This is a genomic window from Paeniglutamicibacter terrestris, from assembly GCF_012271785.1.
Classification (GTDB): domain Bacteria; phylum Actinomycetota; class Actinomycetes; order Actinomycetales; family Micrococcaceae; genus Paeniglutamicibacter; species Paeniglutamicibacter terrestris.
In genome coordinates this window covers 115,343-173,013 of the sequence record NZ_JAAWVT010000005.1, presented here as the reverse complement: position 1 = coordinate 173,013, position 57,671 = coordinate 115,343, and the positions used below count along the sequence as shown (strand labels likewise).

The 57,671-nt window shown below is 61.8% G+C and carries 50 protein-coding genes and 1 tRNA gene (2 of these 51 running past the window's edge); 20 read left to right on the top strand and 31 right to left on the bottom strand.

The window, feature by feature from the left end:
- From rsmA to HED64_RS12145, 3 genes are all read right to left on the bottom strand, one after another.
- Positions 1–263, bottom strand: partial view of a 16S rRNA (adenine(1518)-N(6)/adenine(1519)-N(6))-dimethyltransferase RsmA gene (rsmA, locus tag HED64_RS12155; protein WP_168152254.1) — the 5' portion only. Its footprint begins 619 nt before the window's first position; 263 of the gene's 882 nt are visible here — the first part of the coding sequence; its start codon is at positions 261–263; its stop codon lies off the left edge, out of view.
- Between the two features lie 144 nt (positions 264–407).
- Positions 408–1,565: a resuscitation-promoting factor gene (locus HED64_RS20065; RefSeq protein ID WP_342590717.1), complete on the bottom strand. Its 1,158-nt coding sequence runs from the start codon at positions 1,563–1,565 to the stop codon at positions 408–410.
- Positions 1,566–1,893: 328 nt separating this feature from the next.
- The gene (locus HED64_RS12145) at positions 1,894–2,856 is read right to left on the bottom strand and encodes a TatD family hydrolase (RefSeq protein ID WP_168152253.1); all 963 of its coding nucleotides are present in this window, start codon (positions 2,854–2,856) and stop codon (positions 1,894–1,896) included.
- 184 nt (positions 2,857–3,040) lie between these two features.
- On the opposite strand from HED64_RS12145, the gene HED64_RS12140 reads away from it, so the two are divergent.
- Genes HED64_RS12140 through HED64_RS12130 form a run of 3 tightly spaced genes read left to right on the top strand, consistent with a single transcriptional unit; the run spans position 3,041 to position 7,928 of the window.
- Entirely contained in the window at positions 3,041–4,021 is a 981-nt protein-coding gene (locus tag HED64_RS12140) for an AAA family ATPase (RefSeq protein WP_132361943.1), read from the top strand.
- Positions 4,022–4,047: 26 nt separating this feature from the next.
- On the top strand, positions 4,048–5,481 hold the full coding sequence (locus tag HED64_RS12135) for a DUF58 domain-containing protein (protein WP_168152252.1): 1,434 nt from the start codon (positions 4,048–4,050) through the stop codon (positions 5,479–5,481).
- A complete protein-coding gene (locus HED64_RS12130; RefSeq protein WP_168152251.1) occupies positions 5,478–7,928 on the top strand; it encodes a transglutaminase TgpA family protein in 2,451 nt (816 codons plus the stop codon). The genes HED64_RS12135 and HED64_RS12130 overlap by 4 nt, the downstream gene beginning before the upstream one ends.
- A gap of 133 nt (positions 7,929–8,061) precedes the next feature.
- Here HED64_RS12130 and HED64_RS12125 read toward each other — a convergent pair whose 3' ends face one another.
- Positions 8,062–9,546 (bottom strand): NAD-dependent succinate-semialdehyde dehydrogenase, encoded by a 1,485-nt coding sequence (locus tag HED64_RS12125; protein WP_168152250.1) that lies wholly within the window; start codon positions 9,544–9,546, stop codon positions 8,062–8,064.
- A gap of 166 nt (positions 9,547–9,712) precedes the next feature.
- The gene (gene rsmI, locus HED64_RS12120) at positions 9,713–10,561 is read right to left on the bottom strand and encodes a 16S rRNA (cytidine(1402)-2'-O)-methyltransferase (RefSeq protein ID WP_168152249.1); all 849 of its coding nucleotides are present in this window, start codon (positions 10,559–10,561) and stop codon (positions 9,713–9,715) included.
- Positions 10,562–10,626: 65 nt separating this feature from the next.
- On the opposite strand from rsmI, the gene HED64_RS12115 reads away from it, so the two are divergent.
- Complete coding sequence (locus tag HED64_RS12115; RefSeq protein ID WP_168152248.1) at positions 10,627–12,234, top strand: dolichyl-phosphate-mannose--protein mannosyltransferase; 1,608 nt, start codon at positions 10,627–10,629, stop codon at positions 12,232–12,234.
- A gap of 259 nt (positions 12,235–12,493) precedes the next feature.
- On the opposite strand, the gene HED64_RS12110 is transcribed toward HED64_RS12115, so the two are convergent.
- From HED64_RS12110 to HED64_RS12100, 3 genes are all read right to left on the bottom strand, one after another.
- On the bottom strand, positions 12,494–14,113 hold the full coding sequence (locus HED64_RS12110; protein ID WP_168152247.1) for a TIGR01906 family membrane protein: 1,620 nt from the start codon (positions 14,111–14,113) through the stop codon (positions 12,494–12,496).
- A gap of 333 nt (positions 14,114–14,446) precedes the next feature.
- Positions 14,447–14,632 carry a hypothetical protein gene (locus HED64_RS12105; protein WP_168152246.1) on the bottom strand — a complete coding sequence of 62 codons (186 nt, stop codon included), beginning with the start codon at positions 14,630–14,632 and terminating at the stop codon, positions 14,447–14,449.
- Positions 14,633–14,641: 9 nt separating this feature from the next.
- A complete protein-coding gene (locus HED64_RS12100) occupies positions 14,642–15,040 on the bottom strand; it encodes a DUF3499 domain-containing protein (RefSeq protein WP_342590716.1) in 399 nt (132 codons plus the stop codon).
- Between the two features lie 99 nt (positions 15,041–15,139).
- On the opposite strand from HED64_RS12100, the gene HED64_RS12095 reads away from it, so the two are divergent.
- The gene (locus HED64_RS12095) at positions 15,140–15,649 is read left to right on the top strand and encodes a metallopeptidase family protein (protein ID WP_168152244.1); all 510 of its coding nucleotides are present in this window, start codon (positions 15,140–15,142) and stop codon (positions 15,647–15,649) included.
- Here the strand turns inward: HED64_RS12095 and HED64_RS12090 are convergent.
- From HED64_RS12090 to HED64_RS19875, 3 genes are read right to left on the bottom strand one after another with little or no spacing between them, the layout of a single operon-like run.
- A complete protein-coding gene (locus HED64_RS12090) occupies positions 15,646–17,484 on the bottom strand; it encodes a DUF5719 family protein (protein ID WP_168152243.1) in 1,839 nt (612 codons plus the stop codon). The genes HED64_RS12095 and HED64_RS12090 overlap by 4 nt on opposite strands.
- The gene (locus HED64_RS12085) at positions 17,481–20,912 is read right to left on the bottom strand and encodes a glycosyltransferase family 2 protein (RefSeq protein WP_168152242.1); all 3,432 of its coding nucleotides are present in this window, start codon (positions 20,910–20,912) and stop codon (positions 17,481–17,483) included. The genes HED64_RS12090 and HED64_RS12085 overlap by 4 nt, the downstream gene beginning before the upstream one ends.
- Positions 20,858–21,388 (bottom strand): WhiB family transcriptional regulator, encoded by a 531-nt coding sequence (locus HED64_RS19875; protein WP_245325950.1) that lies wholly within the window; start codon positions 21,386–21,388, stop codon positions 20,858–20,860. Before HED64_RS19875 ends, HED64_RS12085 begins: the two co-directional genes overlap by 55 nt.
- A 288-nt stretch (positions 21,389–21,676) precedes the next feature.
- On the opposite strand from HED64_RS19875, the gene HED64_RS12075 reads away from it, so the two are divergent.
- Complete coding sequence (locus tag HED64_RS12075; protein ID WP_168152241.1) at positions 21,677–22,411, top strand: TIGR03089 family protein; 735 nt, start codon at positions 21,677–21,679, stop codon at positions 22,409–22,411.
- A gap of 152 nt (positions 22,412–22,563) precedes the next feature.
- Here HED64_RS12075 and HED64_RS12070 read toward each other — a convergent pair whose 3' ends face one another.
- A complete protein-coding gene (locus HED64_RS12070; RefSeq protein WP_168152240.1) occupies positions 22,564–23,124 on the bottom strand; it encodes a GtrA family protein in 561 nt (186 codons plus the stop codon).
- Positions 23,125–23,321: 197 nt separating this feature from the next.
- On the opposite strand from HED64_RS12070, the gene HED64_RS12065 reads away from it, so the two are divergent.
- From HED64_RS12065 to manA, 4 genes are read left to right on the top strand one after another with little or no spacing between them, the layout of a single operon-like run.
- On the top strand, positions 23,322–24,506 hold the full coding sequence (locus HED64_RS12065; RefSeq protein WP_168152239.1) for a 5-(carboxyamino)imidazole ribonucleotide synthase: 1,185 nt from the start codon (positions 23,322–23,324) through the stop codon (positions 24,504–24,506).
- Positions 24,507–24,535: 29 nt separating this feature from the next.
- Positions 24,536–25,036 (top strand): 5-(carboxyamino)imidazole ribonucleotide mutase, encoded by a 501-nt coding sequence (purE, locus tag HED64_RS12060; protein ID WP_168152347.1) that lies wholly within the window; start codon positions 24,536–24,538, stop codon positions 25,034–25,036.
- Between the two features lie 8 nt (positions 25,037–25,044).
- On the top strand, positions 25,045–26,661 hold the full coding sequence (locus HED64_RS12055; protein WP_245325949.1) for an LCP family protein: 1,617 nt from the start codon (positions 25,045–25,047) through the stop codon (positions 26,659–26,661).
- Positions 26,662–26,717: 56 nt separating this feature from the next.
- Positions 26,718–27,968 carry a mannose-6-phosphate isomerase, class I gene (gene manA, locus HED64_RS12050; RefSeq protein ID WP_168152238.1) on the top strand — a complete coding sequence of 417 codons (1,251 nt, stop codon included), beginning with the start codon at positions 26,718–26,720 and terminating at the stop codon, positions 27,966–27,968.
- Between the two features lie 90 nt (positions 27,969–28,058).
- Here manA and glpX read toward each other — a convergent pair whose 3' ends face one another.
- Positions 28,059–29,081: a class II fructose-bisphosphatase gene (glpX, locus tag HED64_RS12045; protein WP_132361975.1), complete on the bottom strand. Its 1,023-nt coding sequence runs from the start codon at positions 29,079–29,081 to the stop codon at positions 28,059–28,061.
- Between the two features lie 162 nt (positions 29,082–29,243).
- Here glpX and HED64_RS12040 point away from each other — a divergent pair, with 162 nt between their 5' ends.
- The 5 genes from HED64_RS12040 to HED64_RS12020 all read left to right on the top strand — a co-directional run bounded on the left by HED64_RS12040 (position 29,244) and on the right by HED64_RS12020 (position 34,886).
- The gene (locus HED64_RS12040; RefSeq protein WP_168152237.1) at positions 29,244–29,885 is read left to right on the top strand and encodes a DUF4245 family protein; all 642 of its coding nucleotides are present in this window, start codon (positions 29,244–29,246) and stop codon (positions 29,883–29,885) included.
- A gap of 142 nt (positions 29,886–30,027) precedes the next feature.
- Positions 30,028–30,663, top strand: a complete 636-nt coding sequence (locus tag HED64_RS12035) for a carbonic anhydrase (RefSeq protein WP_168152236.1) — start codon at positions 30,028–30,030, stop codon at positions 30,661–30,663.
- Between the two features lie 104 nt (positions 30,664–30,767).
- Positions 30,768–32,180, top strand: coding sequence for a class II fumarate hydratase (locus HED64_RS12030; protein ID WP_168152235.1), 1,413 nt, complete (start codon positions 30,768–30,770; stop codon positions 32,178–32,180).
- A gap of 276 nt (positions 32,181–32,456) precedes the next feature.
- On the top strand, positions 32,457–33,134 hold the full coding sequence (locus HED64_RS12025) for a TetR/AcrR family transcriptional regulator (RefSeq protein ID WP_342590715.1): 678 nt from the start codon (positions 32,457–32,459) through the stop codon (positions 33,132–33,134).
- Between the two features lie 54 nt (positions 33,135–33,188).
- Positions 33,189–34,886 (top strand): MDR family MFS transporter, encoded by a 1,698-nt coding sequence (locus HED64_RS12020; RefSeq protein ID WP_168152234.1) that lies wholly within the window; start codon positions 33,189–33,191, stop codon positions 34,884–34,886.
- Positions 34,887–35,024: 138 nt separating this feature from the next.
- On the opposite strand, the gene HED64_RS12015 is transcribed toward HED64_RS12020, so the two are convergent.
- Positions 35,025–35,516: an NUDIX hydrolase gene (locus HED64_RS12015; RefSeq protein ID WP_168152233.1), complete on the bottom strand. Its 492-nt coding sequence runs from the start codon at positions 35,514–35,516 to the stop codon at positions 35,025–35,027.
- A gap of 29 nt (positions 35,517–35,545) precedes the next feature.
- On the bottom strand, positions 35,546–36,064 hold the full coding sequence (locus tag HED64_RS12010) for a prepilin peptidase (RefSeq protein WP_168152232.1): 519 nt from the start codon (positions 36,062–36,064) through the stop codon (positions 35,546–35,548).
- A gap of 99 nt (positions 36,065–36,163) precedes the next feature.
- On the opposite strand from HED64_RS12010, the gene HED64_RS12005 reads away from it, so the two are divergent.
- Positions 36,164–37,033 carry a hypothetical protein gene (locus HED64_RS12005; protein WP_168152231.1) on the top strand — a complete coding sequence of 290 codons (870 nt, stop codon included), beginning with the start codon at positions 36,164–36,166 and terminating at the stop codon, positions 37,031–37,033.
- Positions 37,034–37,062: 29 nt separating this feature from the next.
- Here the strand turns inward: HED64_RS12005 and phoH2 are convergent, their stop codons facing one another.
- Positions 37,063–38,430, bottom strand: coding sequence for an RNA 5'-3' helicase PhoH2 (gene phoH2 / locus HED64_RS12000; protein WP_342590714.1), 1,368 nt, complete (start codon positions 38,428–38,430; stop codon positions 37,063–37,065).
- A 187-nt stretch (positions 38,431–38,617) separates the two neighbouring features.
- Complete coding sequence (locus HED64_RS11995) at positions 38,618–39,379, bottom strand: isoprenyl transferase (RefSeq protein ID WP_168152230.1); 762 nt, start codon at positions 39,377–39,379, stop codon at positions 38,618–38,620.
- A gap of 202 nt (positions 39,380–39,581) precedes the next feature.
- On the opposite strand from HED64_RS11995, the gene trhA reads away from it, so the two are divergent.
- On the top strand, positions 39,582–40,262 hold the full coding sequence (gene trhA / locus HED64_RS11990; RefSeq protein WP_168152229.1) for a PAQR family membrane homeostasis protein TrhA: 681 nt from the start codon (positions 39,582–39,584) through the stop codon (positions 40,260–40,262).
- Here the strand turns inward: trhA and HED64_RS11985 are convergent.
- The 4 genes from HED64_RS11985 to mca all read right to left on the bottom strand — a co-directional run bounded on the left by HED64_RS11985 (position 40,259) and on the right by mca (position 44,930).
- The gene (locus HED64_RS11985; RefSeq protein WP_168152228.1) at positions 40,259–41,185 is read right to left on the bottom strand and encodes a hypothetical protein; all 927 of its coding nucleotides are present in this window, start codon (positions 41,183–41,185) and stop codon (positions 40,259–40,261) included. The two genes, trhA and HED64_RS11985, sit on opposite strands and share 4 nt — an antisense overlap.
- 123 nt (positions 41,186–41,308) lie before the next feature.
- Positions 41,309–43,564, bottom strand: coding sequence for a thioredoxin domain-containing protein (locus HED64_RS11980; RefSeq protein ID WP_168152227.1), 2,256 nt, complete (start codon positions 43,562–43,564; stop codon positions 41,309–41,311).
- A 126-nt stretch (positions 43,565–43,690) separates the two neighbouring features.
- Entirely contained in the window at positions 43,691–43,963 is a 273-nt protein-coding gene (locus HED64_RS11975; RefSeq protein WP_168152226.1) for a hypothetical protein, read from the bottom strand.
- A 49-nt stretch (positions 43,964–44,012) separates the two neighbouring features.
- Positions 44,013–44,930 (bottom strand): mycothiol conjugate amidase Mca, encoded by a 918-nt coding sequence (gene mca, locus HED64_RS11970; protein ID WP_342590713.1) that lies wholly within the window; start codon positions 44,928–44,930, stop codon positions 44,013–44,015.
- Positions 44,931–45,040: 110 nt separating this feature from the next.
- Between mca and HED64_RS11965 the strand changes: the two genes are divergently transcribed.
- Complete coding sequence (locus tag HED64_RS11965; protein ID WP_168152225.1) at positions 45,041–45,442, top strand: DUF4307 domain-containing protein; 402 nt, start codon at positions 45,041–45,043, stop codon at positions 45,440–45,442.
- 276 nt (positions 45,443–45,718) lie between these two features.
- Positions 45,719–46,213, top strand: coding sequence for a transcription elongation factor GreA (gene greA / locus HED64_RS11960; protein WP_168152224.1), 495 nt, complete (start codon positions 45,719–45,721; stop codon positions 46,211–46,213).
- 252 nt (positions 46,214–46,465) lie between these two features.
- Here greA and ilvA read toward each other — a convergent pair whose 3' ends face one another.
- The 3 genes from ilvA to HED64_RS11945 all read right to left on the bottom strand — a co-directional run bounded on the left by ilvA (position 46,466) and on the right by HED64_RS11945 (position 50,133).
- Positions 46,466–47,716 carry a threonine ammonia-lyase gene (ilvA, locus tag HED64_RS11955; protein ID WP_168152223.1) on the bottom strand — a complete coding sequence of 417 codons (1,251 nt, stop codon included), beginning with the start codon at positions 47,714–47,716 and terminating at the stop codon, positions 46,466–46,468.
- A 95-nt stretch (positions 47,717–47,811) separates the two neighbouring features.
- Positions 47,812–49,032 (bottom strand): AI-2E family transporter, encoded by a 1,221-nt coding sequence (locus HED64_RS11950; RefSeq protein ID WP_245325960.1) that lies wholly within the window; start codon positions 49,030–49,032, stop codon positions 47,812–47,814.
- A gap of 288 nt (positions 49,033–49,320) precedes the next feature.
- Entirely contained in the window at positions 49,321–50,133 is an 813-nt protein-coding gene (locus HED64_RS11945) for a Bax inhibitor-1/YccA family protein (protein ID WP_132362011.1), read from the bottom strand.
- A 154-nt stretch (positions 50,134–50,287) separates the two neighbouring features.
- On the opposite strand from HED64_RS11945, the gene HED64_RS11940 reads away from it, so the two are divergent.
- Entirely contained in the window at positions 50,288–50,878 is a 591-nt protein-coding gene (locus tag HED64_RS11940) for a hypothetical protein (protein ID WP_168152221.1), read from the top strand.
- Between the two features lie 77 nt (positions 50,879–50,955).
- Here HED64_RS11940 and HED64_RS11935 read toward each other — a convergent pair.
- The 7 genes from HED64_RS11935 to eno all read right to left on the bottom strand — a co-directional run.
- Positions 50,956–51,037, bottom strand: a tRNA-Leu gene (locus HED64_RS11935).
- A 168-nt stretch (positions 51,038–51,205) separates the two neighbouring features.
- On the bottom strand, positions 51,206–52,579 hold the full coding sequence (locus HED64_RS11930) for an NAD(P)/FAD-dependent oxidoreductase (protein WP_168152220.1): 1,374 nt from the start codon (positions 52,577–52,579) through the stop codon (positions 51,206–51,208).
- Between the two features lie 92 nt (positions 52,580–52,671).
- On the bottom strand, positions 52,672–54,165 hold the full coding sequence (locus HED64_RS11925; RefSeq protein WP_425351798.1) for a S8 family serine peptidase: 1,494 nt from the start codon (positions 54,163–54,165) through the stop codon (positions 52,672–52,674).
- A gap of 46 nt (positions 54,166–54,211) precedes the next feature.
- Entirely contained in the window at positions 54,212–55,168 is a 957-nt protein-coding gene (locus HED64_RS11920) for a Ppx/GppA phosphatase family protein (protein ID WP_168152219.1), read from the bottom strand.
- Positions 55,165–55,884, bottom strand: a complete 720-nt coding sequence (locus tag HED64_RS11915) for a DUF501 domain-containing protein (protein WP_168152218.1) — start codon at positions 55,882–55,884, stop codon at positions 55,165–55,167. The genes HED64_RS11920 and HED64_RS11915 overlap by 4 nt, the downstream gene beginning before the upstream one ends.
- Before the next feature lie 54 nt (positions 55,885–55,938).
- The gene (locus HED64_RS19685; protein WP_245325948.1) at positions 55,939–56,835 is read right to left on the bottom strand and encodes a septum formation initiator family protein; all 897 of its coding nucleotides are present in this window, start codon (positions 56,833–56,835) and stop codon (positions 55,939–55,941) included.
- 147 nt (positions 56,836–56,982) lie between these two features.
- Positions 56,983–57,671, bottom strand: partial view of a phosphopyruvate hydratase gene (gene eno, locus HED64_RS11905; protein WP_132362023.1) — the 3' portion only. The gene runs 592 nt beyond the window's last position; the window shows 689 of its 1,281 coding nt (coding positions 593–1,281); its start codon lies off the right edge, out of view; it ends in the stop codon at positions 56,983–56,985.

Here is a 57,671-nt window from a genome sequence, read left to right as displayed (position 1 = left end):
AGCTTTGGATCGATTTCCACCGCGACGACGCGGGCAGCGGCGTCGAGCAGACCTAGGGTCAATGAGCCCAAACCGGGGCCGACCTCGAGCACGGTTTCGGTGGGATCAAGCTTGGCGGTGGCCACGATGCGGCGGATGGTATTTCCGTCGATGACGAAGTTTTGACCCAGCGTCTTGGTGGGGCGGACGTCGAGTTCACCGGCGAGGCGGCGGATCTCGGTCGCTCCGAGCAGTGGCGGCGGGGAAGATTCTACGGAAGTCACGTTTCAATCTTAGTTCAGGGCCCGACGCGCCCCGACCGATCCCGCGTGCGCGGTGCGGTGAGGTATCCGACGGGAATGTGAAATGGGTCCCGCCAGATGCTGGCGGGACCCATTGTGGTTGGTGCAACAGTGCTTGGTCTGGGCCTAGCGCAGTCCGAGCTTGGAGGAGCAATGTGGCCAGTGACCCCAGCCGCCGTTGGCACGAAGCTTCTCTGCGGTAGCTACCTGTTCCGAGGGAGAGGCAAGGTGCGGCAGGGGCGCATATTTGCCGCCACCTGCGCCGAGCCAGCTGCTGGCGGAGAACTGCAGGCCGCCGTAGTAGCCGTTGCCGGTGTTGATAGACCAGTTTCCACCGGATTCGCACTTAGCCAGTGCAGCCCAGGATGCGGAGACGCTGCCGGGAGTGAAGGTCTTCTTGGGCTCAGATTTCGATTCGGAGTCCGAGCCGGAGTTCGATTCGGTCTTGGCTTCTACCTTCGGCTTCGGCTTGGCTTTGGTGCCGATGGACACCTTCTCGTCGACGGGCTTGGTGGTGACCTTGTCGCTGTCGAGCTTGCGCTTGGCTTCTTTACCGTCTCGCAACGTCACGGTGTAGGTGAGAGTGCGTTCGCCGTCTTTGCCCTTGGTGAGCGTCTTCTCGGTGCCCACCAGAGCGTCGGAGTCCTTGACGGTGTCCGTTTCGTTCTTGATGGTCTTAGTTTCGGTGACCGTCTTGGTGCTCACGCGAACGATCTTCAGCTTCAGTCCATCAACAATTGCGTCGGTGGCCTTGGCGTTGAGTTCGTCCTTCTTACCCACGGTGATTTTCGCTTCGCTCAGGGCATCGGCGACGGTTTCAACGGTGGTATTCAACTTCTTCGTCTTGCCATCAACCTTGATCGATACATCCTTGGGAGTGGAGATATCGATGGGGTTGGACAACGAGGCCAGGGCAAGTGCCGCACCCTGATCAACCTGAGCAGACTTGGAGAGGTTGAGCTGGTCGATGACATCTGCGACGGTCAAGCCGGTGGTGTGAACCACGCGGTCCACGCCATCGATGTTCACGTTGACCTCTTTGTGGCGCTTGATATCAATCAACTCGCCGTCGGCTACGGGTGCATCCAGTGCCGGGGAAACTTCATCCCGCTCATCGAGCGTAATCGAGGAGTCCTTCAAGACATCGGCCACGGTTGCGGCACGGGTGGAGACGTTTTGGTTCTCTCCGTCAATGGCTACGGCGATAGTCTTGCCGGATCCGACGAACATAACCAGACCGAGGATCAGCGCGGTCAGCACTGCTGCTTGCGCGCCGATTTTCACCCAGCGATTCTTTAGGACATTCTGCACAGGATTCCAAACTTAGGTTTTATCCAGGCACGGGTCAGATCAAGGTGAATACGGCGGGTGAACGGTGCGCTTAGCAATGCTTCGCGCTACCCTCCGTGTGCCACCTTGATTGGTACGAGTACGATCCGATTCCGCCCATCCGAAAGATGGTCCCGCGCGGCCCGTACCTTTTCAAAGGCTGGCTGCGCGCAGAGTCAAATGCACCCGGGAACCTTCCCCGATCCCGGCTACTAAAAGTTAACCGTAACCGAATCGTAATAAGGTGGCAAGCACTTTGTGCTTGCTTTGGGCATAACTTCGCCTAAAAAGCGCCGTAGACACGCCGAGTATTTGCTGCCAAGGTGCGGCAGTATTCCTCCAGGTCTATCCCCTTGGTTTCGGCCATGAATCGCACCGTCTGCGGGATCAAGTAGCTGGCGTTCGGACGTCCCCGATAGGGGTGCGGAGTAAGGAACGGAGCATCCGTTTCAACCATGACTAATTCCGGTCTGGCTACCATCAATGCATCACGCAGATCATGCGAATTCTTAAATGTCACCGTCCCGGAGAAGGAGAGATACCAGCCGTTCTCATTGCAGATCTCCGCCAGTTGCGCATCGCCGGAAAAACAGTGGAAGACCACCCGTTCGGGCAACTGTTCATCCTTCAGGACGCGGACCACATCGAGATGTGCATCACGATCGTGTATCTGCAGGGCTTTAGAGTGCTCGCGGGCAATGCGGATGTGCTCGCGGAAGGAGCGTTCTTGTGCCGGTCGGCCCGGCTCCTTGGTGCGGAAGTAATCGAGCCCGGTCTCACCAACCGCCCGTACACGCTCATGTGCCGCCAGCTCCTCGATACGACTAATGGCCGCCTCAAGGTCACCGGTTTCGGCCAGGCGTGCCGCGTCGTTGGGATGAATGGCCACCGCAGCCAGGACGCGTGAATCCTCCGCCGCGGCACGAACGGCAAATTCGGAGGACTCGACATCGCAACCCACCTGAATAACACCTGGAACACCTACGGCATTTGCCGCATCCAGCGCCTGGGCAACGCTCACGTTCACGACTCCGTCGCGGAAGTCGAGGTGGGTGTGGTTATCCGGCACACCGAAGGGCAGAGGTAAGGGAGCCGGAGGGTAGGCAAGATTGCGCTTTTGTCCCGAGTCGTCCTGCTTGCTGCGGACCAGATTGTCGGCGGATGCGCCCGCGTCGGGGGCGGGCAGGTAGGCGTGCGGGACACCCTGGTCGTGTGGGGTTCGGGCCGGGTTATCTGTTGTTGCCATCGCTGATGACGCCTTCCTAAGTGTTGCTCCCCGTGGGTGGGGCCATGGGCTTTCGCCCCTACTAGGGTACGTGGCCCCGCGCCGCACGTACCCGAGAGTGACCGGCCGCACAACTATAAAGGTATTCTTTGAGGAGAAGGAAGCCACCGATTGACCCTACGGCTGTCGTCCAGGAGGACATTGCATGTCGCTTTCCACCGAGTCCCAGATTCTTCCGGCCGACGAGTTCGGAAAGATTTGTGAAAAAGTGCTGGCCGGGATCGCGACGGTGATCGACGGCAAGGCGGAAGTGGCACGCACCGCGCTGATTGTGTTGCTGGCCCAGGGCCACCTGCTGCTCGAAGACGTTCCGGGCGTCGGCAAAACCATGCTGGCCAAGACGCTGGCCAAGTCCGTTGACTGCACCGTACACCGCATCCAGTTCACTCCGGACCTCTTGCCCTCGGACGTCACGGGTGTCTCGATTTTTAACCAGAACACCCATGAGTTCCAGTTCCGCCCCGGCCCGGTCTTCGCGCACATCGTGATCGGCGACGAGATCAACCGGGCCAACGCCAAGACCCAGTCCGCTCTGCTTGAATGCATGGAGGAGGGTCAGGTGACCGTCGATGGGATTACTCACGCACTGGAGAGTCCCTTCATGGTGATCGCCACCCAGAACCCGATTGAGTTGGAGGGCACCTTCCCGCTGCCCGAGGCCCAGCGTGACAGGTTCATGGCCAAGATTTCCATGGGCTACCCGGATGCAGCCGCCGAAATGGCAATGCTTGAAAGCCACCAATCGGCCTCCCCGCTTGATGATCTACGCCCCGTGCTCGACGTGGCCTCGCTGCATACGCTGATCAACACCGTCGCTGCCGTTTATGCCTCCGAACCGGTGAAGGAATATGTGGTGGCGCTGGGTCGAGCGACCCGCGAACACCCGGATATCCGCCTGGGCGCATCTCCACGTTCGCTATTGCAGCTACTTCGTGCCGCCAAGGCCGAGGCGGCGCTGAACACCCGCGACTACGTATTACCCGAGGACGTGCGCAATATCGCCGCCAAGGTCCTCGGTCACCGACTGATCCTGCACCGCCGCGCCGAGGCGGCTGGCTCCAATGCCGAATCGATCCTGGTGGCCATCCTCAATTCGATTCCGGTGCGTGCCGGGGCTCGCGGCTAGGGCAACGGCGATCACGGAGCGTGGCCATGGAACCGAACAGCACCCCGAGCGCGGACACCGAAGAGTTCCGCGAGGCACATTCCTTTTCCCACTGGGAACTTGACGAGCCGCCAGCCACACTGCGCGAGCGGCTTCATCTTGGCTTTCTGACCGCCCGCGGGTGGGGACTTTTTGCCGCCGGCGCCGCTGCCCTGTTTTTTGCGTTTCTCATGGGCAGGCGCGAACTGCTGGCCATTTCGCTGGTCCTGCTGCTGACCCCGCTGCTCGCCGCCTTCCTGCTGCGCTTCGGGAATTCGGCGCTCGCCGTGACTCGTACCTTTAATCCGCCCATGGCGGTGAGCGATTCCAGCGTGCGCGTGCGTCTGAACATCGCTCATCAGGGTCGCAACGCCGCAGCAATTCAACTCAGCGACACCCTGCCCGCGGATTTTGGCAAGGGACCGGTCCTGCACTACCCCTCGCATACCGCCACCCACACCGGGAGCGAATCCTCGAGCTGGTACGAATACCGACTGCGCCCGGCCACCCGCGGCATCTACCCGATCGGCCCCCTGCGGGCCAGCGTCGGCGATGTGTTTGGTTTGGCCGCCCGGCCGGCAGCGGTGGACTCCCCCAGCGCGTTGATCGCGCTGCCGCAATGTGAACAGCTGGAACCGGCGACCCTGCCCGGTGAACATGGATCGCATGGCCAGGCCTCCTCCAACCGCCGGCTGACCCCGGACTCCTTCGAGGTGATGACCCGCGAATACCGCCCCGGAGACACGGTGCGCCGCATCCATTGGCCAGCCACCGCGCGACGCGGATCGCTGATGGTGCGCCAGGAAGACTATCGCGCCACCCCAAGGGCGGTCGTGTTGATCGACCGGTCGCGCTCGGCATTCCTGGCCCAGGGAGTGGGAGCCGAACCGGTCATTTCCATCCCGCAATTCACCGCCACGCCCAAGGATTCTTCTCGCCGCTTCGAATGGGCATTGCATGCCGCGCTGGGCATCGGCTCGCATCTGTCCCACACCGGGTTCGGCATCGATCTGATTGACGACCGCGGAGCGGCCATCAATAGTGTTTCGGCCTCCGCTGCCGCCAATGGGCTCGAACCCTTCACCGGAGTACACGCCACCACCGAAATGCAGCAGGCGCTGGCCGCCGTGGGCCTGGCCGAACCGATCCCCGAGCAGCTCAGTGAGGATCGGATCGAGGTGGCCGAGTCGCTCAAGGCACGGCTGCGCGAGTCGGGTGACCGCTTGATCCTGATCTTGGGCGAGACCAGCACGGCCCAGGCCAACACGTGGCTGAGCATCGTCGGGACCACTACCAAGGTCACGGTGCTGTGTGTGGTCAACCATGCCGAACGACTGGCCACGGTCATGGCCAGCTTTCGACAGGCCGGCTGGTCCGCGCTCGCTGTCACTCCCACCATGGCGCTCAACGATATCTGGAACGAACTGGGGAATCAGAAATGAGTGCCGATACCCTCCAGCGGACCGAGTCCTCCGCCCCCGCCCCGACCCCGCGATCCAGGGCACGAAGGCGCAGCGGATCTGCACGCGTACACCTCGCTGCCGGATTAGCCACGGTAGCTGCCGTGCTCGCAGCGACTGCCTCGATCCACGGTGTGATCAGCGATTGGGGATGGATGCTCCAAGTGGGCGTGGTGGTGCTCGGCATCGTGCTGAGCACCACCGTGGTGCGTTACCTGAGCCCCGCGCGTTACCTGCCCACCGCGGCCGGGATACTCACAGCGGTGCTGATACTGACGGTGCTATTTTTCGCCAATACCGCCGTCCTAGGGTTCATCCCCACCGGATCCACCGTCCGGGCTCTGCTGCGCGTGTGGGCGCAGGCCAATGCGGAAATGGGTTCCCAGGTACCGCCGGTGGCCACCACCGGGGTCATCACCTTCTCCGTCTGCCTCTGGGCGGCGGTGATCACCCTCGCCGTGGATACCCTAGCCTTCGCGATTCGCGCCCCGGCGCTGGCCGGTATCCCGCTGGCCATGTTGGTAGCGATCGCCGCGCTCTTCGAACCGCACGGTGCCGGCATCGTGCCCGTCGCACTGACCATCCTGGGTTTCCTGCTGATCCTCGCCGCGGAGCGCAGTTTATCCACGTCCACTCGTGCCGGAGTGCCACGCGCCTTGGAAATCGCCAACCCGACGGAGCCGAGCGCGCGGTTCTCCGCCGGCGCCCGACGCAGTGGTGTCCTCATCCAGGGAGGTCTCATCCTCGCCGGTTCCATGGTGGCCCTGCTGGTGCTCCCGATCCTCATCCCCGGATTCTCCAAGGGCATGCTCTCCGAGGGCACCCGGCCCTCCTGGGGCCAGCAGGCGACCAACATTGACCCGTTGATTTCCCTGGGCAATGACCTGCGCAGCCGCTCCAGCGGCACGGTATTGCACTACTTCACCGATTCCACCGAACCGGTCTACCTGCGTACCTCTGTCATCGGGAATCTCACCGCAGAACGCTGGGAACCCGATGCGGCGGCCTACCGGGTCCCGGCCACCGAGTCCCTGATGACCCTCACCTTCCCCGGTGCCTTCGAGGCCAGCGAACCGACCTTTACCCGGGTGATCACCGACAGCTATCGGGGAGTCTGGATGCCGCTTCCAGCAAACGCGATCACGCTGAACGGGCTAGATGAGAGCTGGCGTTGGAGCGCGGAGAACGGGACCCTGCGCGCCGCCGAAAATTACACGCCGGCAGCCGCCGACATTACCGTGATGAGTGTGAATCCGAAGATCACCGCGCGCGGGCTGAGCGAGTTATCCGGCTCCTTCCCGGACGGTTACTTCTCCGAGGTCGACGGGCAATATCTCGATCTACCGGCGGATGCGCCAGCGTCGTTGGCTTCCGCCACCGCGGAGGCGATCAAGGACGCGGATCAAGATGCTTATAGTCAGTCCGTCGCGATTCAGGATTACCTGCGTTCGCGTGCCTTTAGCTATTCGGAGCAGACTCCGGTGCGCGACGGTTACGACGGCAGTGGGATGGAGGTGATCGATGCGTTCCTGCGGGAAAAATCCGGATACTGCGTGCACTTCGCCTCCACCATGGCGCTGATGGCCCGCGAATTGGGGATCCCCAGCCGCTTGGTCACCGGATACGCGCCGGGCACCGCCACCGGAGAGGTCATCTCCGGGCAGAACCAGTCGGAATTGGCCGAATTCACCGTCAGCTCCCGCAATGCCCACGCCTGGCCCGAGCTATACCTGCCCGGTGCCGGGTGGGTGGCCTTTGAGCCGACGCCAGGGCGCGGGGTTCCCCCAGAATATGCTCCTGCACCTACCGTCCCGACGGCCAGCAATGGGGAAGACCCGGAGCTGTCCACCTCACGCGGTGCCGCATCATCATCGACACAGTCCTCCAGCTCTTCCGGCGCGGCGCTGGGTGCCCCGGGAACCGGTGAAGACTCGAGCCCGGTCTCTGCAGCCCCGCTACTGATCCTGCTCGGCCTGGTAATGCTCGGCGCGCTGCCCTGGACACTGCGCCGGATCCAGCGCGCCAACCGGCTGACCCGGGTGCGCCGTACCGGTGAGGCAGTGTTGAGTTATGGCAAGGAAAGCGGTGCGGCGGCGGCCTGGGCCGAACTGGTGGCCATGGGCTTGGATCATTCCTTGCCGATGCGGCAGGACGAAGCGGTGGGGCACTATGCGCGCCGGCTCGCCCAGCTCATTCCCGCGCAAACCAGTGAGCTCGAATTCTTGGCCTCGGCCTATGAGCGCCTGCGTTATGCACCGGTGGGCGCACCCGGGCCCACGGAGGACGAGCTGTTGAGCGCGCTCGCTACTCTCAAGCATGCTCTGGCTGCCCGCGGTGATATGGGCCAGCGGATACGCCGCGCCCTGTGGCCGGCATCGCTGTTCGCCCCGCGCCCGCTGGAACCGGCCGGCTACGCCTCCCGGAGCTAAAACGGGAGGGTACCGGCCCGCCAGCAGAAAGCACGACGGCGCCCGAGCCACCCACGCTCCCGCTCATCTCTTCTACGAGGAAGATGACCGGGGGGTGTGAGTCACTCGGGCGCCGAGTTGTGCGTGTGGCGACCTAGCGAGCGGCGTACGGGTCGGCGATGCCGATGTACTGGGTGGTGGTGTATTCGGCCAGGCCCTCGGCGCCGCCCTCGCGGCCCAGACCCGACTGCTTTACTCCGCCGAACGGTGCCGCCGCGTTGGAAATGACGCCGGCGTTGAAGCCGACCAGACCGAATTCGATCTGCTCCGCGACGCGGAAGAGGCGGTTGTGATCGCGGGTGTAGATGTAGGAGGCCAGACCGTACTCCGAGGCGTTAGCCAAGGAGATGGCGTGTGCCTCGTCGCGGAAGGTTGTCACCGGGGCGACGGGACCGAAGATTTCCTGGCGCAGGATCTCGGCGTCGTTGGCGACGTTCGAGAGCACCGTCGGTGCGTAGAAGTAGCCCGGGCCCTCGATCGGGGCGCCGCCGGTCTCAACGGTGGCACCGGCCTCAATGGCCTTGGAAACCAGCGCGTGGATGTCATCGCGCGCACCGGAATCGATGATCGGGCCAACGTTGCTGGTGGCCTCGGTACCGCGGCCGGTCTTCAGCGCGCCCATGGCGGCGGAGAACTTAGCAATGAATTCCTTGGCCACCGACTCGTGCACCAGGAAGCGGTTGGCAGCGGTGCACGCCTCGCCCATGTTGCGCATCTTGGCGGCCATGGCACCCTCAACTGCGGCATCCAGATCGGCATCCTCGAAGACCAGGAACGGTGCGTTGCCGCCGAGCTCCATGGAGGTACGCAGCACCTTGTCCGCTGCATCCTTCATCAGCATCTTGCCCACGGCGGTGGAACCGGTGAAGGACACCTTGCGCAGGCGATCATCCTGCATCAGCGGGCCGGAGATCTTCGAGGCGCTCTTGGAGGACACAACGTTCAGCACGCCGGCCGGCAGGCCTGCCTCCATCATGATGGAGGCGAAGAGCTGAGAAGTCAGCGGGGTGAGCTTGGCGGGCTTGAGCACCATGGTGCAACCGGCGGCGATCGCCGGAGCGACCTTACGGGTGGCCATGGCCAGCGGGAAGTTCCACGGGGTGATCAGCAGGCACGGACCAACGGGCTTGGTGTGCACGATCATCTTGTTCTTGCCCTCGGGCGTGGTGAGGTAGCGGCCGTAGTCGCGCACCGTCTCCTCGGAGAACCAGCGCAGGAACTCGGCGCCATAGGTGACCTCGCCGCGGGCCTCGGCCAGCGGCTTACCCATTTCCAGGCTCATCAGCAGCGCGAAGTCGTCCGCTCGGGCCGTGACCAGGTCGAAGGCGCGGCGCAGGATCTCGGCGCGCTCACGCGGTGCGGTCAGTGCCCACGTTGCTTGGATGGCATCCGCGGCGTCGAGGGCTGCCATGGCGTCCTCAGAGGTGGCGGAGGCCAAGGTGGCAAGCACCTTGCCGGTGGCCGGGTCCAAGACGTCGAAGGTTCCGCCGTCGGAAGCTTCACGCCATTGCCCATTGATCAGCAGGCCGGTGGGGACGGAAGCGAGGAGTTCGGCTTCGCGTTCGGGGGTGATGGTCATAGTCGTGCGTTCTCCCTTGAACATGGGGGTGCAAAATAGTGGGTCGTGTTGCACCCCACGGTAGTGGCGCGAAGCCATGGGTGTAAATTTCCAGCTGCACTATGACGGGGTCCCGTTTTTGTGCACTTATCCCATGAGTCCCCTGCCGGGAGAATGTGCTCTTATCTTAAGCGCGGGCCTCAAGGACAGCCGCATAGAGCTCACGCTTGGATAAGCGCTCGGTCTCCGCCACCGCGGCGACCGCTTCCTTCAGGCGCAATCCATCGGTGACCAAGGCCTGTACCTGCGCCACGTGGTCAACAGCGCGCGCTGGTTCCCCGGCCGGGGCACCGGCGATGACCACGGCGATTTCGCCACGGACCTCACCCTCGGCCCAGACCAATAGCTCGTCGAGGCTGCCGCGGATCACTTCTTCATACATTTTGGTTAATTCGCGGGCGATGGCGCCCTTGCGGTCCGGGCCGAAGGCCTCGCGTAGCGCGCGGACCATGGCGTCGAGGCGATGCGGTGCCTCGAAGAACACCATGGTGCGTTGCTCGGTGGCCAAATCCTGGAGGCGTTTGGTGCGCTCCCCCGCCTTGCGCGGCAAGAAACCCTCAAAGGTGAACCGGTCCGTGGGCAGCCCGGAGAGTGCCAACGCGGTGAGCACGGCGGAGGGGCCGGGAACGGCGGTGACGGTGACGCCGGCTTTAACGGCGGCCTCCACCAGCTTGAAGCCAGGATCGGAGACCGCTGGCATGCCGGCATCGGAGACCACCAAGATCGTTGCGCCGCCGGCCACCAGTTCCAGCAGTTCGGTGAGTCGGTGCGTTTCGTTGTGCTCGTGGTAGCTGATCAGTCGGCCTGGAACACGCACGCCCAGACCCGTGGCTAGGTGCAAGAACCTGCGGGTGTCTTCCGCCGCGACGATGTCGGCGCTCTTCATCAACTCGATCAACCGAGGGGATGCGTCGGAAAGGTTGCCAATGGGCGTTGCCGCCAACACGATCTGGCCCGGTGTTTGTTGAGTTTCCACGTCTCAAGCCTACGCCCAGCGCGCGCCGCCGAATCCCGCTAGGGGCCGCCGGTAGAGTGTTGTTGGTGACTACAGCTTCCACGCAGACCCGGCGCCGCTGGGTACTAGCCCCCGCCGACGCCTTTGGTTTAACAGTGCTCAGGGACCGATTGTTGGGCCCCGTGTATCGCGCAGGGATGCTGGGCTGGATCGTTCCGCTGGCGATGATGCTGCTCGGTGCGGTGCTGCGCTTCTCGAATCTCGCCCACCCGCACCTGCTAATTTTTGACGAGACGTACTACGTCAAGGATGCCTACACCATGATGCAGGCGGGCTACGAGTTGGAGTGGGGAGATGACCCCAACGAATCCTTTATCGCCGGGCAACCTGCCCCCTCCACCGCCGCGTCCTTTGTGGTCCATCCCCCGCTGGGCAAGTGGCTCATAGCCGGTGGCATGTGGCTCTTTGGCACCGACAATGGGCTGGGCTGGCGTTTTTCGTCGGCGCTCTTTGGCACGCTGGCGGTATTGCTCTGCGCCCTGGTCGCCCAACGGTTGTTCTCCTCGGTGGTCTTGGGCGGAATTGCGGGGTTGTTGGCCGCGGTTGATGGGCACCAGATTGTCACATCCCGGACCGGGCTGCTGGATATCTTCCTGATGTTCTTCATCCTTGCCGCGTTCTATGCCCTACTCATTGACCGCTCCCACGGACGCGAAAAGCTCGCCAGCATCTTGGCCACAGCGGATGGTTCACGCCCGGCGGACCGGTTGTTGGCCTACGGGCCGTGGCTCTGGTGGCGACCGTGGCGTCTGGTGGCAGGCATCATGCTGGGCTGCGCTGCCGGGGTGAAATGGTCGGCGCTGTCCTTCATTGCCGTCTTCGGACTGATGACGGTGTTGTGGGATCTTTCCGCCCGCCGCGGCGTGGGCATCCGGCATTGGATGCTCGGTGGGCTGCTGCGTGATGGAATTCCCGCATTCTTGTTGATCATCCCCACGGCCGCCCTAGTTTATGTGGCCACCTGGAGTGGCTGGATATTCTCCAGCGGAGGGCGCTACCGCCAATGGGGTGCGCAAAATCCCTCGGAAACATGGGGGTGGGTGCCAGATGTGTGGCGTTCATTCGGTGAATATCATCGCGCCGCTTATGCCTTCCATCAGGGCCTCAGCTCACCGCACAGCTGGGAATCTTCGCCCTGGAGTTGGCTCTTTGCCGGACGTCCCGTGCTCTTCTTCTATGAATCGCGCTCGAACGGCGAGTATGGCTGCACCACTGCCGACTGCGTTCAGGCCATCACCGATCTACCCAACCCGATCATGTGGTGGGCGGCAACGCTGAGCCTACTGCTGGTGCTCTTCTATTGGATCGGTGCGCGGGACTGGCGTGCCGGTGCCATCCTTTCCGCGTTGGCCGCGGGTTTCCTGCCGTGGTTCGCTTACCCGGACCGCACCATGTTCTTCTTTTACACACTGCCCTTCGCCCCCTTCATGGTGCTCTCGCTCTGCTACGTCATCGGTCGCTTCCTGCCCAGCGCCGATCAATCGCTGTGGCAGCGGCGCCGGGCGTTCTGGGGCATTGGCATCTTCTTGGCCCTGGTGGTGGCACTCTCCGCGTTCTTCCTCCCGGTATGGACCGGGGACATGATCACCTACACCAGCTGGCGCAACCACATCTGGATGCCCAGCTGGGGATAACCCGCGCTTCTGGCTGGCTACACCCGCGTTTTGCCGTCCAGCGCCCCAGGATCGGGTGTGCCTGGTACCGCGCAACGGGTGCAAGAGTCAGTGTGGTCATCACCGGACCGCCGACGCCGCGATGCCACATCCTGAGCGTTCCGGCAACTTTTTGTACGGGCAAAAAGAATCCCGGACCGGGGGAAAACGCTGCCCTTCATCATGAAGTACTGCGTCACTCCCCCCGACCCGGGATGAGTAGAGAACCTAAACCCTTGGGCTAGAGCCCGAATACCCGCTTTTCTTGGCGCAGGCGCGCCAGCTCACGACGCTTGGCGGTGGGCCAGGTGGCGATGAGCGTGATGATCGAGGTAATGAGCACCAGCCCGGCGATGCCGATGGCGGCATCCACCCAGAACTGCGGCGGGTAGAGCCGGATCAGGGTGTCGGAGTAGTTGAAGGTCCAGGTGCCATTGGCGAAGAAAATCTTGTGGAAGCTGGTGAAGAACGTTTCCCAACCCATGACCGCGACGGTCACCAGCCCGGCCAGCAGCACAATCGTGGCGATGGATCCGGCGAAGAGTCCGCGGCGCGTCCCTCCGGAGTAGCGCTTGCCCAGGTAGATCAGGGCGAAGAGCACGATGACGCCCAAGATCGCACCGGCAAGATAAGTCAACGACATCACGTGCTTAACATCGGCCATGTGCTGGACCTCGGTGGCCAGGAACAATGGGTTTCCGTTGATATCCCGTAACTCGCCCAAGTAGCGGTTATCCGCGACGTTGTTCAGGAAGTCCACGCCAAAGGATCCGTAATTCAGTCTGTCCGCGGTGCTGAATCCGAAGCTATCGGCCGGGAATCCCGGGCGCTGGTAAGCGATCCAGAGGAAGATCGGGCTGGCGATGAGCCGAATGACCACGATGAGCAGCAGGAACGGGTAGCAAATGGCCAGCAGCACCTGCAGGGTACGTGCCAACGGTGGCTTGGCCTCAAGGGCTGCCTCGCGGCGGCTACGGCGTTCACGGGCTGCGGGTGTGGGTTCGGGGACCGGGGTGTAGGCACCAAAGACGCGGCTGCGGGCCTCGGCAACAGCCGAGGCGGTCTGCTCGGCGGCCTTAACCTTGGGTTCGGCCGAGGTTGGCCGCGGCAGGACCGTGGTGGCGTCGGCATTTTGCTCGGCCGGAGCACTCGAGTGTGCGGCGCGCGGCTTTTCGGTGACGGCCACCTTGGTTGTGGCGGGCGGCGGCTCAACGGGGATCTTCGCGATGATGTCTTCGATCTCCTCCGGTTCCGTCACTTCCTTGACCTGGGGCTTTTCCGCGGGCTTAGCGGGGACGACTGTGGGCGCGGCTGCCGGTTGTGCGGCCGACGCGTCTACTTTGGCCGCGGGAGTCGCGGATGCTACGGGTGCACTGCCGGGCGCTGCAGGAGTCTTGGGAGCTGGGGTGGCCGCTGATGTAGCGGTCGTGGCCGCGGGGGCCACAGGTGCTTTCGTCTGAGGCTGTGTCGCCTTGGCGGCGGCAACTTTAGCTGCGGTCGCCTTCGCGGCTGCAGCTTTTGCAGTGGCCTCTTTGTCGGCCGCGGCCTTTGCAGCAGCTTCCTTATCGGTGGCAGCCTTGGCAGCGGCGGCTTTAGCGGCAGCTTCCTTGTCGGCTGTGGCCTTTGCAGCGACGTCCTTGGCGGAGGCTGCTTTAGCGGCTTCCTCTGCAGCGGCTTCCTTGGCGGCAGCGGCCTGAGCACGCGCTACCACCATGGATGCCTCGATCTTGGCAGCGGCCGCGGCAGCGGCAGCACTGAGCGTGCCGGGCTCCTGTACCGGTTTGGCGTCGGCGTTGGCACCGGCCTCGGCGGGCGTGCTCGATTCCGCTTTGCCGGTCTGCAGTTTGTCCTGCTCAGCCATGCTTCTCCCTCAAAAAACTCTGACATGCGGTGCGCTTGTGGTGCGGTTCAGCCGGAACCAGGCTCCTGACCTCACACACACCATGACCAAGACTATCCAGCACAGTGGGCGCCAGCGGGCCACTACGGTGTTTTGACGCCCGCGTGTCGGTCCCGCAATATGACGATGCCCGCAGGTAGACACCCTTCGCGGGGTGTTCATACGGGCATCGGTGAGCTGGTCTTTTGTGCGCTCCGGCCGCTGCTTCTGCAGTGCCGCCGGTCCGCCGAGGTGGGTCCCGGCGCCACTATCGCGGTCGACTTCGCGGTGTTAACCCAGCGCTGATGCGGCTGCCTAAGCGGGGATGATGGTTGCTTCGGTAGCCAACATCAGCGGTATTCCTTCGTCGATAACGTAGGAATAGGATTCCCCGTTGGGACCCTTTGATGTGGAGAGCAGGGTGTCGCCGATTTGAGTCAACGGGGAACCGGTGATGGGGCAACGAAGCGCGGTGGTGAGCAGTGAGGAAAGATTCGACATGATCCCAGTTTAGGGCTCCAGCGTTCCTTCGCGCAGCACGCGCAGGTGCCGACGGGTCAGTGCCTGGGTGTCACCGGGTTCGATGGCCGGCGGTGCTGATCGCGCCGTCGGAGTTTCATTGGCCGGAACCACGGGGGGCTGTTCTTCGTTTTCGCGTACGGCATTGGCCAGTGCGTAGAGGTCATCGTTGCGTAGCCGGCCCTGCTCGGGCAATGCCAGTCGCAAGACTTCCCATCCCAGGGGCACGGTCAGTCGTTGCGCATGCTGTGCGCACAAGTCATAACAATGCGGTTCTGCGAAGGTCGCCAAGGGGCCGAGCACCGCCGTCGAGTCGGCGTACACATACGTCAAGGTGGCGATGGCCTGCTGGCCACACGCCGAACGTGAACAAAGTCTGGATGATCCCACGATTACACAGACTACCTCAGCAGACTTCGGGCGCATGGTCCGCACCGCCGGGCAAGGCCCGGTGGATCGTGTCACCGTGGCGTGGCTTAGGCTTGGAACATGCTCGGAAAACTGTCGATCGATTTGGATACACGCGACCCGCGATCCTTAGACAGCGGCGTGGCTCGGAGCTTTGAGACGCGCAAACGCAACCGCCACGGCCGCGGTCGACGCGGTCCGATGCTCATGGCGCCCCTGCCCGGAGCCCGCACGCGGGCCGAGCGCTTCGAGGATCTCTTGGTCGAATCGGCCGAGCGTCTGGCGGACCGGTGGGGCGATCGCGTGACCCGGATCGATTTCCGCATCTTGCAGGCGCCCGCCGCCAAGGTCATCACACGAGCAGAGGCAGCTGGCATTCGCGTGCCGTGGGCCACCAGCAGGTCAGCACGACGGGGCGAACCAGAACGCATTACGCTCTATCGCCGCCCCATCGAGGAGGCCAGCCATCAGGGCACCGACCTGCTGCCCGAATTGATCCACTTTTCTATCGTGGAGCAACTGGCCGAGCTATGGGCCATGGACCCGCAGGCGGTTGACCCCGGCTATGGCGCCTGGGGCCCGGAACGCTAGTCCCGCAGTAGAACCGTGACGCCCTCGCGCCCAGCGGGAGCCTCGCTCACTGGCAAGGCAGCAATGCCATAGGAACCCTCTTGAACTACCGCTGCACCGTAGCTGGGTGATCCGGTGGCCGAGAGCATCACAGCCACCGTGCCCTTGCCAAAATCGTTGCCGGAGAGCACCGTCGATTTACCGCCGGTCAGTTCCACGGATCGTGCCGCAGAGAGCTTCCCGTCGCTATTCATCGAGCGCACATTCACCGTGGACTCGCCGTTTGGTGCGTTGAGCACCAACCGGGCCGAGCCCACCGTGGGAAGTACCAAGAGGTGTTCGCTGCCCAAGCGCTGTGCCGCCGTCGCCCAGGCCTGGTCAATGGGATCAGCGGCCTTGGTGCCGCGTACCATCTTCACGCTCGCGCTGACCGGAGAATCGGCGTCAACAACGATCGTGTAGTATCCGGCGGGTAGTCCGGCCAGAGACAGGCTTGCGGTGGCGTTCGAGGCCACCACAACCTCACCGCCACCGGGAATCTCTACCTCGCCGTTGGGTCCCATGGCCTTCACCTTGACGGTGGCGCCCTCGGCGGAGGTTGCTGCCAACACCACTTGGGCGACCGCGTTAGCATTCGCTGCGGGTTTGGCCAGGTCCTGAGCCAGTGCCGGGTCCAGGATTCCCACGCCGGGGATCACTTGGGTAGTGCTTGCCGTGGCAGCAGCCCCCAAGTAATCGATACCGCCGGGAACCAACCCACGCAGCGTGCTCTGCTGGATGGTCGCGTTCACCCGTCCACCACTGGCGGTCACCTTGGCCGAAAGCGCCGTTTCGTTCGATGCGTAGCCCGCCAAGATGATGGACTTGGTTTCACCCGGCGCCACGGCCAACTCGGTGAGGTTAGGGGCGGAAATCGCACCTTCGGCACCTCGCAGGTCCACCCGGACCGCGGCGACGGACGCCGAGGAGTTCACTAGGTTCAGCACGGCGGTTGAACCCGGGGTAGTAATCGCTCCGGTGAGCCAGGTCTCGGCGGCCGGCGCCGTGCAACCGGCAACGGCTAGGCCAGCGAGGTCCCCGCCATTGGCACTATAGGTGCGGACGGCCGATGCCAGTGTCTGCACTCCGCCCAGCGGCTGGGCATGCAGGGTCAGGGTCTCAGCGAATGAGCTCACCGGACCGAGTACTCCCTTGAGTCCCGAGCTGCCATCGGCGCTGGAGCCGGTGGAGGTTTCCGCTTCTTCGGCGCTGATACGTGGGGCGATACTCTTATCGACCTTGGCATCGCTCTTGAGCAGTTCGCCACCGGGGATCCTGCCGGCCGCATCGGAGATGATGGCTGCGCGCACAGAAGTTTTGGCGTCCTTGGAGGCGGGCTCAAACTCGGGGTCGACCCCGGTGCCGGCTCCGGTGAAAAGCTTCATAGTTGCCGGGCAGGTGGCCAGCGAGTCACCGGCAGGCAACGAGGTTGCCGCTACTTCGACGGCGGTATCAGCGCCGAGGTTTCCCGGTGGAATGAGGGTGCCAGCGGTGATGGCGCCCGCGCCGAGGCAGAGCACACCGATGGACCCCAACATTCCTAAGCCGCGCCGCTGCTTCTTGGTCTTTGAGCTTTGTTCCTTGGCTGCGGAGCGTTCCGAGGTTGACGCGCTGCGCGGTGCTGTGGCCCCGGCATCGGGGTTCGCGGCATCCTGCGCTCCGGTACTGGCCGGAACCGGTGGTTCAGCTGCTGCGGGAGCGGGCGTTGGCTCGGGATTTTTGGGCGCTGCGGTGCCGGGAGCTAATCCAGCAGCTTCACGGGCTGACTGTGCCAGGCGTTCTTCCTCACGCCGTGCCCTGCGGGAATCGTTGCTCACTTTTGCTCCTTGCCCTTCGCGGCATGAGTGCCACGGTCAAGCTCATCGATGCTTTCGGCATTGCCGCTGGTACGGTACTCAGCCAGTCGGCGTGCAGCAAAGCGGCGGTTGCGTGGAATGGGGATGACCAGCAAGAGAGCCAGCAGCAGCACCACGAATCTGGCGATCGAAAGTGGCACCTCATAGGGGCTCTGGTAGCTCAATTCCAGGGTGCCTGCTCCGGCACCGAGTTCAAAGCCTTGGGCCCAGGGTGCGGCGCCGGTGGTGTTCTCGGCACCCACCGTCACGGATTTAAGTTCAACACCGTTCAGGGTTGCCACCCAGCCGGCGTTACTCCGTTCGGCCAGCACTAGGGTGCGGCCCTCGGCGCCGGATTCAATGGGTGTCGCGGTGACCTGACCACGGTTTGAGGCCAGCAGTGCGGTGGTTTTTCCGTCCTGGACGATGCGCACCCGTGAGGTTGAGTCGGTGGCGTTATCCACGTTCTCGATAACCTGTTGTGGGGCGACGCGCCATAGCCAACCGGCTTCGGTTCTACCGACCGAGACCAGACCGGGCACCGCGTCGAGGCGCGCGACCAAGGCGGAGGCGGTCTGTCGATCATCCTTGAGCACCACAAATCCGGTACTTAGTGACGCAAGTTCTTCACGCGGGTCAAGTTCGGAGTCCGAGACAAGTGTTGCCACAGTCCGTTCGATGAGCTGGTCGGCGTCATCGGATCCGCGCAACGTCGGTGCCAGCAGCGAGCCGATCAGCCGGTTGGCGGTTGTGGTTTGTGACAGGGCATCGGCGGTGGTGCCGGCCCCGTTCATCAATGCGGCACTGACTGCCCCGTCCCCGGTCTGGGTCAGCACTAGGGTGCGTTCTTCATAGTCTCCCAGTCCGCGGTCCGCGGCGGTGGCGGGCAAGGTCCGGGCTGAAATAGCTGTCAGCTCACTGGTGGTGCCCATTTGGGTGGTGGCTCGCGCATCGGCGGGTGCCGGGAGTTGAGCCATGATCCAACTGGATCCAGCCACCAGGACCGAGAGGCCCAACAGTGTCGAGGCGCCGATCAGCACTCCCTTGTTCGCCCGTGGTATTGCCGGGGCAGCATCAATTCCAAGGCTGGAGCGTTCACCACGGAACACGGAGATGCCCAGTCCGGCAGCAAAAATTAGTCCGAGGACAAAGAAGGAAACAAAGGGGCCAGTAAACGCGGTGACGAGGACGTTCCCGTCCACGGCCGCTGGAATCAGCGAAGCACCATAAGCGGCGGCTAGCATCAGCACGCTCAACAGCCACAGCATCCTGGCTAATGGCAGCGAAGCCTTGGCTCCCCCGGCAAAGAGTCCCATGGTGGCGAATGCCAACAACGGCAAACCAACCAACAGCACCAATACCAGCGCCCACGGGCCTTCAGGCAGGAAGGCGAAACCTGCGGGCGTGGCCAGGGGCTCAAAGGCGGTGGGGAATCCCAGTGCCTGGGCCCAGACCGGGGCGGGATTGAATGCCAGCGGAATCCCCGGGTCAGTGAACAGCACCCGCGGATTACGCAGGGCGTTGATCAGCAACGGGAGGTGGAAGACCACCATGGGCAACGGCACCCAGAACAGTGTCTTGGCCCTCGAGCGCAGCGCGATGGCAACCACGACGATCATCACGAGAAGGGTCAGTCCCACAGCCGGGGATCCTGCGGCGATGGCAGCAAGCAGGAGCGATGCGGCGGCAGCACTTGTCCAGGAGGGGATGGATCCGGTGCCCGGGCGTGAGGAGCGATCGCCACGGGCCCTAAAGTCGACGCCAGCGCCGACCGAGCGCATCAGTGTCAGCAGCAGCAGGGGTGCCAGCACGTGCACCAGCACGCTTCCGGCGCGTCCCGAAGCCAATGAAATTTGCAGTGCCGGGGCAAGTGCCCAGAGCAGAGCTCCGACCATTCGCGCCGCGCGCGAACGGGTGACGGCCCCCAGACCCAGCCAGGCACTCAGTGCGGCTAGCGGCATGCTCAACAAGGTGAGCACCACGGCCACGACGTTGGCGTTGCCGCCACCGAGCAGGGCAGTGAACCAGTAGAGGAAATCGATGGGATCCCCACCCCCCGGACTTCCTGCGCCAAGGTTGGCCCACCAGGAGGTGGCATTCCTCAGAATCTCCGCGGGGTTGGTGGAGATCGGCAACATTGCGCCACCGCCCACGGCAGAAGCCCCAAGCAGGGCCCGCAGACCGAGCAGGGAGAGCGCCAGGGTCACCACCACAGCGATGATGGCGCTGACGAAGGCAGCGGTGCGAGTGGGGGCCGCGAGCGCGGCAAAGTCATTACGAGTGTCCCCGGTGGGGTCCTGGGTTGCGGTGGCGCCGGTGCCGTCGCCGTAAACGCTTTCGCCGCCCATCGAATCGATCATGTGTCTGCGGTGTTCGCGGACGATATCTTGGTCGGTCAGCAGCCGGGCGATGGAGTTGCGTGGGACCCTACGGGTGCTTGCAGCTGCGGCACGGGAGCGGGCCAGCTTCATCGGTGTGCACACCGCTCGCAGGGTTGCGCCGAGTTGGCCGAAGGCGTATCCGGGGTCCTTGGCAAGTAGGGAGCCAAAGAAACTGAAGATTCCACCGAGTACGGCACCCACCACGATAAACGGGATAGTCCAGGCGGTTGCGTGCTTCAGACGGAGGAAGACCTCGGCCCGGCGGGTTTCGGAGGGACCGGCCAGGGCGTGGATCACCTCGGCCTTGTGATAAATCTTTGCCGCGGGAACGATCACTACACGGTTGCCCATGAGCCGGTTGCGCCAACACAAGTCCATGTCATCGCCGAGTCCTGGCAGTGCTGGATCAAAACCGTCCAGGGCCTCAAAGACGTCGCGGCGAATGAGCATGCCGGCGCTGGTGACGGCAAAGGAGTCCGTGCGAGCGTCGTACTGTCCCTGATCAACCTCGTCGATTTCCATCAGGGATAGCCGCTCGGCATATTTGTTCACGCCTAGGCCTACATCAAGCAGGCGGCGTGGTGAATCTAGATCAAGTTGCTTACACCCGGCGATGGTCACGGATTCGGTGGCTTCAACCACCGTGACGAGTTTTTCCAGGGCGTTAAGCTCGGGTACCGAGTCGTCGTGAATCAGCCACAGCCACTCGGTCCGTCCGGCGCGGGGCGCGCTCAGGGATTTGACCGCAGTCATCACCGAGTGGCCAAAGCTATGTTTTGGGGCAGAGAGCAGCGTGGCGTCGGAGGGCAGCTGATCGCGCAACAAATCGGCCGATGTATCGGTGGACGATGCGTCAACGCCGATAAAGCGGTCGATCAAGCGGGTCTGACCACGCAAGGCAGAGAGAGTTCGGGGCAAAAAAGTCGCGCCATTGTGCGTAGCAACAATGGCGGTGACATGGATCGTGGGAAGAATTAGATTGCTCGTTTCCGCAAACGACGACGTTCGCGCTCGGACAGTCCGCCCCAAATGCCAAACCGTTCATCATTGGTCAGCGCATATTCAAGGCATTCGGATCGCACGTTGCACGCGCCGCATACTCGCTTGGCGTCCCGCGTTGATCCGCCCTTTTCGGGGAAGAAGGCTTCGGGGTCAGTCTGTGCGCACAACGCTTCGGACTGCCAGCCTAGTTCGCCTTCTTCTTCTTCGGCCCCTAAACCGATCCAGATGGCCTGCGCAGGGCTCTTGCCATCTGGTGAAGCGTCAAGGCTAGGTGCCCACGAGGGGGTGGGTTCCGAAACCAGTTCATTGGCGGCGTCATGCGCCAGCAGGAATGCGGCCGTCTCTTCGGCAGGGCTCAAGATCCGCTCTGCGCTGCCATCGTGTTCAACCCCGGCCTCTGCGGGATCGACAAACCAATCAGAAGGCACATCGCGTGCCCCGTTGTGGGAGGGTGCAAGCGCCCGCGCTGCGGCTTCGTCGTAGCTTCGTTCCATGTTCCCCATGGTTTACTGACCTTCCGCCGTTACGAACATAAACCCAATGTGCTGCCAAGATGAGCGACGTCAACGGCTTTCAATAAAAAGCCGTCCCGAGACAAAATCACTCTCTCGGACGGTGCACTATCTAATTACACTGGTGTAACTCCGGTCGCGTCAAGTGCGGTCGAAGATTTTAGCGACACTTAACGTCAAAATAGAGTCACGCCACGCCCGAGTTTTCACCGAGACCATACCGAAATACAGCCGCCCGCGAATTCCCGGTGAATTCACAGGCTTGACAAGGAGCATCCCATGATCATTGAAACCAATTCGTTATCTCCCGTCGAATCCCTCTTGGCTCCGCTACGCCATTCAACTCGCCCATTCTTGACCTGGTACTCAAAATCCGGGGAGCGCGTCGAGCTCAGCGGCCGTGTATTTGATAACTGGGTGGCTAAGAGCGCCAACCTTTTGCACGAGGAATTTGATTTAGCCTCCGGCGCTGTTGTGGCCACCGATTTACCCGGGCATTGGAAGTCCGCTGCACTCGCGCTGGCTATTTGGCATCTGGGTGCCGAACTGCGTTGCGTGGAGCCGGGAACCAACCCCGGGGATGTCGATATTTTCATCACCGCCGACACCACAACTTTAGCAGTGAACGGAACCGTGGAGGTCCTGGCCGTTCCTTTGCCATCACTAGCGATGGCCTACGACGGAGAGCTTCCCTTGGGTGCCACCGACTATGCTTCCGAGGTTCGATCTTACGCCGATTCCTTCTCGCCCTCCCCCATCGAGGTCACGGCTACGGCGCTTGATTCTGCGGCCGGAAAATTCACTTATACCGAGCTATTTACCGCCGATGACATTCAGGTACCTGAGGGAAGCACCCTCGTGGGCACCTCCTGGCCGCTGGCACGTATCCTTCAAACCCTTATCTCCCAGTGGAGCGCCGGAAACTCGGTGATCCTCGTGGAGCAGGCAGTGGAGATCACCGATGCGTTGCTGCGTGGCGAGCAGGTGGCCCACCGCCTGGACCAAGAGGCGTAAGCACCGCAGCAGCTCCGCCAGCGCTCAGCCACAAAAAGCCCCGATACCGTAGCGCACTGCTTGGTCCACCCGTTCTGGGTGTTCCAAGCAGTGCGGCATGGTTTCGGGGCTACTGATGGGGTGTGGCCCAGAGGCCAGCAAAGGACTTGAATCTACTCGTCGATACGAGGTGGCACCTGGTTGGCCTCGGCCTTCGGCGCAGCATGTGTTGTTGACTCGGAACTAACATGCAGTAGCTCGCGGTCCGAGGAGAATTCGGGATCCTCGTCAAGCTCGGCGCTGAAGACCCAGAAGCGGTAGGCGAAGAAGCGGAAAATGGTGCCCAGCACCAGACCCACTACCGAGCCAGCGATGAACACGCTAGTGGTATCCGTCAGTCCGATCCAGTATTTGGTCACCCAAACACAGGCCGCTGCGATACCTAGGCCGATGGCGTTCATGATGGCAAACATCACTACTTCGCGTACAACGTTGGCCTGGCGACGATGGCGGAAGGTCCAGAAACGGTTGGCCACCCAAGAGAACACCGTGGCGACAACGCCAGCGATGATCTTGGCTTTAACCGCTGAATCTTCCATGGAACCGTGGAGCAGCCACAGGTAAATGCCGGAGTCGATAATGAACGCGACACCCCCGACTACGCCAAACTTTGCTACTTCGCGCCACATCATGGACGCCAGGCCCATGAGTTTGGCCCAGATCTGTACCAGCATGTTTCTCCATGGTTCGTTTCGATTTCACTACGCCGCCACGGGCGCTGGCATTGTGTGCCTTCGGTGCGGTCGAACCGCAACTTCTTGGAACGGCCAACCTAAGTATTCTAGTGCGGTTCACTGGAAGTTAACCGTCAATAGTGTCCCAACTCGCCTTGGTTCCACGCGGCAGGCCGCGCGTTGGGTAGGCTAGGCGGGTGACGTTTCCAGTGATTGGCGTTGTTGGCGGAGGCCAACTCGCACGAATGATGGCCCCTGAAGCATTGAACCTCGGCTTCGAACTACGCATCCTGGCCGAGGGCCCGGATGTCTCTGCAGCGCGCAGTGTTGCCACTGCGCCCGTAGGCGACTATACGGATTTGATGGCCCTGCGTGAATTCGCACGCGGCCTCGACGTGCTCACCTTTGACCACGAGCATGTCCCCAACGCCCACCTGCAGACATTAATTTCCGAGGGTGTGAATGTACAGCCGCGCCCAGCGGCCTTGATCCATGCTCAGGACAAGCTGGTGATGCGCAGAGCAATTGCCGAACTCGGACTGCCCAACCCGGCTTGGGCCGAGGTGCACAACGTGGCTGAGCTGCTGGCCTTTGGCGAGGAGATCGGCTGGCCGATCGTGCTCAAGACCCCGCGTGGCGGCTATGACGGCAAGGGGGTGCGCATGATCGATAGTCCCGATGACGCCCGCGCCGCCGCCGACTGGTTTGTTAATGGCTCACTCTTGGCCGAGGACAAGGTCAATTTCACTCGCGAGCTTTCCGCCCTGGTGGCACGCACCCCCAGCGGTGAAGCCAAGGGCTGGGACGTGGTGCACACCATCCAGGTTGATGGAGTCTGCGACGAGGTCATCGCCCCGGCCAAGGACCTCTCCGAAGACGTTGCCGCCGCCGCACGGTCAGCTGCCTTGCAGATCGCGGAGGCCTTCGGGGTCACCGGCGTGATGGCAGCGGAACTCTTTGAAACTCCGGGCCACGGCGCAGGATTCGTCATCAACGAACTTGCCATGCGCCCGCACAACACCGGGCACTGGACCATGAACGGGTCCATCACCAGCCAGTTCGAACAGCACCTCCGCGCGGTCCTTGACCTGCCGTTGGGCGCCACCGACGCGCTGGCCGAGACCACCGTGATGAAAAACTACCTCGGCGGAGCCAATCAGAACCTCTTCAGCGCCTTCGCTGCGGCGCTGGCCGCCGAACCGCGCGTGAAGGTCCATGCCTATGGCAAGTCCGTACGCCCGGGCCGCAAAATCGGCCACGTCAATGTGGTCTCCGAGCCCGGAGAGTCGGTCGACTCACTGCGTGCCCGCGCCAACACCGTTGCCTCGATCATCCGCGACGGTGCACCGGCCACCGCCATCTCCGAAGGACTGACATCTTGAGCACCCCCGCACCCCTGGTTTCCCTGGTTATGGGCTCCGACTCGGATTGGCCGGTCATGCGACTGGCCGCCGAGGCACTAAGCGAATTTTCCATTCCCTTCGAGGCAGACGTCGTCTCGGCGCACCGCATGCCCGAAGACATGATCGCCTATGGCAAAGCCGCCCACGACCGCGGCATCCGCGTGATCATTGCCGGCGCCGGCGGAGCAGCCCACCTTCCGGGCATGCTCGCCTCCGTCACCCCGTTGCCCGTCATCGGCGTCCCCGTGCCGCTGAAGACTCTCGACGGCATGGACTCACTACTTTCCATCGTTCAGATGCCAGCGGGTGTCCCCGTCGCCACTGTTTCGATCGGTGGGGCTCGCAACGCCGGCCTGTTGGCCGTGCGTATCCTGGCCACCGGCACCGATGAGCTGGCCGCAAAACTGCGCGGCCAGCTCATCGACTTCGCCGCGTCCCTTCGCACCGTCGCCTCGGACAAGGGCGCAGTACTGCGTGCGGCGGCCGCTTCCGAATTCACCGGTAACTAAGGACCTCAATGAGCGAACCGCACCGCCCGAAGGGCACCACTAACCTGCTCCCGGATCCCGAATCCGCAACGGCACCAGTACGCACCAAACGCGCACTGTTCTTGCTGCTGCTGACCACGTTCTTCCCCGGAAGCGCCCAGTGGGTTGCGGGACAACGAGCGCTGGGCGGATTCGTCATGCGCGTCACCATGGTGTGCTGGGGCCTGCTCATCGTGATCCTGCTCGCCGCGCTGTTAAAGCGTGATTGGCTGCTGAACATTTTTGCCCAACCATGGGTGCAATTGGCTACCACCGTGGCACTGATCGTTTTAGCAGCCGGGTGGCTGCTAATGTTCCTCAATACCTTGGCCATCATCCGGCCCAAGTATTTGGCCCCCGGAGCCCGCATTGGGCTCACCGCCACCTTGCTGGTGGTGGCATTGGGGATCACCGGGTCGATGAGCTACGGCGCGTTTGTGATGAACAAGGGCCGCGAGACCATTTCCAATGTCTTCTCCTCCGGGCCCGCCATCAAGGCCGTGGATGGGCGCTACAACATTGCCGTGTTTGGCGCCGACTCGGGCGCTAACCGGGAGGGCATCCGCACGGACTCGATGTCATTAATCTCCGTAGATGCCAAAACCGGCAAGTCACTGTTGATCTCCATTCCACGCAATATGCAGAACGCACGATTCTCTGACGATTCGCCCCTGCGTGCGGTCTACCCCAATGGTTTTAATTGCGGAGACGAATGCCTCTTCAACGCGATCTACCGCGACACCACCGATAACCACGCGGAGCTCTACCCCAACTCGGCCGACCCGGGGGCCGAGGCCACCATGGACGCCATTGAGGGCAGCACCGGACTGAAGGTCCAGGGCTACGTGATGATCGACATGGCCGGATTCGCTGGATTCATCAACGCCATGGGCGGGGTCACCGTCGATTCTGGCGGTTGGGTCCCGTACAACGGCAAGGCGTGGCCCAACTCCTCGGTGAACACTCACTGGTTCTCCCCCGGCGTTCACACCTTTACCGGCAAGCAGGCGCTGTGGTTTGCCCGCTCGCGCGACTTCACCACCGATTACCACCGCATCGCCCGTCAGCAATGCTTGCAGCAGGCCATGATCAAACAGTTCAGCCCGCAAACGCTGCTCACTCGCTTCACCGACATCATGGATGCCGGAGAAGAGTTGGTGCGTACCGATATCCCGCAGCAGCAGCTCGGTTCCTTCCTGAACCTAGCCAACAAGGCGCGCGAGACCCCGTTCGAACGTTTGACCCTGGGAGCCCCGGACTTCGGTTCGGCGGCGGATAAGTTCTCCACCTACCCCGACTTCGATAAGATCCATACCCGCATCCAGTCACTCATTGCCGAGGAATCGGGCACTACCGCTGCCCCAAGCAGCAAGTCTGCCAAGGCCTCGGCCGGTTCCTCCGCATCGAGCGCCCCCAAGTCCACCACCTCGGACACCGGGCGAAACACCGAACCGGACAAAATCGTGGAAGAACCCACCGATTCGCCCACCGCCCAGCCCGATGGCTCGGCGTTGAGCGAGGAATATCTGGTCACGCTCGAACAAATTGGCCGTACCGACCTACTCGGTGAAATTGCTGCCAACAACAACGATTGCTCGGTGCCTTAACCCCCGCTTTCCTGCGGGTTGGCACATCGCCCCCACAGCTAGTTCGAAGGACCATCATGCATCGCCTGAGAAACACCATCCGTGACTATGCCTGGGGTTCCTCCGGCGCCATTTCTGACTTGCTGGGCACCTCACCCAGTGGGCTCCCGGAGGCTGAGATGTGGCTCGGCGCCCATCCCTCGGCACCGTCGGTGGCCGAGGTTCCCGGCCAAGGAGATACCGGACTGGATCAGTTGATCACCGCTACCCCCGATGCCCTGCTGGGTACCGAGGTAAACGCTGCCTACGGCCGGCTTCCTTTTTTGATGAAGGTGCTGGCAGCGGCCAAACCGCTATCCATTCAGGTTCATCCCTCCGCGGCGCAGGCTGCCGAGGGCTTCGCCGCGGAGAACCTTGCGGGTCCCGCCCTCGATTCCCCGCAGCGCAACTACAAGGACGGCTCGCACAAGCCGGAGATGATCTATGCGCTGACTCCGTTCACCGCGCTCAGTGGTTTCCGCCCGCCGGCCGAGTCTGCGGCACTCTTCAGCACTCTGGCCGAGGTCCTTGATGAGCAGGGCGCAGCGGCCTGCCTCAAGATCGTGACTCTGCTGAGGAATCCGGATGAGGCCGCCGCCCTGAGCTCAAGCTGCGCTTATCTACTGAGCGGTTCCGCGGAGCTGAGCCCCACGGTGATCGGTGCAGTGGCAGCCATCGAGGCTAACCCAGCGCTGGCCGAACATGGTGCCCTGGCGGAACTGCCGGGGATCAATGGCCACTATCCCGGAGACGTCGGAGTGCTGGTCTCGCTGCTGCTAAATCTGGTGGAGCTGGAACCCGGACAGGCGATGTACCTGGACGCCGGGAATATGCATGCCTATCTGCGTGGGCTCGGTGTGGAAGTGATGGCTAATTCGGACAACGTGTTGCGCGGCGGACTGACGCCCAAGCACATCGACGTGGCCGAGTTACTGCGCATCACCGAATTCCGCGCACTAGGAGTGCCGCTGCTTGAGGCCACGGAGACCGAGTACGGCCAGCAGCTCTTCGTCCCGCCCTTCGCCGAGTTCCAGCTCCAGCACCTTGAGCTTGGGCCAGCAATCGATTCGACGTCCATGGGTGACGGGGATGTGGCGGTGGCGGCCAACGGACCGGTGATCATTCTGTGCACCGAGGGCGAGCTGTTGATCGATACTCCCCACGGCGATGAGCTATTGCGTCGCGGTGATTCGTTGTTCATTGGTGCCAACGAAGCCCCCGCCGTGGCCAGGCGCAGCGCGAGGGCCTCGGGTCGTGCCTTTGCCGTGACCCCGCAGCCACTGGCCTAGCACCACCAGGTACAGAGACAGCAGGGCCCGGCGGGAAGTGATTCCCGCCGGGCCCTGCTGTCTCTAAAATGCTATTTCACAAGGTGCTTCTTAGCGGGTGTAGGCTTCCCACTTATCGGACTGGTGCTCGCCCTCAACAAAGCGGATGGTGCCGGACTTCGAGCGCATAACGATGGACTGCGTCTGGATGCGGCCGTTCTTGTAACGCACTCCGCGCAACAGATCACCATCGGTGATGCCGGTGGCTGCGAAGTAGCAGTTATCGCTGGTGACCAGGTCGTTGGTGGTCAATACGCGGTCCAGGTCGTGACCGGCGTCGATGGCCTTCTGCCTCTCGTCATCGTCGGTCGGCCACAGGCGGCCTTGGATGACACCGCCGAGGGACTTGATGGCACAAGCCGTGACGATACCCTCCGGGGTGCCGCCGATGCCCATCAGCGCGTCCACGCCGGTGCCCTCGCGGGTTGCCGCAATGGCCCCTGCAACGTCGCCGTCCATGATGAACTTGGTGCGAGCACCCGCGGCGCGGATCTCCTCAACAAGTCCAGCGTGACGCGGGCGGTCAAGGATGCAGACGGTAATCTGGGAAATCTTCTTGCCCTTGGCCTTGGCAATCAGGTGCAAGTTCTGCTTGACCGGCAGGCGCAGGTCGACCAGGTCGGCGGCTTCGGGGCCGGTCACCAGCTTCTCCATGTAGAACACCGCTGAGGGATCAAACATCGAACCGCGGTCGGCAACTGCCAGAACCGAGAGCGCGTTGTTGATGCCTAGGGCTGCAAGCCGGGTGCCGTCGATCGGGTCAACAGCGACGTCGCATTCGGCGCCGTTGCCATCGCCCACGTGTTCGCCATTGAACAACATTGGGGCTTCGTCTTTTTCGCCTTCGCCAATAACAACCACGCCGTTAAAGGACACGGTGGAGAGCAGCGAGCGCATAGCGTCAACGGCCGCGCCGTCGGCGGCGTTCTTGTCACCGAAACCGACCCAGGGGCTTGAGGCTATGGCTGCGGCCTCGGTGGCACGCACCAACTCAAGGGCCAGGTTGCGGTCGGGTTCCGCATCACTGACAGACAGTCGTGGGGACAGGTGGGCAAAATTCGTGGCTTCAGTCACGGTCTTCCTCGTCTTTGAGATCTGTTCGTTTGCCGGGGGCCAACGCCTTCCATCATACTATCGACCGGTCGATGACCTCCTTTCGGCACCGGCTTGTATGACGTGAGGCCCGGGTGTAGTGCCCGTTTAGATTCTGCGCGGGCAATGCGCGAGAATGGAAGGGTGAGTGAACACCCCGAAGGACCCGCCGTGCCCGCTTCATCCTCCGCGCCCGCAGATGCTCAGCCATCCGTGGAAGCGGAGCAGAACTTCAAGCCGGTACTAACCCCTGCGCAGTCCAAGCGAGCCAACCAGACGCTGAAGGGCATGATCATTTCTGTGCTGCTCACCGTTGCCGTGGTCATCCCGGTCATCCTGATCAACCCCGCCAACAAGGCTGAGACCTTCAGGGACCCCGTTAACGTTGCGGATGTCGCCTCGCAAGCGGCCGCGGATGCCAACTTCGTCCCGTGGGCTCCAAACTTGCCGGCGGATGACTACGTCAACTTCGCCCGCTGGGTTTCCGGAAACGTTGATGGCATCAAGTACTGGGAGTTCGGGGTTGTGACATCGGACGAGAAGTTCGTTTGGGTTCGCCAGACCGCCGATTCCAACCCGTCGTGGCTGGCCACCGTCACCGAAAACGCCGTTCCGGCAGGCACCCACACCGTGGATGGCACCGACTGGGAACTTCGCACCAAGGACAAGTCCCAGGTGTTAATCTCCACCATCGGGGATTCGACCTTGGTTTTCAGCAGCGACAGCGGCCTGGAAACCCTTGATTCGATCGCCCGCATGGCCCAGCAGGAGATCCCCAAAAAGTAGTACCTGACCCGGTAACCGGGCAGAAGTGAGATCTTACCCACATTCTTGTGTTTTGGGCGCGCCCCACAATTCGCCGTGCACATTACTTCATGAAAACGACGATTTGCGGCTCCGGACCACTGGCTGCGTCTATGCTAAAAAAATGACTGAAGCCACCGTGCAAGAACAACCGAATTTGACTCCCGCTCAGGCTTGGCGGAAATTACGTGATGGCAACTCCCGTTTTGTTGAGGGCAGCTCCGATCACCCCAACCAGGACGCGTTGCGACGTCAATTCCTCGTGGATAAGCAGCACCCCTTTGCCGTGATCTTCGGCTGCTCGGATTCGCGACTGGCCGCTGAGATCATCTTCGATCTCGGACTGGGTGACGCCTTCGTGGTGCGTACCGCCGGACACGTCATAGACTCCGCCGCACTTGGCTCCCTGGAGTACTCCGTGGCCATGCTGCACGTGCCACTGATCGTGGTCCTGGGACACGACTCCTGCGGCGCGGTCACCGCCACCATCGATTCGGTGGAAAGCGGAATTATGCCCCCGGGCTTCATCCGCGACCTCGTTGAACACATCACCCCCTCGGTGATCACCGCCCGCCGCAATGGTATTCAGGACGTGAACACCACGGTCGTCGAGCACGTCCAGCAGACAACCCACCGCTTGGTCGAGCAGTCACGCCTCATTTCCACCGCCGTGGAGGAGGGACGCACCGCCGTCATCGGGGTGACCTACCGGTTGGCCGAGGGCAAAGCGGAAATGGTCTCCGGCTTCGGAGCGCTCTAAAAACGTGTGCCGGTCGGCGCCACATTATTCCCGTGTTCGCCATTGGGCCGAACTGTGCGCCGGGCCACTGCCGAAGTAGGTAGATGCGGCGTAGCGTGTCTGGCATGGACACTTCCGTAGAATTCCGCATTGAACACGACACTATGGGCGAGGTTCGCGTTCCGGCCGCCGCCCTGTACCGCGCACAGACCCAGCGCGCCGTTGAGAACTTCCCGATTTCCGGAAAGCGTTTGGAGCCGGCGCATATCAGGGCGCTCGCCCAGGTGAAGAAGGCGGCAGCGGCCGCCAACTTGGAACTTGGTGTGCTTGATGCCGAGCGTTCCGGTGCCATTGTGGCGGCGGCCGATGAGGTCGCCGCCAATAAATACGACGAGCATTTCCCCATTGATGTGTTCCAGACCGGCTCGGGCACCTCGAGCAACATGAACATGAATGAGGTGCTGGCCGAGTTGGCGACCCGCGCTCTGGCTGCTTCGGGCTCCGAGACCGTGGTGCACCCGAACGATCACGTTAACGCTTCCCAGTCCTCCAACGATGTGTTCCCCACTTCCGTACACGTCGCCGCGACAGCGGGGCTACTGCAGGACCTCATCCCGGGACTCGACGTGCTGGCCGCCTCGCTGGAGGCCAAGTCGGTGGAGTTCAAGGATGTGGTGAAGTCCGGGCGCACCCACCTGATGGATGCCACCCCGGTGACTCTGGGCCAGGAATTTGGTGGTTACGCCGCGCAGATGCGTTACGGCGTGGAACGCATTCTCGCTTCGCTGCCGCGGGTGGCCGAGGTCCCACTGGGTGGCACGGCCGTTGGCACCGGCATCAACACCCCCGAGGGGTTCCCGCAGCGCGTTATCGAATTGCTTGCGATCGACACCGGGCTCCCATTGACCGAGGCCCGCAACCACTTTGAGGCACAGGCCAATAGGGATGGATTGATCGAGGCGTCGGCCCAGCTGCGCAACATTGCCATCTCATTGATGAAGATCAACAACGATTTGCGTTGGATGGGTTCCGGGCCGAACACCGGACTGGGCGAGATTTCGATCCCGGACTTGCAGCCCGGATCCTCGATCATGCCCGGCAAGGTTAACCCGGTGATCTCCGAGGCGGCGATCATGGTCGCTGCCCAGGTGATCGGCAACGACACCGTCATCGCTTGGTCGGGCACCAACGGGGCGTTCGAGCTGAATGTGGGCATCCCGGTGATGGCCGCAAACTTGCTCGAGTCCATTCGTCTGCTGGGTAATACCACGCGGGTCATGGCGGAGAAGATGGTTGACGGGATCACCGCGAACGTGGAACGTGCCCGCTTCCTCGCCGAGGCCTCCCCCTCCATCGTCACCCCGCTGAACAAGCTCATCGGCTACGAGAGTGCCGCGAAGATCGCGAAGAAGGCGGTGGCCGATTCCCTGACGGTACGTGAGGCCACCGTGGCGTTGGGCTTTGTGGAGCGCGGCGAGGTGAGCGAGGAACAGCTAGATGCGCTGCTCGATGTCACCACCATGACCGGGAAGCACTAGCCCACCAGGCACGTATCTCCCCAGATCGCCGACGCGGGATCACCAACAGCGGGCCACCGAGTTTTTCGCTCGGTGGCCCGCTGTATGTGGATACGTTCTACCAACCGGCAACTCCGAAGCTCCGCCCCTCAGCCATGAACCGATCGACTTGCCCGCGTTTAGCCGCGATTCTCGTTTTTTGGTGAGGTCCGGGCTCGGAAAACGTGCCCCGCCGCCCTATTGTGTGCCAGCTTACAAAACTTGCACTTATGTTCAAATAGTGCAAAACTGCACTTTGTGAATAATAGTGCAACAGAGGTTTCGGTAGGCTCGGCCACGCCACCAACGCTCAGCGCCCGGATGCAAAAAACCCGGCTGTCGATCACGCGCAACGCCCGGACGCTCACCGTCGAAAACGGCTTTGCCGGGTTTACCGTCGAGGAGCTCTGCGCTCGTGTCGGGATCTCTCGCCGCACCTTTTTCAACTACTTCGCCACCAAGCTTGATGCCGTCTTCGGACACCAGGATGATGGACTGCCCGCCGAGGCGCTGGCACGCTTTATTGCTGCTCGCCCCGCCGGAACCGTGGGGATCTCCCCCACGCTGCTAGCCGACCTCATGGACCTGGTCCTTGAGCAATTGCGGCGCGAGGAGTCCGAGATTCACAGCATGCACGGATTCTTCGACGCCATGCACCGCGAACCGGAACTGCTGGCGAAAATGATGCAGGTCGGCCCCGGACGTCAGGCCGAGTTCATCGCTCTGGTGGCCAAGCGCGAGGGGGTGGCACCGGATCACGATGGCATTGCGATGCTGGTGCACAGCCTCCAATTTGCTGTCCACCGGGCCATCGATCGTTACCTCGCCGTTCCCGAGGGGCCATCGCTCGCCGATGAATTCATGTCCATCATGCACCAGAGCCTGGAACTTCTTGGCTCCGATCTACCTCGAGCCAACCCACCCCCGGCGCGCTAAGACCCCACCGCGGTCCATCACAGACTTCGCCCCACCACTCACAAGGAAATCATTATGTCCACCACCACCGCGTCCCGGAAAACCCCGGATTCGGCGCCGCTGCTGCTGACGCAACGGCGTATCTGGATCATCTTCGCCGCGCTGATCGCTGGCATGATGCTCTCCAGCCTCGACCAGACCATCGTCTCCACCGCCATGCCCACCATCGTGGGACAGCTCGGTGGAGTCGAACACCAGGCCTGGATCACCACGGCCTACCTGTTGGCCACCACCATCGTGATGCCGATTTATGGCAAGTTCGGCGACGTTTTGGGACGGCGCAATCTGTTCCTGATCGCCATTGCGCTCTTTACGCTGGCCTCCGTCGGCGCGGCATTTGCCGGCACCTTCTGGATGTTCGTCATCTTCCGTGCCATGCAGGGGCTGGGCGGCGGCGGTTTGATGATTCTGTCGCAGGCCATCATCGCCGACATTGTTCCGGCCTCAGAACGCGGCAAGTACATGGGACCGTTGGGCGCCATCTTCGGCCTCTCGGCCGTCGCAGGTCCGCTGCTCGGCGGCTTCTTTGTTGACCACCTCACCTGGCAGTGGGCGTTCTACATCAACATCCCCATCGGCATCGGCGCCTTCCTGATCGCCTGGTTCGCGCTGACCATCCCGAATAAGAAGTCCACCAAAAAGATCGACATGCTCGGGGTGCTGCTGCTTTCGATCGCCACCACCTGCCTGATCTTCTTCACCGACTTCGGCGGGAACAAAAACCACGGCTGGGCCGCTCCCGAGACCTGGGCCTGGGGCGTGGGCATGCTCGCGGCCATCGTGCTCTTTGTGATCACCGAGGCACGTGCCGAAGACCCGATCATCCCGCTGGCGCTGTTCAAGAATCCGGTCTTCGTCAACGCCACGGCCATCGGCTTCACGCTGGGTCTTGGCATGTTCTCGGCCATCGCGTTTGTTCCCACCTTCTTGCAGATGTCCTCGGGAACCTCGGCTGCCGTCTCGGGTCTGCTGATGCTCCCGATGATGGTCGGACTGATGGGCACCTCAATCTACTCCGGTATCGCGATCACCAAGACCGGAAAGTACAAGGGCTACCCGATCGCCGGTGCCCTAGTCACGGCGCTGGCCATGCTGGCATTCACCACGCTCTCGGCGACCACACCCCTGTGGCTGATCTGCGTGTACTTGTTTGTCTTCGGCGCCGGACTGGGTTTGATCATGCAGGTGGTGGTACTGGTGGTACAGAACGCCGTGGATCCGTCCATGGTCGGTACCGCAACCTCCACCAACAACTACTTCCGCGAAGTTGGTGCGTCCCTGGGCGTGGCGATCTTCGGTGCGATGTTCACCAACCGCCTCTCCGAGAAGCTCACCGAGGTCTTCACTGCCTCCGGAGCCAACGCTGCTGACGCCGGAACGGCCACCGCAACGCTAGACCCGCAGACGCTCGCACAGCTCCCCGATGCCATGCGTGAGGGCATCGTGAGCGCCTACGCCGACTCACTGGCTCCGGTGTTCTGGTACCTGATCCCCTTCATCCTCATCGCCTTCGTCCTGGCGCTGTTCCTGAAGCAGGTCAAGCTCTCCGACACCGCTGGCATGGTAGCCCGTGGCGAGGCCATCGGCGGCGATGAGGCTCAGGCGCTGGAAGACGCACAACGCCACGCCACCACCGGGGCCACGGCGAGCGCAGCACCCGTCACCGCTTCGGATGCACCAGTGGTTGAGGTCAACAAGGCAAACGACCTCTAGCCTCTAATAAGGCGTCCCCGTCAATGCCCCGCCGTTCCATCCATCCTTACCCTTGGGGGAAGGACGGATGGAACGGCGGGGCATTGGTGTCTCGGGGCGGCACCGGTGTTTCTCTGAGCCAACACCGCTTGCCAAGGTTTAGAGGTTGGTGCCCAGGGTTTCTGCGGTGATGAAATGGCCACCGGCGCGCGGTTCCACGGCCCAGTTGATCGCCCGTTGATGTTTGGGCGGCAGTGCGGGCAGCACCGAAAGATCAAACCATCCAACCTCAAGGTTCTCATCGTCGTTCACCAGCGCCTCCCCTCCCAGATAGCGTGCGGCAAGAATGATGTCCAGATACTGAGCCCTATCCCCATTCGGATAGATGGCCTCATCGGTGGTGGCCACCCCCACCAGCGCGGTGATGGCACAATTCACCGCCGTCTCCTCAAAGACTTCACGCACCGCGGCGATGGCAGGTTCCTCGCCGGGTTCCAGGATTCCTGCCGGTAGGGTCCAGCGCCCGTTGTCGGCCCGACGTACCAGCAGCACCTCGTTCTCGTGGATGAGCACCACCTTCACCCCTGGTAGCCACAGAGCATCGTGGCCAATCTTCTTGCGCATGTTAATAATGAAGTCGGGGGTTGGCATGGTGTTGGTGAACTCCTTTTCCCTCTAGGCTAACCGGCCACGGCGAGCGCCACAGCGCCACCGACCAGCATGAAGGGGCCAAAGGCAACGGTTGAGCGAAGCGTGACTCGGCGAACGAACAGCAGCGCTAACGACCACAAGGCCCCCAGCATAAAGGCCAACGCTGTCCCCCAGAACAAATGGGTCAAGGACAGAAACCCCAGGTACAGACCCAATACCGCCGCGAGCTTCACGTCGCCCAGCCCCATGCCGGCCGGGACGATCAGGTGCAGGAGCAGATACGTGGCAAAGAGGATCCCGGCACCGAGCAGCATCCGTACAATGATCGCTGGTTCCGCCGCGAAAAGGGCTGCGGTGCCCAAGAGCACCAGCGCCGCAACAAACCACGGGCCCAGGATTCGGTTGGGCAAAAGATGCGACCTAAAATCGATGATGCTCAGGCGCACGGCGTTGATCAGATACAACACCAGTGCCAGGGCGGCCAAGAGAGCTGCGACACTGGCTCCGGGCGTGGAGGCGGCAAACCACTGGAGGATTTGTTGCGGCATGGGGCACACCCTACGTGTTGCCCGGCCACACTGCCAGCACCGATTGATCTTGTCCCCCGCTCTGGAGCATTCCCCAGGGCCCGTGGTTACACTGAAGTCATGACTCAGCATGATGGCGAGCTAGTATTTCCGCACTCGGAGCACGCCCCCAGCAAGGAATTGATGGGGAAATTCCGTCGGTTGGCCAGATCCTCGCCGTGGTTATGGGACTCGGTGCAGCTCGATGTCAGTGCCACCGATACGGAAAATCAGGCGCTGGCCTTTGACGCGGCAGATTCACCCACGCGGCTCACCGTACTGATACGCCGTCCGGACGCCATCCGGGTCGAGGACGAACGGGGCGCGGTGCTCTTTCGCACCGAACACATCAACGATTCCAAGGACGCCAGCTTCGTGGCGGCCACCCGCAAGAGTTGGCTTTTGCCCCCACAGCTGCTTGCCCCCGTTTATGGGGACGATGGACTGGTCGCCAGGCGTCCCGAGGCCGCGTACCGCAACGAGTTGATGCCCGTGGGACTGTGGAGTGCCTTCTTGGATCCGGTGGAGCTCGCCGGCTTTGTTCCGGGGCCGGCCGATCTGCCGTTCCCGCACCCCACGATGATCCACAGCGTGTGTGAGCTCACCGACGAATCGGGGCGCCCCTGCCTTGAGGCCGAGGTATCGCGCGGTCATTCCTACGTCCCGGTGATCAGCGATGCCCCCTTGCTGGGCATGGGCATGACCCGGATCCGGCTGGATCTAGCCACGGGCATCTGCGTGGTGCGTCAGGTGCTGGACGCCGAAGGCAACGGCATCGAACATCGGGTCTCCATCACCGCCGTGGATCAATACATGATTGATGGCCTCTTCACCCAGGAAGAGGCGTCCTTGAGTGATATGCGGTTGGCACCGCTGTGGCCGATCCCGCCGCTGGCGAGTTCGGCGGCAGCACATCTAGCGGCCCGCCACCGGGGAGCTAGCGCGGGCTAAGTCCGGGCCAGCTCCCCCAACGGTGCTGCCTAGTGAATGCGGTCCTCGAGCAACTCGGTGACCAGGGCCGCGATCTCGGAGCGTTCCGAGCGGGTGAGCGTGACATGCCCGAAGAGGTGGTGCCCCTTGAGCTGTTCGACCACCGCAGCCACTCCGTCGTGCCGCCCCACGCGCAGGTTATCGCGCTGGGCCACGTCGTGGGTCAACACCACCTTGGAGTTCTGTCCAATGCGCGAGAGCACCGTGAGCAGTACATTGCGTTCCAACGACTGGGCCTCATCGACAATCACAAACGCATCATGCAGTGAACGCCCACGGATGTGCGTCAGCGGGAGGACCTCAAGCATTCCTCGGCTGAGCACCTCGTCGATGGCGTTCTTGGAGACGACCGAGCCGAGGGTGTCAAAAACTGCCTGGGCCCACGGGTTCATCTTGTCGCTCTCGCCACCGGGCAGGTAGCCAAGCTCCTGGCCGCCGACGGCGTAGAGCGGCCGGAAGACCATGATCTTGCGGTGTTCGCGGCGTTCCAGTACCGCCTCGAGGCCGGCACAGAGCGCCAATGCGGACTTACCGGTTCCGGCACTACCGCCGAGCGAAACGATTCCGACTTCCTTGTCCAGCAGAAGGTCTAGCGCCAAGCGCTGCTCCGCGGAACGCCCGCGCAGACCAAAGGCTTCGCGGTCCCCTCGCACGAGGTGCACGAGGTGATTGCGATCTACCCTGCCCAGTGCCGACCCACGCGGAGAGTGCATGATCAATCCGGTGTTCACCGGCTGATCCGCCACCTCCGCCAGTTCCAGGGAAGCGTCGGCATACAGCGTGGACATGTCCTCCTCGCTCACATCCATTTCGTGCACGCCGGTCCATCCGGAGGAAGCAATGAGCTCGTTGCGGTATTCCTCCGCAATCAGTCCCATGGCCGAGGCCTTAATTCGCATCGGCAGGTCCTTGGAGACCAAGGTGACATCCAGGCCCTCATCCAGCAGGGACTTTGCGACCGCAAGTATCCGTGTGTCGTTATCGGCGTTGCGGAACCCCACCGGCAACACATCGGAGGCAATGTGGTTCAGCTCGATTCGAAGCGTTCCTCCCTGCGTGCCGACCTCCATGTCCTTGGCCAGTCCACCCTGTTTGCTACCCATGGTGTCTAGGGTCCGCAGCGCCTCACGAGCGAAGAATCCCAAGGTCGGGTCGTTGCGTTTGTGCTCGAGTTCGGTGATGACCGTCAGCGGCAGCACCACGTGATGTTCGGCAAAACGCAGTATGGCGTGGGGATCGGCGATCAGTACCGAGGTATCAAGCACAAAAGTGCGGCGCGGTTGTTCCGCGTCCGGGAGCCCGAGCGTCTGGGGGGACGCGGTGGGTGCAGATGATGCGTGTTTCTGGTTCACTGCCACGTGTGACTCCTCGCGGGGAGAGCTGCCCCGTTCAGCGAGCAATGACGGCTTCATCACCCGTTAGACCCAAAGCTACGCCGAAAAACTCGGGACGTCATGAGCCGAGAGCAAATGTCTGATGGACAGAGGGTAAATTATTGGCGCCTGCCGAGTTTCGGGGATGTTGCGCCCGGCCCAGGGCGCAGCTTTAGGAGCCGAAGCGGCGCTTGCGATCGGCAAAGTCACGCAGCGCACGCAGGAAATCCACCCGCCGGAAATCCGGCCACAGCGCCTCGCAGAAGTAGAACTCGGAATAGGCGCTCTGCCAGGTCAGGAAGCCGGAGAGCCGTTGCTCACCCGAGGTCCGGATCACGAGGTCCGGATCTGGTTGCCCCTTGGTGTAGAGGTGCGTGGCAAGCAGTTCCGGGTCTAGATCCTCGGCAATTTGAGCGGCGTTCAGACCATTGGCGTGGCCCTGAATCAGCAAGGCCTTGACCGCATCAACGATTTCGCGTCGTCCACCGTAGCCGACAGCCACGTTGACGTGGATGCCCCTGACATGGGCGGTGGAGGCCTCGAGTTCACACAGCTTGTCTGCGAGGTAGGTGGGAAGCAGCTCCAGGGCGCCGACGGGTTTCACGCGGACAGTTTTGGTTTCGCCCAACCGGTCCAAGGTGTTGGCAATGATGCCCATCAGGTCATCAAGTTCCTGGCTGGAGCGGTTCATGTTGTCCGTGGAAAGCATGTAGAGCGTGACCACATCGATGTCGAGTTCTTGGCACCAACCCAGGAACTCAAGAATCTTGTCGGCACCGGCCTGGTGACCACGTGCCGTGGGCTGGCCAGAGAGCTTGGCCCAGCGACGGTTTCCATCCACCAGTACCCCGATATGGGCAGGTAGCTTTTCCGGGCTCAACATGCCACGTAACCGCCGCTCATAGAGACGGTAAACGAAGCCCGGTAAATCCACTGAGATACTCCTGCTTGGTACGAAGGGTGGGTGGGAACGAGGAGCAAAAGTCCTTGTGCACTGCCTTAACGCTACCGGGTTCACCCCCCGGCCAGGTACCAAGACGCGGGCAATCTTCCTGCCAGTCTGCCGTGCTACCTCCTCGCATGGATTCCCCGGGCCGCTGCACAGAAGCTTCGAGACACCGGGTTAGGCTTGGGCCATGACCCAGCACCAACCTGCCGCGCCGCATTCGATTATTCCGGCCCAGCCCGAGAAGCCGTTGCTGCGCGGCTGGATTCATGCCGTGACAGCGCCGCTGGCGCTGGTCGCGGGAATTGCCCTCATCGTCGTGGCTCCGGCTGGTGCGGGCAAGATCACTAGTGCGATCTTTGCCTTCACCGGGGTTCTCCTCTTTAGCGTTTCGGCGTTTTATCATCGAGGCAACTGGTCACCCATGACCACCCGAGTGCTTAAACGCATTGACCATACCAACATCATGCTGCTGATCGCCGGCTCCTACACGCCATTGGCTTGGGCACTGCTTCCCGCCTCATCGGCCACCGTCTTGCTGATCGCGATCTGGATCGGCGCGCTGGCTGGCGTCGCTTTCCGGGTCTTTTATACGGATGCACCACGCTGGCTTTATACCCCGGTCTACGTTTTGTTGGGCCTAGCGTCGATGCTTTTTATCGGCCAATTCTTTGCCGCTAATCTTCTTGCCGCCACCCTGATCTGCGTGGGTGGCGGCTTCTACATCGCCGGGGCGGTTTTCTATGCGCTCAAGGCGCCGAATCCCATCCCCGGAGTGTTGGGATTCCACGAGCTTTTCCATGCCTTTACACTCATCGGCTTCGCGTGCCACTTCACCGCCATTACTTTGGCTGTGCTCGGCACAGCTTAATAGAGCTTTTCCGTCCACCCCGAAGCGATCTTTCCGTAGCCAATGATGTCGGCGCCCGAGCTATCGTCGTTACGCTTGTCGAGGTAAAGGTACACATCGCCATTACCAAGGACTCCCAAGAGCATCCGTGGTTGATTCGGCTTGCCCCACTCGCCGCAGGTTGCACTGCCAAGGTACTTAAAGTTGCCCCAAGTGGCTGACTTCAAATCCCTGCGCGACCACTGTGCAGGCTTGTCGTGGGGAATCGTGTATTCGACCAATCTGCCGTCAATGGTGGTGGCCAACAAAACGTCCGCGGTCCGGGTGGTACCAGCCACGACACCTTCGCGATCGAAGGCGAGGGTCTTGATTCCCTGCCATCCAGAATTTCCCACCACAACGCGGGATTTTGGTCCGCCGGCACCGTTGAACACGTAGCGCCCCAGCGCCCCGGAATCCGTGAGGCCGTAGATGAATTGTCCGGCACTGGTTGCCTTGGAGCTGGCAACCATGAGCCGGGTCTGTCCCCAGGTCACGGCCATCCGCGTAGCGGTGACCTTGACGTCGTTATAGCTCTTGGGTCCGATGGCAGTGACCGAGTAGAAGCCGCCATCACTGGAATTTGCGTAGAAACTTTCGTTGACGAATTCGATGCCTCCGGCTCCACCTGGAGGTAGCACCGCGCGCGGCACAAAGCTGAGCCGTCCGGGGTTGTATTTCTCCGTGCTGATGGTGGCAACACTATCGCGCGTGGTGTAGTGACGTTCGGTGAGTTGGCCGCTAGAGGTTACACCTCTTGCCTGCCAGTTACAGGTGAGCCCCGGAATCGCCCGAGCAGCTGAGGTAGTTTGGCCATCAACCGCGTTGGCTGGCCCACCGCCCAGAAGGGTGCCTGCCAATGCGAGTATCGCGACTATCGATCCAACGGTTTTTTTCTTCAGCATAATTTTTTCCGCCACTCATCAGGTTTCGTACGGTGCGCACGATCACGATAGTAACAATGTTTTAGATAATAAGTACATGAGTTCTATAGATGCGGGCTCTCCAGCGATCCCCGGCCGAGGTGATCAGCTCTCCACGGAGTGCCCTGCTCCCAATCGACGCAACACACTGCGCGAAAGTCCAGGAACGATCAGTGCAGCCAGGGCAGGCAAATCGCTGACCGGAGCATGGCATGAACCACCGCGACACACATAGATGCGTAGCTGGCCCTTGGGCCCGGCGGGGTATCTGGACACCACCGATGCATCGTTGTGTGCACCGAATTGTGCCACGCCGGAGAGCACCCCCAAACGAACTGCCACTTCACGTTCTGTTGCAGTTCCACCGGAGATGACCAGCTCGGTGCTCGAGCCATAGGAGAATCGGGTGGCAACGCCCAGCGCGCTACCCACGGCGGCCGGGGCCGTGGGCGCGATGGAGGGCACAAAGCCCAGCAGCATTCTTACCAGCGCCAGGTCGTCCTCGCTGTCTCGGTGAACAGGCGCCTCGCCATCGATTTCATGCACGTGATCATGCTCGCTCGACTGCGGCCAGAGACCAGCGGATAGTTGGCTACGTCCAGCTCGATTCAGCAGTGCGGCGGCCAGCATCGAGGTCGCGGCTGGTACTGCATCATCCAACGCCTCAGCACTGCTGACCCCGGCACGCAGGGCCAACACTCGCGGATCATTCCCGGCGGTGTCCCGTGGCACATTGTTGATCAGGAAGCGGGATTGAGCCACCGAAAGGATCTCGTCGGCTCGCTCAAACCAGAGAGGATCCCCCGTGGCAACGCCAAGTTGTTGGAATCCGAGCACCACCGCCGCATAGTCTTCAAGAACCGCGGTGATCGAGGTATTAGCCGCACCGTCGTAACTAATGCGATGAAGCCGAGCTGCCACGTCATCACCGCCGGAGTCCCAATGCACCGCATGCACATATTCGGCCACCTCGACGGCGGTCAGTGCCATCTCCGGATCGCTCAGCAATACCGAAGCCTCGGCCAGCGCGGCGATCGCCAGCCCATTCCAACCGGCAACAACCTTCGCATCTCGGGCCGGCTGGGGCCGCTGTGCGCGGACCGCCGCGAGTTTTTCAAAGGCTCCCACGAGCTCTGGCCACTCCCCCAATTCTGGAACGTGTGCCAAGGCAATGGTTAGCGCAACGTCATCGCCCGGTAGCGCCGCCGTTGGGGCACCGTGCACGTTCGGTGCGGCACCGTCCCATAGTTTCCAAAAGCTGCTCCCGTCGGGTTCACCCAGGATCGCTGCCACTTGCCTCCGAGTGAAGGTGTAGGTGGCTCCCTCCGCGTGGGATCCATCGGGCATCAGGGTGTCGGCGTCCAGCGAAGAGGCAAAACCGCCACCTGGCAGCAGCAATTCCCGCCGGAGCCAGCGGTGAATACCCTGGGCAGCGCGACGGCACAGTTCTGCGGTTTGTGCGTCCGGAAGTTGAACCGCGGCCCTGGCATAAAGACCCAATAACTGGGCATTGTCGTACAGCATTTTTTCAAAGTGCGGGATCTTCCACCGTTCATCAACGCAATAGCGCGCAAAGCCGCCACCCACATGATCCGCGAGGGCACTGGAGGCCATCACGGCAAGCGTGTCCGAAGCCTGCGATCCGGCCAGCGACGCCGCGGAGCCTAAAGCCAGTGCGCCGCGCAGCAAGAAATCTAAGACGGGGCTGGGCGGAAACTTGGGTGCCGGAGAAAAGCCGCCGGTGGGATGAGCCGTGTCGGCAAGTTTGCGGATAGCCGACTGGAGTGCCGGGGCCAGCGCCGATCCATTAACGCTGGTGGGTAGGGGCAGCGCCTTGGCAAACATTTTGGTTTGCCCACCTGCCACCGAACCCAGATGTTCGGCCAGCGTTGCGGCCTGCAGTTCCAACGCCTCACGGCGGTGGGCCCAGGCATTGCAGACGGCCTCTAGTACCTGCATAAAGGAGGGTGTGCCCGGCCGTGGCGTGGGCGGGAAATAGGTCCCGGCATAAATGGCCCGTCCGTCGGCGAGCGTAAAGACGCTCATGGGCCAACCTCCGGCGCCGGTCAGTGTTTGGGTGGCCGCCATGTAGGCGTCATCAACCGCTGGGTGCTCCTCGCGGTCGATCTTGATCGGAATAAAATGTTCGTTGAGATAGGCAGCGACTCGGGGATCATCAAAGGACTCGCGCGCCATCACATGGCACCAGTGGCACGCCGAATATCCAATGGATAGAAACACCGGAATGTTCCGGGCCGCAGCCTCGGCAAAGGCCTCATCGCCGTAGGGCCACCAGTCCACGGGTTGATGTGCATGCTGCCGCAGGTAGGCAGAGGCGCTGGCGGCGATTCGTTGTCCCATGGTGGCACCCTACGCTATGGCTCCCGGCTGCCACCCTTAACGCCTGCTCCTGCGAGACTCTCGGCCGGTCCAGGGATGCAGAAACGGCCCCGTGAGAACACGGGGCCGCCGGAAAAGTTTCCGCTATCAGCGTGCGGGCAGGTCCCCGGGCTCGTCCGGCTGGATATCCTTACCCTTTTCCACCAAGAGCGCCTGGCGCTCTTCGGCTTCGCCGCGGTAACGGACCTTGCGGATTCGACGGGTCATGTCGCGAATCAGGAAGATGGTGACGATGACAACGGCCGCAGTGGCCACAAAGCCGACGAAACCCGGGCCAATGGCCTGAGCCGCATCACCGACGGATTCTCCGGGAACCGGGGACGGACTGACAGAGGCTGCATAAAGCAGGAACGAATACACGCGCGAGGCTCTTTCTAGAAGTTGGCGACCGGAATCACCGGTACGGTACCTATCTTAGACCGGCAAACAGGTCGTTCTCTGGGAGTGTGGTCGGAACCGAAGACTTGATCATGGTGAAGTCCTCCCACGGCCACACCTTAGCTGTGATGGTTTCCGGGACGGCGAAGAAGAATCCGTTCGGATCAATCTGTGTCCGATGGGCCAACAATGCTTGATCACGCTTGGTGAAATAGTCGGCGCAATGGATTTGTGTGGTCGTGACGTGCGGAGTCACCCAACCGAAGAACTGCTCGTCGGGGTGCTCTTCCCATGCCTTCACGCGTTCGGCAAAGGGAGATTCCATGCCGGCTTCAAGCATGGCGTAGTGCAGGGTTTTGAAGCGTTCCGGAGCGAATCCGCGGTCGTAGTACAGTTTCGAGGTTTCCCAGCTCGGACCGAGTTCCGGAGAGCTCTGCTCATTCGCCGCGTGCTCGTAGGCGTACATTGCCACCTTGTGGGCCTGAATGTGGTCCGGGTGCGGGTAGCCGCCGTTTTCATCGTAGGCCATGATCACGTGCGGCTTGAAATCGCGGATCAACCGGATCAGTGGGGCTGCAGCCCGCTCCAGCGGCTGTAGCGCAAAGGCTCCGAAAGGTAGCTCCGGCAGCGGGTCACCCTCGGGCAGCCCAGAATCGACAAATCCAAGCCAGCGGTGCTCGATGCCCAGCACCGCTGCGGCCTCGGCCATTTCCGTGCGACGCACCCCAGCTAGGTCACGGTGGGCGTGAGCGAGTTCGCCCACCGCCGCGTTCAAGATGTCGCCGCGTTCACCTCCGGTGCATGTAGCAACCATGACGGTGGCCCCCGCAGCAACGTATGCGGCCATGGTGGCCGACCCCTTTGACGATTCATCGTCGGGGTGTGCATGAACAGCCAGCAATCGCAGGCCCGTTGAATCAGCGATGTGCTCCACGTTGTGCTCTTCCACGTAGGTGACTCCAACTTCCTCTTGCTCGGTGAAGGGTTCCCCTTAGCCAAGGCTTAGACTGGTAGGGATGATTTCCCGGCCACGACGCCCACGAATCGAAAGGGGCGCCAATGTCCAGCTTAACTAATAGGTACGGATCGCCCAAGCGACGCCTCACTAAAAGAACTCGCGCGACGCTCATCGTCGTCGGCTTGGCCGCTCTGATACTTGGTGCCCTCTATTTGACGTTCGCCAGTACGTCCGGCATGGACTACAAGGACAACTCCTTCGAGGTCCACTCCGCCACTAGCGCCACCGCAACCGTTGATATCTCCAAGGGTGCCAGCGCCACAGTGCTGTGCGATGTGCGGGCCCTGAATGAGTCGTACGCCATCGTTGGCTGGAAGACGCTCGTTCTTGGACCCACCGAGGGTAAGGGCATGACCACCACGCGGGTGGTCGTTGACCTGCGCACCGAAGCGCTCTCGACCACCGCCGGCATCGAGTCGTGCCGGCTCGCCAAGGACTCTTAGGCCGCGATCGAGCCACACATCTTCGGGCGCTGCAACTCCGCGAGCCGCGGAGACTCGCCGCTACGCCAAAAGCTCAACCTCTTGGGCAATTACCCAGTTGACGGCTAATATCTTTCTAATACGTTAATGCCCCGCTACAGACCGTGACGGACAAAGTTCTTCACCCACTGTGCGGGGTCTTTGCTTGCTAGATGTTGGACGCGTCATCGCGCGGGACCGTCACGGCTTGTTGTTCCTTCCCGGAGCAGCGGCCCCTGATAACACAAGGAGTACCCAGTGACCACGACAAATCACGAACCCGCTGATTGGCTGACCCAAGAGGCTTTCGACCGCCTCACGGCCGAACTTGAGCACCTCTCGGGGCCCGGCCGTGCCGAAATCGTAGACCGCATCGAGCAGGCACGGTCCGAGGGCGACCTCAAGGAGAACGGTGGCTACCACGCTGCCAAGGAGGAGCAGGGCAAGGCCGAGGCCCGCATTTCCTACCTCAAGAGCCTGTTGCGTCGCGCTCTGGTGGGTGCAGCACCGGCGGATGACGGAATCGTTGAACCCGGCATGTTGGTTGAAGCCATCATCGCCGGCGACAAGACCACCTTCCTCTTTGGAAGCCGTGAGGTCGCCGGAGATACTGACCTTGAGGTCTACTCGGAACAGTCCCCCATTGGTGCGGCAGTTCACGGCGTCAAGTCCGGCGAATCCGTCACCTACACCGCGCCCAACGGCAAGGAAATCACCGTAGAGATCGTTTCCTGCAAGCCATACAGCGCTTAGGCATTTTCGCCCGGTCCTCTAGCGGAGGCGGGGCACTTAGCTGGCCATCGATGTTTCGAGTTTTTCGTGGTTTTCCCTCTGGGGGAAACGTTGACGAACCGACCATCGGTGGCCAGCTGTCGTTAACCGGCAGCTGCGCACCACGGCGTTCATAAAAATAATGCCCCGCCGTTGCCCTGGCTCACCGACTGATTTCTCGATGGCTGGGGACAATGACGGGGCGTGATGTCCTGGTGAGGGAGCTTGAGACTTTTAGTTCATCACCATGGGTTGGAAGCCTTCGGCCCGCAGGTTGTTCAGAACCGCCTCCGAATGTTCGTGGCCCTTAGTTTCCATGTCGATGGTGATTGCCACATCGCCCATGGATAGCGAACCACCCACCCGAGTGTGGTCCAGTCGGGTAACGTTCGCGTCGGATTCGGCGATGACCCGGGATATTGTAGCCAGCTCGCCGGGACGATCATCAAGCATCATGCGCACCGTGAGGTAACGTCCCGCCGCGGAGAGACCACGCTGGATGACCTTCAGCATCAAGAGCGGGTCGATGTTTCCACCGGATAGGATGACAGCGGTTTTGGTGGGATTGATGCCCAATTCCTCGAGCTTGCCCTCCAACAGAGCTGCAACACCCACGGCACCGGCCGGCTCAACCACCAGCTTGGAACGTTCCATCAGGAACACCAAGGCTCGAGCCAGTCCGTCCTCGGAAACAGTGACCACTTCGTCAACCAGTTCGCGGATGATCTGGAATGGCAGCTGGCCCGGACGTCCCACGGCGATGCCGTCGGCGATGGTGCGCACGGTATCTAGCGGGACCAGGGCGTCGGCGGCCAGCGACGGAGGGTAGGCAGCGGCGTTCTCAGCCTGCACTCCGATGATCTTGATCTCGCGGCCAAGTTCCTTGGCGCGGCTCTTGATGGCCACTGCTACCCCTGCCAGCAGTCCGCCGCCGCCCACGCCCATCAATACGGTGTCGACGTCCGGCAGCTGGTCAAGAATCTCCAGGCCGATGGTGCCCTGACCGGCGATGATGTCTGGGTTATCAAAGGGGTGAACGAAGACCGCTCCAGTCGCCGTGGCATAACGTTCGGCCTCGGCGAGGGCCTCGTCAACATTGTGACCGTGGAGGATGACCTCGGCTCCGTGGTCACGGGTCGCGGTGAGCTTGGGCAGTGCCACGCCCAGCGGCATGTAGATGCGGGCCTTGATGCCCAGCCGACGAGCGGCCTGGGCGACGCCCTGGGCGTGGTTACCTGCGGAAGCTGCCACGACGCCACGGGCGCGCTCCTCGGCACTAAGTTTGGCCATGCGCACGTACGCGCCACGGACTTTAAAAGATCCCGCGCGTTGCAGGTTCTCGCATTTGAGGTACACCTCGGAGCCGATGGCAAGCGAAAGTGCCCGCGAGTGCTCCATGGGAGTACGGACGATGATGCCCTCGAGTAGGTCCCGCGCGTCTTCGATGTCTGACAGGCTCACCGGGAGTGTGGTCTTCTGGATCATGGGATGACTTTCTTCAGGGCGTGGGGTGCAAACACGCAAATGCATTCGGGGGCGAGTACCTATGGGCCAGGCCTTGGGCAATAACCAGTGGAGCGTTATTGCCGCGGATCAGCTGCCGGGTCCGGCTCTTCTCCATCAAGGTCGGCGGGAGCCGGTTCCGCAGTGCGGACCGGCTTGGTAATTCGTTCGCCCCCATTGGTGGCCATGGCCGCGGCGGCGGCCTCTGGGCCAAAGAGCGGATCGTGCTCCCAGCCTCGGTCGGCAATGTATTTGACCACGGTGTTAGCCACTGCCAACACGGGAACGGCAAACAACGCCCCTGCCACACCGGCGACGATCGACCCGCCGGTAACCGCCATGACAACCGCCAGTGGGTGCAAACTGACTGCCTTACCCATGATCAGCGGCTGGAGGATATGCGATTCGGCCTGCTGAACAAAGAGAACTATCAAGAGCATAATCATGGCGTTGACCGGGCCGTTAGCCACCAGGGCCAACAACACCGCTACTGCGCCGGTAAGCAAGGCACCGACCACGGGGATGAAGGAACCGACAAAGACCAGCACGCCCAGCGGGAGCGCTAACGGAACACCGAGAATCAGTGCGCCAACACCGATGCCCACGGCATCGATGAAGGCAACAAATACTTGTACGCGAACGTAGGTGACCATCGAGGTCCAGCCGCGGCGCATGGCGCCGTGCGCTGCCGGACGTGCTTTACGCGGCAGGATGTTGACGAAGAAGCGTCCGATCATCTGGCCGTCGAGCAACAGGAAAATCAGCGAGAAGAACACCAGAAGCATCCCGGCTGCCAGGTGCCCGAGGGTGGTTCCCCACGACAGAGCGCCGGAGAGGATGGAGGAAGAATTATCCTTGAGTTGATTCAACGCATCTTGGAAGAGCCCATCAATGTCTTGGTTGCTCAGGCCCAGCGGACCCGTCGAAATCCAGTTCTGGATTTGACCGATGCCGGTGAGCGCTTGGGCCCATAACGAGTTGAATCCCGTAGCCAGGCGATGACCGACCAACGACAGGCCCCCCACCACCAGACTCAGGAAGGCCAGCATTGTCACACCCACGGCGAGTCCCTTGGGGAAACGCAGGTTGCGGTTCAGGAACTTCACCACGGGGCTGAGCAGCCCGGCCAACAATGCGGCGATCATCAGCGGGATCACTAAGAGAGATACGTGCGAGAGCAGCCAAACAAAGATGCCAACGGCAATGACGATAACAATCAGTCGCCAAGCCCAGGAGGCTGCGATGCGCACACCGTAAGGCAAATCTTCGGCTTCAACCGGTTCGGCGTAGTCGATCATGTAGTCGTTCAGCACTGCTTTTGGTCCGGCGGATTCTGCAACTCGCTTCGCGGCCTCGGCCAGCGTCAGGCGATGAAAAAAGTTCGGCAGTTTCATAGCACTCCCCCACTTGAATCTGCGCATAAGCACCGCTGGTTCCTCTTTGCAGGTACTCTGCCTAACTTAGCCATGAACATACGGTATCCCTTGGAAGTTACCTGTGCGGCAAAGATGACGCCCATATTGCAGAAAAACCGCGGGGCAGTACCCAAATAATGGGTACTGCCCCGCGGTCACACAGCAAATTGACTAGTCGTCGCCACGCAGGATGGCCAGAATGCGCAGAATCTCCACGTACAGCCAAATGAGGGTCACGGTCAGCCCGAACGCCGCAGACCACGCCATCTTGGCCGGAGCGCCCTGGCGCACACCGTCGGAGATATTGGTGAAGTCAAGAACCAGCGCGTAGGTGGCCAGCAACACTGCCAGCACACCGATACCCAGGCCCAACAGGCCGCTGCGCATACCGAACATACCGTCGATGGTCCCGGTCATCATCAGCACGAAGTTCAGCAGCGAGAATACGCCGTAGCCGATCATCGCGATCATGAACATGCGGGTCATCTTCGGGGTTGCACGGTACTTACCGGAGCGGTAGAGGACCAAGGTCACGGCGAAGACCGAGAAAGTAGCGAGCACAGCTTGGACGGCAATGCCCGGGTACATGTTCTCAAAGAACCTTGAGAGGCCGCCGAGGAACAAGCCCTCAAAGCCTGCGTACAACATGATCAGCACCGGCGACGGCTGACGCTTAAACGAGTTGACCAGGCCAAGGACCAAGCCGACAATAGCGCCAACGAGCATTAGACCGGACATCTGCCAGCCAATGCCTGCACCAATGAGCACTAGGCCGAGGCTAAGCAGCGTCTTGTTGATGACATCGGCGTAGGTCATACGGCCGGTGTCCTGCGGCGAAGCAGACGGCTGCGAGTACATATCCTGCAACGCTTGCGAGCTCATCGGCTGAGCATAAGTCGTGGACGCGGCACCCGTTGCGCCGGCCGCACGGGTCTGCTCGCGGTAATTCTTGGAATTAAAGACCGGGTTTCCGCCCAGGGCCATGATTATTCTCCTCGGTAGGGTTGTCTACAAATAGCCTACGTTGGTTCAACGGTTGGCAGCGCCGAATAAATCCCATTCTGACTACATTTCAACAACTTTTCGTGCAATCAACGGTTTTTGAGAAGTCACTGCCGCGTTTCTACGCTCCCGGCCAGTGATTTTCCGCATCCATGCGGCTGATGGTGAATCAAAATGGCAGCGCCCGCCAAAAGCTGTCCGGGTTTTTCTCAAGGTCAGCGGGAAGCAGCTTCGATGCTCCCCCCATGCTCACGGGACTCATTTCGCTGCTAATATCAACTCAAAGATATTCCAACCAATGGAGTTAGTGTCGATGAAAAGGATATTCTCGCTTCTTTTGGCTTTGGCGCTGCTGTGCGGTCTTAGTGGCTGTAGTGCCGATGAACGTGCGGAGAGGATCTCCGCCGGGTGGACCGAGGCGTTGTTGACAGCTCCCGGCGTCATCAATGCACGGTCAAGCTATCACATCACCCCTGGCATGAGCCAAGGTGGCATGGTGCAGGTCACCATGAAGCCAGGCGACCGCACTCCGGAAGAGGTCATGGCCAATTCCATGCGCGCACTGGCACCGCTTTTGATCAAGAACGACAGGCGCTCTGCGGGTTTAAATTACTCGCTTGTTGTGGAGGGCTCAGATACCTTGGTCTATCCCGAGATCTTGGGTATCGATTCTCGACCGTCACTTCAAACGATTATTGATTACGCGGCAGAAAACCCGGCACCGTAGCCCAAAGTCGGCATGAGGGGCACGACAAAGGCTCCTACTCCCCCGTTATCACGGAGAAGTAGGAGCCTCATGTTTTGTACCCCCAGTGGGACTCGAACCCACAATCCTTTCGGAAGCTGATTTTAAGTCAGCCGTGTATGCCAATTCCACCATAGGGGCCTACATATCCAAGCCTACAAGATCGTTTCACTAGTAATGAAACGAGACGTCGGCGATTGCCCGAAATAGGGGCCGCACCACCAGTCGTTCCAACTCACGAACCGTGGCCTATCACTATTGGCCCGTGATCGTCGGTGCGGTGGTGCCGCCCCTACTTAGTGCAAATAACTATGCGCGCGGCTTCGGGGTCGCGGCTTCGACGAACGTAGCGCGCGGGGTCTCGAGGTTGTTCAGCTGCAGGGTGTCGCGCGTGAAGACCATCGCAACCATCCAGTCGCCCAAGACGCGGAACTTACGCTCGAAGGTCGGCATGGCCATACCGTGGTAGCCACGGTGTGCCATCCAGGCTGGCCAGCCCTTGAGCTTGATGCCGACAACCTTGGCCACGCCCTTGTTAGCACCGAAACCGGCAACTGCGCCGAGGTTCTTGTGCTTGTAGTTCTTGACCTGGCCAACACCGTAGCGCGTGGCGTACAGGTTGTGTGCCAGCAATTTGGCCTGGCGCACTGCGTGCTGTGCGTTCGGAACGCAGGTACCGTCGGGCAGGCCGCCGGTAACATCGGGCACTGCCGAGACGTCGCCCGCAGCCCAAGCACCCTCAATGGCAACTCCGTCTTCTCCGGTGATACGCAGGTCGGTTCCGGTCATGACACGACCGCGAGCTTCGATCGGGAAGTCGGTGGAGCGAACCATCGGGTTGGCCATGACGCCAGCGGTCCAGATCAGGGTGTCGGTCTCGAAGGTCTCGCCCGGAGACTTGTCTGCCATGTTCATCAACTGCATGACACCGCCCTCGGCGTTCGCCAGGGAGGTGTTCAGCAGGACCTCGATGCCACGGCTACGCAGGTGGTCAACAACCCACAGCGCCTGGTCTTCGGTGACCTCCGGCATGATGCGGCCCATGGCTTCAACCAGAACGAAGCGCAGCTCACCCTTGGCGATACGACCGTTGAGGTCGGCCGCGTGGCGAGCCATGTCCTCAATTTCGGCGATGGTCTCGATGCCGGCAAAGCCGCCACCGACCACGACGAAGGTCAGCGCGCGCTTACGCTCAGCGGCGTCGGTCATCAGCGACGCGGATTCGATGCGTTCGAGAACCTTGTTGCGCAGGGCAACGGCTTCCTCGATCGACTTCAGACCAATTCCCGCGTCAGCCAGGCCGGCGATCGGGAAGGTACGAGTCACTGCGCCTGCGGCCATAACAACGTCGCGGTACTGAAGCTCGAAGGGTTCTCCGACAACCGGCACAATAACTGCCTTGTTGTTCTTGTGATCAATGGCCGAAACGCGGCCGGTGATCAGCTCGGAATCCTTCAAGTGCTGACGGTGCGAGACAACCGCGTGACGGGCCTCGATCTGTCCGCCGGCAACTTCGGGGAGGAAGGGCTGGTAAGTCATGTAGGGCAAGGGGTCAACAACGGTGACGATACCGCCGTGCGCCTTAACCTTTTTCTGCAGCTTCATTGCGACGTAAAGTCCAACGTAGCCGCCGCCCACAACAAGAATGCGCGGACGATCGGAAAATTGTTCAGTGATAGGCATAGCTCCATTCTATCCCCAAAAACGTCGATTGTGAAAATCTTCACTAATGAGTTTTGAGCTCTAGAACACTCTCTTCAACATACGAGCGGAGCTTAGGAGTCGGAGCCAGATTCGGGCAGCTCATCAAAGATATCTTTTGCCCCACTCGAGCCCACCAAACGCAGTGCAGCGACGGAATCACTAGCGGTTGATGCGCTAATGGTGGCCCGGCGCCGAGTCCTGACGTAGTGCAATATCCCACCCAGGGCAGTGACGAACAGCAGCCCACCAAATCCCAGTACTAACAGCGGAGGAAGAGCCCCCAGACTCTGTTGCGGAGCTTGTGGCGCTGGTGCGGCGATGGATTTGATATCCGATCTCTCCGTTGAAATGCCCGGATCGGTGGTGGGCGAGGACAAGCTCTCCGGTCCCCTACGGTGTACCCGGATCCACTCGGTGATGGTGTTCATCGGGTTGGCTTCCACCTGCGGGACTTTAGCCGTTAATGCCGCATAAGCATCAAGGATGCCATGGCCATACAGGTTGTCAACGCCTGGCTGACCGGCAGGCCGCGCGGTGGCGAGAATCCTGTTGATAACCTCTGGAGCTTTCATCTGGGGATATTTAGAGCGGATCATTGCCGCGACGCCGGCGACCAGTGGCGCAGCACCGGAGGTACCCGACCAGTCGGCGTAGCCGCCGCCGGGCAGGCCACCGACCAAAGGATCGGCAGGGGCGGCAACACCGATACTGATGCCCTCGGTGGAGGAGTCAACACTGGCCTTGCCACTGCTGTCGATGCCCGCCACGGTGAGCACACCCGGGATCGTCGCCGGGGCTCCAACTTGCTGCATGCCGCCAGCACGATTTCCTGCCGCGGCCACGATGACCACGTCCTTGTCCTCGGCATATTTGAAGGCGGTGTCCCAGCTCGTTGGCCAATCTGGCTGCGTGGATCCCAAGGAAATATTGATGACCTTGGCTCCGTTGTCCACCGCCCACTTCACGGCGGTGGGAACCTGGTCTTCCACGGGGATTCCGGCGGGGTTCTCCGTGCCCATCCACAGCGACACCGAGAGGATTTCCGCTTCCGGAGCCACGCCCCGCATTCCGTCGGCGCCCGGACCAGGTTTCGGAATTTTGATGGGTTCGGGTTCCTTGGGCGGATCCTTCTCCTCTTTCACTGCCGTCTCGACCGCCTTCTCGTAGGCGATCTTCTGGGCTGCGGCATCGGCCTTGGCCTCCGCAATTTTGGCCTTGTTGTTGCCCCTGCCCGCCAAAAGGGTTGCCACCAGCGTTCCGTGTTCGGGCAATGTACCCAGCGGCTTGGAACCGTCCGCCGCACCGGCTCCGGAGACGTCTTTTCCGTTAGTGACCACGCCACGCAAATCCGGATGGCTGGTGTCGATGCCGGTGTCAATGACAGCTACCTTGACGCCCTTGCCCTTGGAAACCGTCCAAGCCTTGTCGATTCCCGAGGACTCGAGCCACCATTGACCATCACGGGCGGCGTCAGCCTGCGCCGCCGGTGCCATGGTGAGCACCATCGAGGAACAGAGCGCCAGGCTCAGAAGCGCGGCAGCAATGCGGCTCAATCGTTGGCTCAAGTTTTCTCCTGCGTTGACTATTAGACGGCGATGGGCCCAGCGGAGCTTAGCTCGTGGGCGCGAGGCCCAAGGCGATTCCGTCCAGAATATCGTGTTCGGATGCAGTGGCCGTGTTGATGGCCCCGGTAGTGGCAGTGGCCAAGCGTTCGAGGATGCATGCGTAAATCAAGGCACCAGCTGCAATAACATCCACCCGACCAGGATGCATGAATCCAAGTGAGGCGCGAGATTCACGGTCCGCGGCGAGTATCCAGGCAATGGCGTTTTCGAGCTTCTCGAATGCCACCTCGGCACCGTGAATCTTTGCCGATTCGTATTTTTCTAGTTCCAGCGCGGCGGCCGTGAGCGTGGTGATGGTTCCAGCCACTCCCACGAGGCGATCGACCCGGGAAAAATCAACCATTGTGGCAGCCTCGTCGAGAACCGCATTGATCTGGACGCGTGCCTCGGTGATGGTCTCGAGCGTGGGCTGTTCCGAACGCCAGAAGCGCTCGGTCAGTCGTACACTGCCCATATCCATACTGCACGAGGCGATTGGTCCACTCTGGTTGCCCAGAACAAATTCGGTGGATCCCCCACCCAAATCAACAACAAGAATGTTGCTACCCGGTTCCGGCGGCGCCACGGAGGTGGCACCGGCGAAGGACAAAGCGGCCTCCACCTGGCCCGGAACAACTTCCGGCTCAACTCCCAGCCGGGCGCTAACCCCGGCGACAAACTCGGCGCGGTTCTTCGCGTCTCGGGTTGCGGAGGTCGCCACGAAGCGGATCGCTTCGGCCCCGTGTTCGGCGATCAAAACCGCGTATTCATCGATCGCTGCGAAGGTACGGACGAGTGCCTCGGGAGCAAATTCACCGGTGGCATCAACCCCCTGGCCCAGACGCACGACGCGCATTTCACGCACCACGTCGGTCAGTGTTGGACCCGCTGGACTCTGCTCGACATCGGCGATGAGCAACCGGATGGAGTTGGTTCCGCAGTCGATCGCTGCGACACGCCTCATACTTCGGTGCCCTTGGGGGAAGCTGCGTCAGATTCCAGGGCTGCGGCCTCGCGTGCTGCGCGGGCTGCGGCACGTTCGGCCTTCTTGAGCGCCGGATCAATGGCCTGCGTCTTCACATGGCGTGAACGGTCCTGGCTCGGGGCCGGTGCCTGTGTGTCCCAGGCGCCGGTGCACCGGCAGATATCCTTGGTCCACCACTCGGCAATGTCTTCCAGTGCTCGATCGCCCAGCGGGTTAACACCCTTTCCGGCGGCCAAGGAGTGACCCACCAGAACGTGCAGGCACTTCACACGGGTGGGCATGCCACCGGCCGAAACGCCGGCGATCTCCGGGACCGGACCGGTGCCGGAGCGTTCGCCGATGGCCTCACGCACGGCCAGATATGCCTCATGGGCGTGCGCATAGGCTGCCGCCAGGTCGGTGTTCTCACCGAGTTCGGCGTTCATTTCGTTCATCAGGCCCGCGGCCTCGAGGCGTGAGACGGCAGAGGTGATGACCGGGTGCGTCAAGTAGTACGTGGTGGGGAACGGGATCCCGGAGGATAGTCGCGGCGCCGTGGTGGCTACCAATGGGTTTCCACAGATGCAGCGAGCGCCGATCTCCACCACGTCACGCACCGGGCGATTCAGCTGGCGCGAAAGCGTCTCCAGGTCCGATTCGCTGGGCACTCGGGCCGCAGCATCAAGTGCTTCGTGGTTTGTATTCTCAGCGTCCACGGTGGGGAGCTTCTCCTCGAGTCGGTGGGGGCAAGGCAGGGTGTGTGAAGCGGATCAGTCGGTGGCTGCGCGCTGCATCGAGTCAAAGAGCGCATCAACCCAAGGCAAATCCGTGCGGACTTCCTCGGGGCTCTGGTTCACTTCACCCTCGACATCATCTGCCGGTTGAGTGCCGACGACCATATAGTTTCGCTCGCCGGGCATAACCAAGTTTATCCGGTCGCGCGCCTGCTGTTTGATATACAACGGATCATCCCACCGGGCAATCTGGTCCTTGAGTGATTCCTGCTCGACCTGCTTGTCCTCGATGGAGGTTCGTAGCGCCGATATTTCGTCATGCTGGCGCGAATACGTACCAATACTGGGGACCAGTAGCACGGCGAATACCGACAGGGCAATGCTCAACGCCAGCAAGCGGCCAGAAAAACTCCGTGCCGGAATGGGCTTCTTGGGGCCACCGGGACTCTTGCCCGGGGCCTTCTTCGCCGACTTCTCGTCCTTGCGCACGGCACCGGAAAGCAGGTTCCGGTCTTCGATGCGCCGTTGTGAGGCGCTTGCCTTGACCTTCGGCTTAGCGGCTGGTTTGGCAGCCGATTTAGGTGCGGGCTTAGCCGTGACTTTCGGGCTGGAGGACGACTTCGGGCCGGAGGAAGGCTTGGCCGCAGCTGTCCGTTTCTGCCCGGGGGCCGTAGTTCCGGCCGATTTCACCGGGCCCAGCGGAATGACCTTGGCTCGGTTTTCTGCGGGGCGTGCGGCAGCGGTGCGTTCACGAGCCGGAGTTCCCTGAACTGAAGCTCGTCGTGCTGGATGCGCACCGCTCAGAGGTTCCTCGTTGCGCGGTCGCGCACGTTGCTGCGGGGCTTCGGAAGCTGCCGTCTTCTCGCCGGTGGCCTGTTGGGGGTCGTGACCCGACGCCCCAGAGCGTGGCATGGGGGGACGTCGCGCTGCCATTTGACTCCTTGCCCAGTTGTGCCGGGTTCCTGTCTCCAGGGCCCCATCGTGATCTTGGTGTTCACGAACTTTTTGCCGGTGATACACAAAAGCTCGTGGGGGAACCAAGAATAGTTCCCCCACGAGCCTACGTGTAATTAGGGCTGTTTATGCACCGAAACGCGGGAAGGCACCGGCACCGGCGTAAACCGCCGCGTCGCCGAGCTCTTCTTCAATGCGAAGCAGCTGGTTGTACTTGGCAACACGCTCGGAGCGGGCCGGAGCACCGGTCTTGATCTGACCTGCGTTGGTGGCAACACAAATGTCAGCGATCGTGGTGTCTTCGGTCTCGCCCGAACGGTGCGAGGTGATGGTGGTGTAGCCGGCGCGCTGCGCCATGGACACTGCGTCCAAGGTCTCGGTCAACGTACCGATCTGGTTCACCTTCACCAGCAAGGAGTTGGCGGTGGCCGTCTCGATGCCGCGGGCCAGACGCTCCGGGTTGGTCACGAACAGGTCGTCGCCAACCAGCTGGACCTTGTCGCCGATGGCGTCGGTGAGGGTCTTCCAACCGTCCCAGTCATCCTCGTCCAACGGATCCTCGATGGATACCAGCGGGAAGTCGGTGACCAGCTGAGCGTAGTAATCACTCATTTCCTGGGCGGTGATCGACTTGCCTTCGAACTGGTAGGTTCCGTTGTCGAAGAATTCCGAGGAGGCCACGTCAAGTGCCATGGCAATGTCTTCGCCCGGGGTGTAGCCGGCGCGAATGATCGCCTCGGTGATCAGTTCCAGTGCAGCGCGGTTGGACGGCAGGTTCGGCGCGAAGCCGCCCTCGTCGCCAAGACCCGTGGACA

What these genes read in the sequence shown, in the direction of transcription:
- HED64_RS11950 (WP_245325960.1), bottom strand. Translation starts at nt 49,032, where the DNA reads ATGATCGACTACGCCGAACCGGTTGAAGCCGAAGATTTGCCTTACGGT.
- HED64_RS12130 (WP_168152251.1), top strand. Translation starts at nt 5,478, where the DNA reads ATGAGTGCCGATACCCTCCAGCGGACCGAGTCCTCCGCCCCCGCCCCG.
- HED64_RS12145 (WP_168152253.1), bottom strand. Translation starts at nt 2,856, where the DNA reads ATGGCAACAACAGATAACCCGGCCCGAACCCCACACGACCAGGGTGTC.
- HED64_RS11985 (WP_168152228.1), bottom strand. Translation starts at nt 41,185, where the DNA reads ATGCTGAAGAAAAAAACCGTTGGATCGATAGTCGCGATACTCGCATTG.
- HED64_RS12035 (WP_168152236.1), top strand. Translation starts at nt 30,028, where the DNA reads ATGACTGAAGCCACCGTGCAAGAACAACCGAATTTGACTCCCGCTCAG.
- HED64_RS12020 (WP_168152234.1), top strand. Translation starts at nt 33,189, where the DNA reads ATGTCCACCACCACCGCGTCCCGGAAAACCCCGGATTCGGCGCCGCTG.
- HED64_RS12095 (WP_168152244.1), top strand. Translation starts at nt 15,140, where the DNA reads ATGCTCGGAAAACTGTCGATCGATTTGGATACACGCGACCCGCGATCC.
- HED64_RS12140 (WP_132361943.1), top strand. Translation starts at nt 3,041, where the DNA reads ATGTCGCTTTCCACCGAGTCCCAGATTCTTCCGGCCGACGAGTTCGGA.
- manA (WP_168152238.1), top strand. Translation starts at nt 26,718, where the DNA reads ATGCATCGCCTGAGAAACACCATCCGTGACTATGCCTGGGGTTCCTCC.
- HED64_RS11965 (WP_168152225.1), top strand. Translation starts at nt 45,041, where the DNA reads ATGTCCAGCTTAACTAATAGGTACGGATCGCCCAAGCGACGCCTCACT.
- HED64_RS19685 (WP_245325948.1), bottom strand. Translation starts at nt 56,835, where the DNA reads ATGGCAGCGCGACGTCCCCCCATGCCACGCTCTGGGGCGTCGGGTCAC.
- HED64_RS12125 (WP_168152250.1), bottom strand. Translation starts at nt 9,546, where the DNA reads ATGACCATCACCCCCGAACGCGAAGCCGAACTCCTCGCTTCCGTCCCC.
- HED64_RS12005 (WP_168152231.1), top strand. Translation starts at nt 36,164, where the DNA reads ATGACTCAGCATGATGGCGAGCTAGTATTTCCGCACTCGGAGCACGCC.
- HED64_RS12110 (WP_168152247.1), bottom strand. Translation starts at nt 14,113, where the DNA reads ATGGCTGAGCAGGACAAACTGCAGACCGGCAAAGCGGAATCGAGCACG.
- HED64_RS12070 (WP_168152240.1), bottom strand. Translation starts at nt 23,124, where the DNA reads ATGCTGGTACAGATCTGGGCCAAACTCATGGGCCTGGCGTCCATGATG.
- HED64_RS12055 (WP_245325949.1), top strand. Translation starts at nt 25,045, where the DNA reads ATGAGCGAACCGCACCGCCCGAAGGGCACCACTAACCTGCTCCCGGAT.
- HED64_RS19875 (WP_245325950.1), bottom strand. Translation starts at nt 21,388, where the DNA reads ATGGGGAACATGGAACGAAGCTACGACGAAGCCGCAGCGCGGGCGCTT.
- trhA (WP_168152229.1), top strand. Translation starts at nt 39,582, where the DNA reads ATGACCCAGCACCAACCTGCCGCGCCGCATTCGATTATTCCGGCCCAG.
- HED64_RS12015 (WP_168152233.1), bottom strand. Translation starts at nt 35,516, where the DNA reads ATGCCAACCCCCGACTTCATTATTAACATGCGCAAGAAGATTGGCCAC.
- HED64_RS12105 (WP_168152246.1), bottom strand. Translation starts at nt 14,632, where the DNA reads ATGTCGAATCTTTCCTCACTGCTCACCACCGCGCTTCGTTGCCCCATC.
- HED64_RS11980 (WP_168152227.1), bottom strand. Translation starts at nt 43,564, where the DNA reads ATGGGACAACGAATCGCCGCCAGCGCCTCTGCCTACCTGCGGCAGCAT.
- HED64_RS12075 (WP_168152241.1), top strand. Translation starts at nt 21,677, where the DNA reads ATGATCATTGAAACCAATTCGTTATCTCCCGTCGAATCCCTCTTGGCT.
- HED64_RS12135 (WP_168152252.1), top strand. Translation starts at nt 4,048, where the DNA reads ATGGAACCGAACAGCACCCCGAGCGCGGACACCGAAGAGTTCCGCGAG.
- HED64_RS11920 (WP_168152219.1), bottom strand. Translation starts at nt 55,168, where the DNA reads ATGAGGCGTGTCGCAGCGATCGACTGCGGAACCAACTCCATCCGGTTG.
- purE (WP_168152347.1), top strand. Translation starts at nt 24,536, where the DNA reads ATGGGCTCCGACTCGGATTGGCCGGTCATGCGACTGGCCGCCGAGGCA.
- ilvA (WP_168152223.1), bottom strand. Translation starts at nt 47,716, where the DNA reads ATGATCCAGAAGACCACACTCCCGGTGAGCCTGTCAGACATCGAAGAC.
- HED64_RS11930 (WP_168152220.1), bottom strand. Translation starts at nt 52,579, where the DNA reads ATGCCTATCACTGAACAATTTTCCGATCGTCCGCGCATTCTTGTTGTG.
- HED64_RS12030 (WP_168152235.1), top strand. Translation starts at nt 30,768, where the DNA reads ATGGACACTTCCGTAGAATTCCGCATTGAACACGACACTATGGGCGAG.
- HED64_RS12010 (WP_168152232.1), bottom strand. Translation starts at nt 36,064, where the DNA reads ATGCCGCAACAAATCCTCCAGTGGTTTGCCGCCTCCACGCCCGGAGCC.
- HED64_RS11945 (WP_132362011.1), bottom strand. Translation starts at nt 50,133, where the DNA reads ATGGCCCTGGGCGGAAACCCGGTCTTTAATTCCAAGAATTACCGCGAG.